49 protein-coding genes and 1 tRNA gene (1 of these 50 running past the window's edge) are annotated in these 57,671 nt (G+C 67.0%); 13 read left to right on the top strand and 37 right to left on the bottom strand.

Annotation, left to right across the window (positions count from 1 at the left end; translation table 11 throughout):
- The 7 genes from J3367_RS16550 to J3367_RS16520 all read right to left on the bottom strand — a co-directional run.
- Positions 1-317, bottom strand: partial view of a 2-dehydro-3-deoxy-6-phosphogalactonate aldolase gene (locus tag J3367_RS16550; RefSeq protein ID WP_421461790.1) — the beginning only. Its footprint begins 331 nt before the window's first position; the window shows 317 of its 648 coding nt (coding positions 1-317); the start codon lies at positions 315-317; its stop codon lies off the left edge, out of view.
- Positions 314-1,228, bottom strand: a complete 915-nt coding sequence (locus J3367_RS16545) for a 2-dehydro-3-deoxygalactonokinase (RefSeq protein ID WP_421461788.1) — start codon at positions 1,226-1,228, stop codon at positions 314-316. The genes J3367_RS16550 and J3367_RS16545 overlap by 4 nt, the downstream gene beginning before the upstream one ends.
- Positions 1,225-2,175: a Gfo/Idh/MocA family protein gene (locus tag J3367_RS16540; RefSeq protein WP_421461786.1), complete on the bottom strand. Its 951-nt coding sequence runs from the start codon at positions 2,173-2,175 to the stop codon at positions 1,225-1,227. Before J3367_RS16540 ends, J3367_RS16545 begins: the two co-directional genes overlap by 4 nt.
- A gap of 73 nt (positions 2,176-2,248) precedes the next feature.
- Positions 2,249-3,460, bottom strand: a complete 1,212-nt coding sequence (mmsB, locus tag J3367_RS16535) for a multiple monosaccharide ABC transporter permease (protein WP_188077147.1) — start codon at positions 3,458-3,460, stop codon at positions 2,249-2,251.
- Positions 3,453-5,003, bottom strand: coding sequence for a multiple monosaccharide ABC transporter ATP-binding protein (mmsA, locus tag J3367_RS16530; RefSeq protein WP_421461784.1), 1,551 nt, complete (start codon positions 5,001-5,003; stop codon positions 3,453-3,455). The genes mmsB and mmsA overlap by 8 nt, the downstream gene beginning before the upstream one ends.
- A 153-nt stretch (positions 5,004-5,156) precedes the next feature.
- Positions 5,157-6,230: a multiple monosaccharide ABC transporter substrate-binding protein gene (chvE, locus tag J3367_RS16525; RefSeq protein WP_024351087.1), complete on the bottom strand. Its 1,074-nt coding sequence runs from the start codon at positions 6,228-6,230 to the stop codon at positions 5,157-5,159.
- Between the two features lie 56 nt (positions 6,231-6,286).
- Positions 6,287-7,099, bottom strand: coding sequence for a FadR/GntR family transcriptional regulator (locus J3367_RS16520; RefSeq protein ID WP_029703280.1), 813 nt, complete (start codon positions 7,097-7,099; stop codon positions 6,287-6,289).
- Between the two features lie 319 nt (positions 7,100-7,418).
- Between J3367_RS16520 and J3367_RS16515 the strand changes: the two genes are divergently transcribed.
- Positions 7,419-8,165, top strand: coding sequence for an SDR family NAD(P)-dependent oxidoreductase (locus tag J3367_RS16515; RefSeq protein WP_024351085.1), 747 nt, complete (start codon positions 7,419-7,421; stop codon positions 8,163-8,165).
- Positions 8,166-8,203: 38 nt separating this feature from the next.
- Positions 8,204-9,046 (top strand): fumarylacetoacetate hydrolase family protein, encoded by an 843-nt coding sequence (locus J3367_RS16510; protein ID WP_421461782.1) that lies wholly within the window; start codon positions 8,204-8,206, stop codon positions 9,044-9,046.
- Between the two features lie 116 nt (positions 9,047-9,162).
- Here J3367_RS16510 and J3367_RS16505 read toward each other — a convergent pair whose 3' ends face one another.
- The 4 genes from J3367_RS16505 to J3367_RS16490 form a co-directional block, all read right to left on the bottom strand.
- Complete coding sequence (locus tag J3367_RS16505) at positions 9,163-9,747, bottom strand: ABC-type transport auxiliary lipoprotein family protein (RefSeq protein WP_024351083.1); 585 nt, start codon at positions 9,745-9,747, stop codon at positions 9,163-9,165.
- A gap of 94 nt (positions 9,748-9,841) precedes the next feature.
- The gene (locus J3367_RS16500) at positions 9,842-11,791 is read right to left on the bottom strand and encodes an MlaD family protein (protein ID WP_421461780.1); all 1,950 of its coding nucleotides are present in this window, start codon (positions 11,789-11,791) and stop codon (positions 9,842-9,844) included.
- Positions 11,791-12,639, bottom strand: coding sequence for an ABC transporter ATP-binding protein (locus tag J3367_RS16495; RefSeq protein ID WP_024351081.1), 849 nt, complete (start codon positions 12,637-12,639; stop codon positions 11,791-11,793). The genes J3367_RS16500 and J3367_RS16495 overlap by 1 nt, the downstream gene beginning before the upstream one ends.
- Positions 12,620-13,753, bottom strand: coding sequence for an ABC transporter permease (locus tag J3367_RS16490; protein ID WP_035695022.1), 1,134 nt, complete (start codon positions 13,751-13,753; stop codon positions 12,620-12,622). The genes J3367_RS16495 and J3367_RS16490 overlap by 20 nt, the downstream gene beginning before the upstream one ends.
- 251 nt (positions 13,754-14,004) lie before the next feature.
- Here J3367_RS16490 and dgcA point away from each other — a divergent pair, with 251 nt between their 5' ends.
- Entirely contained in the window at positions 14,005-14,985 is a 981-nt protein-coding gene (gene dgcA, locus J3367_RS16485) for an N-acetyl-D-Glu racemase DgcA (RefSeq protein ID WP_024351079.1), read from the top strand.
- A 54-nt stretch (positions 14,986-15,039) separates the two neighbouring features.
- Here dgcA and J3367_RS16480 read toward each other — a convergent pair whose 3' ends face one another.
- Both J3367_RS16480 and J3367_RS16475 read right to left on the bottom strand, forming a co-directional pair.
- Complete coding sequence (locus J3367_RS16480; RefSeq protein ID WP_024351078.1) at positions 15,040-16,068, bottom strand: glycosyltransferase family 4 protein; 1,029 nt, start codon at positions 16,066-16,068, stop codon at positions 15,040-15,042.
- Position 16,069: 1 nt separating this feature from the next.
- Positions 16,070-16,912: a UDP-2,3-diacylglucosamine diphosphatase gene (locus tag J3367_RS16475; RefSeq protein WP_421461777.1), complete on the bottom strand. Its 843-nt coding sequence runs from the start codon at positions 16,910-16,912 to the stop codon at positions 16,070-16,072.
- Between the two features lie 203 nt (positions 16,913-17,115).
- On the opposite strand from J3367_RS16475, the gene J3367_RS16470 reads away from it, so the two are divergent.
- Positions 17,116-19,422: an NADP-dependent malic enzyme gene (locus J3367_RS16470; protein ID WP_228240900.1), complete on the top strand. Its 2,307-nt coding sequence runs from the start codon at positions 17,116-17,118 to the stop codon at positions 19,420-19,422.
- A 36-nt stretch (positions 19,423-19,458) separates the two neighbouring features.
- On the opposite strand, the gene gltX is transcribed toward J3367_RS16470, so the two are convergent.
- From gltX to J3367_RS16450, 4 genes are all read right to left on the bottom strand, one after another.
- On the bottom strand, positions 19,459-20,832 hold the full coding sequence (gene gltX / locus J3367_RS16465) for a glutamate--tRNA ligase (RefSeq protein ID WP_277021708.1): 1,374 nt from the start codon (positions 20,830-20,832) through the stop codon (positions 19,459-19,461).
- Positions 20,833-20,891: 59 nt separating this feature from the next.
- Positions 20,892-22,172 (bottom strand): MFS transporter, encoded by a 1,281-nt coding sequence (locus J3367_RS16460; protein ID WP_228240902.1) that lies wholly within the window; start codon positions 22,170-22,172, stop codon positions 20,892-20,894.
- 149 nt (positions 22,173-22,321) lie between these two features.
- Entirely contained in the window at positions 22,322-22,618 is a 297-nt protein-coding gene (locus tag J3367_RS16455; RefSeq protein ID WP_228240903.1) for a hypothetical protein, read from the bottom strand.
- A 38-nt stretch (positions 22,619-22,656) separates the two neighbouring features.
- Entirely contained in the window at positions 22,657-24,273 is a 1,617-nt protein-coding gene (locus J3367_RS16450; RefSeq protein WP_421461774.1) for a nitrilase-related carbon-nitrogen hydrolase, read from the bottom strand.
- A 277-nt stretch (positions 24,274-24,550) separates the two neighbouring features.
- Between J3367_RS16450 and J3367_RS16445 the strand changes: the two genes are divergently transcribed.
- Positions 24,551-25,231: a DedA family protein gene (locus J3367_RS16445; protein WP_009209888.1), complete on the top strand. Its 681-nt coding sequence runs from the start codon at positions 24,551-24,553 to the stop codon at positions 25,229-25,231.
- On the opposite strand, the gene J3367_RS16440 is transcribed toward J3367_RS16445, so the two are convergent.
- The 4 genes from J3367_RS16440 to J3367_RS16425 form a co-directional block, all read right to left on the bottom strand.
- Complete coding sequence (locus J3367_RS16440; protein ID WP_421461773.1) at positions 25,185-25,775, bottom strand: hemerythrin domain-containing protein; 591 nt, start codon at positions 25,773-25,775, stop codon at positions 25,185-25,187. The two genes, J3367_RS16445 and J3367_RS16440, sit on opposite strands and share 47 nt — an antisense overlap.
- A 37-nt stretch (positions 25,776-25,812) precedes the next feature.
- Positions 25,813-26,610 (bottom strand): dioxygenase, encoded by a 798-nt coding sequence (locus J3367_RS16435; RefSeq protein ID WP_187391702.1) that lies wholly within the window; start codon positions 26,608-26,610, stop codon positions 25,813-25,815.
- A gap of 170 nt (positions 26,611-26,780) precedes the next feature.
- Entirely contained in the window at positions 26,781-28,160 is a 1,380-nt protein-coding gene (locus J3367_RS16430; RefSeq protein ID WP_024351069.1) for a class II 3-deoxy-7-phosphoheptulonate synthase, read from the bottom strand.
- A gap of 155 nt (positions 28,161-28,315) precedes the next feature.
- Positions 28,316-28,960, bottom strand: a complete 645-nt coding sequence (locus J3367_RS16425) for a gamma-glutamylcyclotransferase family protein (RefSeq protein WP_421461770.1) — start codon at positions 28,958-28,960, stop codon at positions 28,316-28,318.
- A 133-nt stretch (positions 28,961-29,093) separates the two neighbouring features.
- On the opposite strand from J3367_RS16425, the gene J3367_RS16420 reads away from it, so the two are divergent.
- Positions 29,094-30,008, top strand: a complete 915-nt coding sequence (locus J3367_RS16420) for an alpha/beta fold hydrolase (protein ID WP_421461768.1) — start codon at positions 29,094-29,096, stop codon at positions 30,006-30,008.
- Positions 30,009-30,018: 10 nt separating this feature from the next.
- On the opposite strand, the gene gor is transcribed toward J3367_RS16420, so the two are convergent.
- From gor to rpiA, 3 genes are all read right to left on the bottom strand, one after another.
- A complete protein-coding gene (gene gor, locus J3367_RS16415) occupies positions 30,019-31,419 on the bottom strand; it encodes a glutathione-disulfide reductase (protein ID WP_187391789.1) in 1,401 nt (466 codons plus the stop codon).
- Between the two features lie 180 nt (positions 31,420-31,599).
- Complete coding sequence (locus J3367_RS16410; protein WP_024351065.1) at positions 31,600-32,178, bottom strand: DUF2059 domain-containing protein; 579 nt, start codon at positions 32,176-32,178, stop codon at positions 31,600-31,602.
- A 126-nt stretch (positions 32,179-32,304) separates the two neighbouring features.
- Positions 32,305-33,000, bottom strand: a complete 696-nt coding sequence (gene rpiA / locus J3367_RS16405; RefSeq protein WP_228240918.1) for a ribose-5-phosphate isomerase RpiA — start codon at positions 32,998-33,000, stop codon at positions 32,305-32,307.
- 172 nt (positions 33,001-33,172) lie between these two features.
- Between rpiA and J3367_RS16400 the strand changes: the two genes are divergently transcribed.
- Positions 33,173-33,871: an HAD-IA family hydrolase gene (locus J3367_RS16400; RefSeq protein ID WP_421461765.1), complete on the top strand. Its 699-nt coding sequence runs from the start codon at positions 33,173-33,175 to the stop codon at positions 33,869-33,871.
- 71 nt (positions 33,872-33,942) lie between these two features.
- Positions 33,943-34,017 (top strand) — tRNA-Val (locus tag J3367_RS16395).
- A gap of 102 nt (positions 34,018-34,119) precedes the next feature.
- On the opposite strand, the gene J3367_RS16390 is transcribed toward J3367_RS16395, so the two are convergent.
- Both J3367_RS16390 and J3367_RS16385 read right to left on the bottom strand, forming a co-directional pair.
- Positions 34,120-35,970, bottom strand: a complete 1,851-nt coding sequence (locus tag J3367_RS16390) for a heavy metal translocating P-type ATPase (protein ID WP_421461763.1) — start codon at positions 35,968-35,970, stop codon at positions 34,120-34,122.
- Positions 35,971-36,276: 306 nt separating this feature from the next.
- Positions 36,277-37,650, bottom strand: a complete 1,374-nt coding sequence (locus J3367_RS16385; protein ID WP_187391696.1) for an NAD(P)H-dependent oxidoreductase — start codon at positions 37,648-37,650, stop codon at positions 36,277-36,279.
- Positions 37,651-37,989: 339 nt separating this feature from the next.
- Here J3367_RS16385 and J3367_RS16380 point away from each other — a divergent pair, with 339 nt between their 5' ends.
- Positions 37,990-38,865 carry a LysR substrate-binding domain-containing protein gene (locus J3367_RS16380; RefSeq protein ID WP_421461761.1) on the top strand — a complete coding sequence of 292 codons (876 nt, stop codon included), beginning with the start codon at positions 37,990-37,992 and terminating at the stop codon, positions 38,863-38,865.
- 31 nt (positions 38,866-38,896) lie between these two features.
- On the opposite strand, the gene J3367_RS16375 is transcribed toward J3367_RS16380, so the two are convergent.
- The 9 genes from J3367_RS16375 to J3367_RS16335 all read right to left on the bottom strand — a co-directional run bounded on the left by J3367_RS16375 (position 38,897) and on the right by J3367_RS16335 (position 47,571).
- Positions 38,897-40,270 (bottom strand): amidase, encoded by a 1,374-nt coding sequence (locus J3367_RS16375; RefSeq protein ID WP_421461759.1) that lies wholly within the window; start codon positions 40,268-40,270, stop codon positions 38,897-38,899.
- Positions 40,270-40,446: a hypothetical protein gene (locus J3367_RS16370; protein ID WP_187391693.1), complete on the bottom strand. Its 177-nt coding sequence runs from the start codon at positions 40,444-40,446 to the stop codon at positions 40,270-40,272. Before J3367_RS16370 ends, J3367_RS16375 begins: the two co-directional genes overlap by 1 nt.
- Before the next feature lie 20 nt (positions 40,447-40,466).
- Positions 40,467-41,204: a DUF1028 domain-containing protein gene (locus tag J3367_RS16365; protein ID WP_421461757.1), complete on the bottom strand. Its 738-nt coding sequence runs from the start codon at positions 41,202-41,204 to the stop codon at positions 40,467-40,469.
- A 31-nt stretch (positions 41,205-41,235) separates the two neighbouring features.
- Positions 41,236-41,967 (bottom strand): ABC transporter ATP-binding protein, encoded by a 732-nt coding sequence (locus tag J3367_RS16360; RefSeq protein WP_421461755.1) that lies wholly within the window; start codon positions 41,965-41,967, stop codon positions 41,236-41,238.
- On the bottom strand, positions 41,964-43,781 hold the full coding sequence (locus tag J3367_RS16355) for an ABC transporter permease subunit (RefSeq protein WP_421461753.1): 1,818 nt from the start codon (positions 43,779-43,781) through the stop codon (positions 41,964-41,966). The genes J3367_RS16360 and J3367_RS16355 overlap by 4 nt, the downstream gene beginning before the upstream one ends.
- Positions 43,774-44,610 (bottom strand): branched-chain amino acid ABC transporter permease, encoded by an 837-nt coding sequence (locus tag J3367_RS16350; RefSeq protein WP_421461751.1) that lies wholly within the window; start codon positions 44,608-44,610, stop codon positions 43,774-43,776. The genes J3367_RS16355 and J3367_RS16350 overlap by 8 nt, the downstream gene beginning before the upstream one ends.
- Positions 44,611-44,696: 86 nt before the next feature.
- Positions 44,697-45,848, bottom strand: a complete 1,152-nt coding sequence (locus tag J3367_RS16345) for a substrate-binding protein (protein WP_421461749.1) — start codon at positions 45,846-45,848, stop codon at positions 44,697-44,699.
- A 29-nt stretch (positions 45,849-45,877) separates the two neighbouring features.
- Positions 45,878-46,747, bottom strand: coding sequence for a nitrilase family protein (locus tag J3367_RS16340; RefSeq protein WP_421461747.1), 870 nt, complete (start codon positions 46,745-46,747; stop codon positions 45,878-45,880).
- A 251-nt stretch (positions 46,748-46,998) separates the two neighbouring features.
- On the bottom strand, positions 46,999-47,571 hold the full coding sequence (locus tag J3367_RS16335) for a cupin domain-containing protein (RefSeq protein WP_421461745.1): 573 nt from the start codon (positions 47,569-47,571) through the stop codon (positions 46,999-47,001).
- 1,252 nt (positions 47,572-48,823) lie between these two features.
- On the opposite strand from J3367_RS16335, the gene bcsA reads away from it, so the two are divergent.
- Genes bcsA through J3367_RS16315 form a run of 4 tightly spaced genes read left to right on the top strand, consistent with a single transcriptional unit; the run spans position 48,824 to position 56,571 of the window.
- Positions 48,824-51,040: a UDP-forming cellulose synthase catalytic subunit gene (gene bcsA, locus J3367_RS16330; protein WP_421461743.1), complete on the top strand. Its 2,217-nt coding sequence runs from the start codon at positions 48,824-48,826 to the stop codon at positions 51,038-51,040.
- 46 nt (positions 51,041-51,086) lie between these two features.
- Complete coding sequence (locus J3367_RS16325) at positions 51,087-53,384, top strand: cellulose biosynthesis cyclic di-GMP-binding regulatory protein BcsB (RefSeq protein ID WP_421461741.1); 2,298 nt, start codon at positions 51,087-51,089, stop codon at positions 53,382-53,384.
- Positions 53,381-54,475, top strand: a complete 1,095-nt coding sequence (locus J3367_RS16320; protein WP_421461739.1) for a glycosyl hydrolase family 8 — start codon at positions 53,381-53,383, stop codon at positions 54,473-54,475. Before J3367_RS16325 ends, J3367_RS16320 begins: the two co-directional genes overlap by 4 nt.
- Positions 54,466-56,571 (top strand): hypothetical protein, encoded by a 2,106-nt coding sequence (locus J3367_RS16315; RefSeq protein WP_421461907.1) that lies wholly within the window; start codon positions 54,466-54,468, stop codon positions 56,569-56,571. Before J3367_RS16320 ends, J3367_RS16315 begins: the two co-directional genes overlap by 10 nt.
- A 559-nt stretch (positions 56,572-57,130) precedes the next feature.
- Here the strand turns inward: J3367_RS16315 and J3367_RS16310 are convergent.
- Together J3367_RS16310 and J3367_RS16305 are read right to left on the bottom strand one after the other, a co-directional pair.
- On the bottom strand, positions 57,131-57,382 hold the full coding sequence (locus J3367_RS16310; RefSeq protein WP_421461737.1) for an integrase core domain-containing protein: 252 nt from the start codon (positions 57,380-57,382) through the stop codon (positions 57,131-57,133).
- On the bottom strand, positions 57,286-57,671 hold a 386-nt coding region (locus tag J3367_RS16305), incomplete at its 5' end, for a DDE-type integrase/transposase/recombinase (protein WP_421461735.1). The genes J3367_RS16310 and J3367_RS16305, both read right to left, overlap by 97 nt.

Genomic DNA, 57,671 nt, shown 5'->3' with positions numbered 1-57,671 from the left:
ACCGCCGCGCGATGCAGCACCGCCGGGTCGACATTCGGGCTGACCAGCAGCCGTCCGCCGGCCGCGTGCAGCCGGTCGGTGTCGTCCGGCGTCAGCACTGTGCCGGCGCCGATCAGCACGCCGTCCGGCGCCATGCGGGCCGCGGCGGCGATCGAGGTGAAGGCGTCAGGCGAGTTCAGCGGAATCTCGATGGCCTCGAAGCCGGACTCCAGCAGCGCGCCGACGACTGGCTCGCAATCGTCCGGCGTCAGGCCACGCAGGATCGCGACGAGGTCGCGCTTCAGCTTTGGCCATGGAGCGGAGCGAAGGTCGGTCATGCTAGAATCTCCCTGGCGGCGGCGAAGAGGCCGCGGCGCACCGCCGCGTCCGCATCGGCGGCCACGGCTTCGATGCCCGCCAGTTCGCATGCCACCGTATAGATGTTGAGAAGCTGCCCGGAGGCGACCAGCGTGACCGCCGGCGTCGCGCCGAAGCGGCTGCGGGCGCCGGCGAATTCGAGGCCGAGAACGAGGCCGGAGAGTTGCGATCCGCCGTCGCCGCCCGCACCGACATCCAGGAGCCCGCCGGCGCGGATCGCGAACATGCGGTTGGTGGCTTCGGCGGGCGAGTCCAGCCCGGCCCGGAAGCCGTCGGCAAAGCCGGCCCGATCGAAGGGCGCGGCCGGATCGGCCACCGAATGGCGCAGGATGGTGTGTTTCGCCACCGCGGCGAAGAGGTCGCCAGTGATGAAGGTGGCAAAGCCGGCGATGCGGCCCGCCTCCAGCGCGACCCATTTGGAATGGGTGCCCGGCATGCAGACGAGATCGCGGCCGCCCGTTCCGCCGGCCCGCTCGGGCAAGCCGAGGATCTGGGTTTCCTCGCCGCGCATGACATCGGGCGTCGACGCGTTGCGCTGCGCGACGCCCGGCAGGATGTACACCGGTCGCTCGAGGCCCGGCACGCGGCAGGCGCTGGCGGCGATGGAGGCGGCGGTCGCCGGGGTCTCGACATAGGGCGCCTCGACCCAGCCCTGGCGCGCACCGACCATGCCGCAGGCGATGACCGGCAGATCGGCCGACGCACCGACGGCCGACAGATGCGCGTCGAGGATGGCGGCAAAGCCGTCCGGCCCGGCGGTGAGCATGCCCTCGCCGCTGCGGCGTTCGGCGAGGATCTCGCCGGCGGCGTCCAGCAGCCAGAGACGGAAGCTGGTGGTGCCCCAGTCGACGGCCGCGCAATAGGCGTTCATGCAGTGTCCCGGTTCGGTTGGTCGTGGAACGGCTCGACCGTCAGATGACGGCCCAGCATGAACGCGTCGGCGACATGGCGGAGCGGCGCGAGATCCACGTCGGACCCGCCGCTCGCCACCAGTTCGGCGAAGCGTGCATAGATGCCGTCATATTCGGCTTCGGCCTGATCGACCACCGATTCCCCATCGATCCACAAGCGCGCGCCGCCCGACGACAGGAGAAGATCGCCGGCATCGGTGCCGACATGGATGTCCCAGGTCTGCGGCTCGGTCTGACGCCAGTCGAATTCGGCATTCATCGCCGCTCCGGATGCGCCAGCAAAGCGCAGCGAGGCGGCGATGGGCGCCGCCCGGTTCTCGGGGAAGGACAGTTCGCCGCCGGTCAGGAAGACCGGCTCCGGCAGGATGTCCGTGACGATCGACAGGGCATTGATGCCCGGATCGAAGACGCCGAGCCCGCCCCGCTCCCAGATCCAGTCCTGGCCCGGATGCCAGTGGCGGACATCCTCCTTCCACTCCACCCGCACCGATCGCACCTGCCGTCCGGCAAGCCATTTGCGCGCCGGGGCGACGCCGGGGGCAAAGCGTGAATGCCAGGTGGCGAACAGGCTGACGCCTTGCGTCTCCGCCAGATCGGCCAGATGCGCGACCTCGGACAGGGTGGCGCCGGGCGGCTTTTCCAGCAGCACGTGCTTGCCCCGGCGCAGCGCATCGGCCGCCATGACATGGCGCACCTGGGGCGGCACGCAGAGGGCGACCGCATCGATCTGCGGCATGGCGTCGAGCATCTCGGCGGGCGTCGCGAAGCGCGCGACCCCATCGACGGACGCGCTGCGGCTTGCCGTCGCGACGAGCTCGAAAGCCGGGTTGCGGCCGATCGAGGGAATGTGCTGGTCGCGGGCGATCTTGCCGACGCCGACGAGGCCGAGCCGGATCGGCGCGGTCATCGGGGCCCGCTCCCTGCGGGCCTCGGTTCATCGGGGCGGAAGCTGCCCCGCTCTGGTTCGGAGCGCACCCGGCTCACCCCTTGTTCTTGTTGTAGACGTCGAAGATGACGGCGAGCAGCAGGACGAGCCCCTTGATGACCTGCTGGTAGTCGATGCCGATGCCCAGGATCGACATGCCGTTGTTCATCACGCCCATGATGAAGGCGCCGATCACCGCGCCGACGATGGTGCCGACGCCGCCGGACATGGAGGCGCCGCCGATGAACACCGCGGCGATGACGTCGAGTTCGAAGCCGAGGCCGGCCTTGGGCGTCGCGGTGTTGAGGCGCGCGGCGAAGACGAGGCCGGCCAGCGCCGCCAGCATCCCCATATTGGCGAAGGTCAGGAAGGTGAGCCGCTCGGTCTTGATGCCGGAGAGCTTGGCCGCCTTCTCGTTGCCGCCCAGGGCATAGATGCGCCGGCCGACGGTCGTGCGCGAGGTGACGAAGGAATAGAGCGCGATCAGCAGCGCCATGACGATGAGAACGTTCGGAAAACCCCGGAAGGTCGCAAGCATCCAGGCGAGATAGAGGATCGCGCCGACGACGATGACGATCCGCGCCGCGAAGAAGGCGAAGGGCTCGTCCTCGCCGCCATGGGCCTGGCTGCGCATACGTGCGCGCACCGCCAGGAACAGGATCAGCCCGGCCAGCGCGACGCCGAGGGCCAGCGACAACAGGTTGATGTCCTCGCCGCCGAAGAGGTCCGGCAGGAAGCCCGAGGAGATCAGCTGGAAGCCGCGCGGGAACGGCCCGACCGACTGGCCGGCCAGGAGCCAGAGCGTCAGGCCCTTGAACACCAGCATGCCGGCCAGGGTGACGATGAAGGAGGGAATGCGCCAATAGGCGATCCAGTAGCCCTGCATGGCGCCGATCACCGCGCCGACGAACAGGCAGATGACACCGGCCAGGACATAGTTCATGTCCCAGTTGACGATCATCACGGCAGCCAGCGCACCGACGAAGCCCAGAACCGAGCCGACCGACAAATCGATGTTGCCCGACACGATCACCAGCAGCATGCCCAGCGCCATGATGATGATGTAGCTGTTCTGCAGGACGAGGTTGGTCAGGTTGATCGGCTTCAGGAGAATGCCGTCGGTCATGATCTGGAAGAAGGCCATGATGACGACGAGCGCGACGAGAATGCCGTATTCGCGCATGTGCCGCCGCACGAAGCCCCAGGACGCGCCGGGTGCGGCCCGGTCCTTTTCCAGATCGATCTGCTGCGTCGCCTGATCAGACATCGCTGTTTCCTCGGTTTCGGTGCCCGGCGCGGATGATCATCGCCATGATCTTCTCCTGCGTGGCTTCTGACGTGGGGAGTTCGCCGACGAAGCGGCCCTCGTTCATGACGTAGACGCGGTCGGTGATGCCGAGCAGCTCGGGCATTTCCGACGAGATCACGATGATAGCCTTCCCGCTGGCGGCGAGCTGGGCGATGATCGCGTAGATTTCGTATTTGGCGCCGACATCGATGCCGCGCGTCGGCTCGTCGAGGATCAGCACCTCGGGGCCGGCGAACAGCCATTTCGACAGCACCACCTTCTGCTGGTTGCCGCCGGACAGGTTGATCACCTCCTGGCCGACGCTCGAACTCTTGATGCGGACCCGGTCGCGATAGTCGCGCGCGACGGCCGTCTCCTTCTCGGAATCGAGCACGATGCCGTTGGCGACGCCCGGCAGATTGGCCAGCGGAATGTTGCGCCGGATCGTCTCCTCGAGGACGAGACCGTAGGTCTTGCGGTCCTCGGTCACGTAGCAGAGGCCGTTGTCGATCGCCCGCGAGATGGTCGAGACGTCGACCTTGCGACCGTCGATCTTCACCTCGCCGGAAATGTTGACGCCATAGGCGCGGCCGAACAGGCTCATGGCGAGCTCGGTGCGCCCGGCCCCCATCAGCCCGGCGATGCCGACCACCTCGCCGCGCTTCACATGCAGGCTGACATCGTCGACCACCTTGCGATCGGAATGGATCGGGTGATGCGCCGTCCAGTTCGACACTTCCAGCACCGTCTCGCCGATCTTCGGCTCGCGCGGCGGAAAGCGGTCGGTCAGGCTGCGGCCGACCATGTCGCGGATGATGTCATTTTCGCTGATCGTGCCGGTGCCGCAATCGAGCGTCGAGACGGCGCTGCCGTCGCGCAGGACCGTGATGGTGTCGGCGACCTTGGCGATCTCGTTCAGCTTGTGGGAGATCAGGATCGAGGAGATGCCGCGCGCCTTGAACTCCAGAAGGAGCTTCAGCAGCGCCTCGGAATCGGTCTCGTTGAGGCTGGAGGTCGGCTCGTCGAGGATCAGGAGCTTGACCTCCTTGGACAGCGCCTTGGCGATCTCCACCAGCTGCTGCTTGCCGAGGCCGATATCGGTGACCAGCGTCGTCGGCGATTCCTTCAGCCCGACCTTGGCGAGCAGCTCGCGGGTCCGCGAGAAGGTCTCGTTCCAGTCGATGATGCCGTTCGTCGCCCGCTCGTTGCCGAGGAAGATGTTCTCGGCGATCGACAGGAGCGGCACCAGCGCCAGTTCCTGGTGGATGATGATGATGCCGAGGCGTTCGGAATCGGAAATGCCGGAGAAGCGGCACTCCTCGCCCTGATAGGTGATGGCGCCGTCATAGGAGCCGTGCGGATAGACCCCGGACAGCACCTTCATCAGCGTCGACTTGCCGGCGCCGTTCTCGCCGACGAGGGCGTGGATCTCGCCGGCCTCGACGCTCAGGCTGACATCGTCCAGCGCCTTCACACCCGGGAAGGTCTTGGTGATGTTGCGCATTTCCAGGATGGTCGTCATGGCGGCTCTTCCGGCAGATCGGCAGCCGCAAGCGGCGCCTCGATCCGAATGGATGGGTCACGGCGCTTCGGCCGTCCGTCAGGATGCCGCGGCCGCTCTGGTGAACGGCCACGGCATGGCGAGGGCGGACGCCGGCAGGCGCCCCGGATCGCCCTACTTGATCTGGTCTTCGGTGTAGTAACCGCCGCCGACCAGGACCTCTTCCCAGTTCTCCTCGGTGACCAGCACCGGCTTGAGCAGGTAGGACGGCACCACCTTGACGCCGTTGTCGTAGGTCTTGGTGTCGTTGACCTCGGGCTCGTTGCCCTGCAGCACGGCATCGACCATGTTCACGGTCACCTTGGCGAGCTCGCGGGTGTCCTTGAAGATGGTGGAATACTGCTCGCCGCGCAGGATCGCCTTGACCGAGGGGACCTCGGCGTCCTGACCGGAGACGATCGGCATCTTCTGGTCGCCCGAGCCGTAGCCGACGCCCTTCAGCGAGGAGATGATGCCGATGGACAGGCCGTCATAGGGCGACAGCACGCCATGCAGCTGCTGGTCGGTGTAGTTGGCCGACAGGAGGTTATCCATGCGGGCCTGCGCCACCGCGCCGTCCCAGCGCAGGGTGCCGACCGTGTCCATGCCCATCTGGCCGGAGACGATCTTGACGTTGCCCTCGTCGATCAGCGGCTGCAGCACGCTCATGCCGCCGTCGTAGAAGAAGTAGGCGTTGTTGTCGTCCGGCGAGCCGCCGAACAGCTCGACGTTCCAGGCCTCGGCGTCGGGGAAGCGCTGCTCCAGCCCGGCGACGAGGGACTCGGCCTGCTGCACGCCGACCTGATAATTGTCGAAGGTCGCGTAGTAATCGACATTCTCGCTGTCACGGATCAGGCGGTCATAGGCGATCACCGGAATGTCCATCGCCGCGGCATTGGCCAGAACGTTGGAGAGCGTCGTGCCGTCGATCGACGCGATGACCAGCGCGTCGACGCCCTTGGTCACCATGTTCTCGATCTGGGCGAGCTGGTTGGGAATGTCGTCCTCGGCATATTGCAGGTCGGTGGCGTAGCCGGCCGCCTCGAACTGCTTGACCATGTTGTCGCCGTCGGCGATCCAGCGGGCCGAGGATTTCGTCGGCATGGAGATGCCCACGGTGCCCTTGTCCTGCGCGCTCGCACCGAGCGGCACCGACAGCGCCATGACCGTCGCGGCAAGCCCCGCGATCAGTGTCTTCGTCACGTTCATGATTGTCCTCCCTGGACCTTGGTTCGGCGCATGACGCGCCCTCTGCAATGCTCCCGTCACGGCGCGGACCTTGCGCCGTGATCCCGTTCGCGGTTGCCGGCATCGGTATCGCCGGCCTCGCCCGCATCGTCGCCCCGGCTGCCGTCATCGGCGTAGAGGGCGAGGATGACGTCGTTGAAGGCACTCTCGATGAGCCTTCGCATGAACAGTTCCGCCGCTTCCCGGTCGCCGGCGAGGATGGCGTCCATCACCCGGCCATGCTGGCGTAGCGTCTCCTCCTGCGGGTTCTGCCGCCAGGACAGGGAGAAGGAGATCGACAGGCTGCGCTCGATCATCGCGCCGAGCGACACCAGCATGGGGTTTCCGGTCGCCTCGAGGATGACCCGGTGAAAGGCGAGATCGGCGGCGATCAGCTCCGGCGAGCCGCGCGGGTTCTCGCGCATGCCGGCCATTGCCGCCTGGAGCCGCGCCGCCTGCTCCGGCGAGATCCGGTCGCAGGCGAGCCGCGCCGCCTGGGGCTCGTTGATCAGCCGCATCTCGTAGAGCGACTCGATGAAGGGGCGCCGGATCGCGGCGGTCAGGTGCCAGCCCATCACGTCCGGGTCGAGCATGTTCCACTCGATCCGCTCGCGCACCCGCGTGCCGACCTTCGGACCGACGCTGACCAGCCCCTTGGCGACCAGATGGCGGACGGCCTCGCGCACCACGGTCCGCGAGACTCCGTATTGCGTCTGCAACTCCTTTTCGGTCGGCAGTGCCTCGCCGCAGGCCAGGCGGCCGGACGCGATCCGGCGGCCGAACGTGGCCGCCAGGCTCATGGTGCGGCTGGCCCGCTCTCCATGCATCGTCCGCGCATTCGCCTGAAGCACCTTGCCGAGCCTCCCCTCTCTGCAATGGTCGGATGATTGCGTGAAGTACCGTCCGGAGGCAACCGCAAATTGCTTCGACTATGGTTTATAGTCGTACCTTACCCTGAAGGACGTTGATACGTGCCCGCCGACGCTGCCGCTGGACGCGCGACGCCGCGATCGCATCCCGATCAAGCGATCCCGTCGGCGGATCAACGTATACATTGCAACCGCCGGGTGGATATGGCATCCCGGCGGGAACGCGATGGCGGCGAAGCCGCGGGCACCGGCCTGGCGGGACGGCGCGAACGGCCATCGGCGCGACTTCTGGGGGGATGTCATGAACAAAATCGATCTCGAAGGCCGCATCGCGATCATCACCGGCGGGGCCCGTGGCATCGGCTACGCCACGGCCGAGCGGATCATCGAGAGCGGTGGATCCGTCGTCCTCTGGGACATCGACGGCGCGGCGGTCGACAAGGCGGTCGCGGATCTGGGCCCGCGCGCCAGCGGCACGGCCGTCGAACTGACCGACGAGGCGGCCGTCGCCGCTGCCACGCGGCAGGCGATGGACGCCGCCGGCAAGATCGACATCCTGGTCAACAATGCCGGGATCACCGGCGGCAACGGCAAGACCTGGGACCTGGCGCCGGACGTCTGGCGCAAGACCATCGAGGTCAACCTGATCGCGCCGTACATCACCAGCCGGGCGATCGTGCCGCTGATGATGGACGCCGGCTACGGCCGGATCATCAACGTCGCCTCCATCGCCGGCAAGGAAGGCAATCCCAACGCCTCGCATTATTCCGCGTCCAAGGCCGGCCTGATCGGGCTGACCAAGTCACTCGGCAAGGAGCTCGCCGGCACCGGCGTCCTCGTCAACTGCATCACCCCGGCCGCCGCGCGCACCTCGATCTTCGACCAGATGAGTCAGGAGCATATCGACTTCATGCTGTCGAAGATCCCGCTGCAGCGCTTTCTCGAGCCAGCCGAGGTCGCCGCGATGATCGCCTGGCTTGCTTCGGAAGACTGTTCCTTCACCACCGGTGCGGTGTTCGACATTTCGGGCGGCCGCGCCGTCTACTGATCCCTCCCCAACCCATCGACACAATGCGAAAGGACGCCATGAAACTCGTTCGCTACGGCCCCGCGGGCCAGGAAAAACCCGGCATGATCGACGCCGACGGCCAGCTGCGCGATCTCTCCGGCCAGATCGCCGACATCTCCGGCGATATCCTGTCCGACGCCGGCATCGCCAGGCTCGCCGCGCTCGATCCGGCCTCGCTGCCGGCGGTCGACGGTTCGCCGCGCTTCGGCCCCTGCGTCGGCCAGACCAGCAAGATCCTGTGCATCGGCCTGAACTATTCCGACCATGCCGCCGAGACCGGCGCCGAGCCGCCGACGGAGCCGATCGTCTTCGCCAAGGCGCTCAACGCGCTGTGCGGTCCGAATGACGCCGTCGAGATGCCGCGCAACTCCGAGGCCCTCGACTGGGAGGTCGAGCTGGCCGTCATCATCGGCACTAAGGCGAAATACGTCTCGGAAGCCGACGCGATGAACCATGTCGCCGGCTTCGCGGTGATGAACGACGTCTCCGAGCGCGACTTCCAGACCAAGCGCCAGGGCCAGTGGACCAAGGGCAAGAGCCACGACACCTTCGGCCCGCTCGGCCCCTGGCTGGCGACGCGCGACGCGGTCGCCGACCCGCACAACCTCGCCATGTGGCTCGACGTCAATGGCGAGCGCCGCCAGACGGGCAACACCAACACGCTGATCTTCAACGTGCCGCATGTGGTGTCGTACCTATCGCAGTTCATGACGCTGATGCCGGGCGACGTCATCTCCACCGGCACGCCTCCGGGTGTCGCCATGGGCATGAAGCCGCCGCAGTATCTGAAGGTCGGGGACGTCATGACGCTCGGCATCGAGGGTCTGGGCGAGCAGAAGCAGACCGTCATCGCCGCCTGACCGCCCATGCACTGACACCGAAAGGCCTCCGCCGCGATCCGCGGCGGAGGCCTTTTGCATTCGGGCTGTGAAATGCGGCCGCTGGCGCGGCTAACGCGCGGCCGGTGCTTTTCGAGCTAGACGAGCTGGATCGTCCAGGTGACGATCTCGGCCGAGACCTGTTCGAACGCCTTGTCCAGCGCCGCGACGAAGGCCGGGTTGCCGGCGCCGTTGACGGGGGCCTGGGCATTGAAGATGCGGGTGCGCACGACGGTGCCGTTGCGGTCGTTCAGCACTTTCACCGAGATCTGCACCTCGGCGGTCGGCGCCCCGGTGACGTCCACCTCGAAGCGGCGGATCTCCATCACCAGCTGGTAGTCGATCGCCAGCCCCTGCCCCGGCACGCCGATGGCGCCGATCGAACCGGTGTTCTCGAAGGCCTGCAGCAGGCGCAGCTGGACGAGCCGCGGCAGGCGGTCGCTCCACTGGCTGTCGCCGAGGAACTGGATCGAATTGGGCGACGGCTTGACGATGATCCGCTTGCTGTCGATCGTCTCGAGCGCGGTCGGCTCCGGAATGAGGAGCTGGCGCCGGGACTTGCCCTCGCGCACCTCGCTGAATGGCGGCGGCGAGATCTCGTAGGTGTCCGGCGGGGTCGACGCGCAGGCCGAAAGTCCGAGCGCCAGAAGCGCGACAAAGCTCGATTTCAGTGCTGCGCGCATAAAATTGGTACACCTTGACCCGGTCGCCGACAGCCCCGGTTGCTTGCATCCGCAACCCGGCCTGTCAACGAAAGCTTTCGTTTACCCACAGCCGCTAGCGGCGGGTGCGGCCGTCATACTGCTTCACATCCTCGCCGCCGTAGATCAGCCGGCTCGGATTGGTCGTGAAGTCCTCGACGGCACTGTCGATGCGATCGACCGTGCGATTGACGTTGCTGATCAGCCCCCGCACCTCGCGCAGGCCCTCGCCGGAGAAGCGCTGGAGATTGGCCGAGATCGGCGTCACCTGGGTCTGGATCGAATCCGCCGCCCCGCGCACCGAGCGCAGTGCCCGGGCCAGATCGACGCCCAGGCTGGTGCCGTCGCCGGCGCCCGCGAGCACCCGGTTGACCGAGTTCACGACGCTGTCGATGCGACCCGAGGCGGCCGAGAGCTGCTCGCTGGTCGTCTTGGCGTTGGTGATGATCGCGTCGATGTCCTCGCGCCGGGCACCGACATCATTGGCGACCTTGGCGATGGAATCGGCCGCGGCGGCGACATTGCCGGTGGCGGCGGAGACGTTCTCGACCGCCGTGTTGACCTTGCCCGGATCGATCGAGGCGAGCAGCGTGTCGAACTGGGTCCGCGTCTCGGTGAAGCCGGTCAGCGTCGTGTCCAGCGTCTGCACCGTACGGTCGACGCCGTCGATGATCGACTGGATCTGCTCGGTCTTGCCGCTGACGGCGCCTGTCACCCGCTGGACGTCGCCGATGGCCTGATTGACCGTGGCGGAATCGACCGAACCGATGAGCGCATTCGCCGAGGCGACGGCCTCGTTGAAGCCGGTGCTCGCCTGGGTGATGTTGTCGGTGATCGGGCCGAGGCTCGCCAGCAGCTTGTCCACGTCTTCGCTGCGCTCGACGATGGTGGTGGTGATCCGGTTGACGTTCTGCGCGGCGTTCGACGCGCCGGCGATCGCCGAATTGATCGCTTCCTTCTGGGCGCCGATGGTCTCGGCCAGCGAGGAGACGTTCTCGGCCGCCGAGGAAATGCCCTCGATGGTCTTGGACACCTGCGCCGGGTCGATCGCCGCGACGACCGTGTTGGCCGATTGCAGCGTCGTGTCGAGCCGGTCGGCCACCGCCGTTGCCTTCTCGGCCAGCGGACCGAGATTGCTGACGAAGCTGTCGATTCCGGTGGTGTTGCGGCGGATCACGTCGCCGACCCCGCCGACGCTGTCGGCAGCCGTCTGCACCGAGGCGAAGATGCTGTCGAGATTGTCCGACTGGGCGCGCAGCGTGTCGGAGACGGCGGCGACATTGTCGACCACCGTGGTGACCGACGTCGGATCGACCGCGTCGAGAATGTTCTTGGCTTGCTGGATGGCGCCCGGCAGCTCTTCAGCCACCGTGTTCGCCGAACTCGACAACTGGCTGAGGCTGGTGAGGAAATTGTCGATGTCGTCGGAATTCTCGGCAAGGCTCGCCGTGAAGGTCTCGATGTTGCGAGAGGTCTGGGCGACGTTCTCGACGGTCGTCTCGACCGACGGTCCGACGGTGCCCACGAGGCTCTCGAACTGGCCGAGAATGCTGTTGGCGCGGTCGGCGATGTCGCGCGCCGTCGCCAGGATGTCGGTGACGTCGGACGGATTGGCCTTGATGACGGGGACGGTCCCCTGCTCCGCGGCTTCGCCGATGATGTCGGCCTCGTCGGCCTGGCCGCCCTTCAGCTCGACGAAGGCGGCGCCGGTGAGGCCCTGGAAGCCGATATTGGCCTGGGTCGATGCCTTGATCGGCAGGTCGGGATCGACCTCGGTGGTCGCGATGACGACTTCGGGATTGTTGGAATCCAGCCGCAGCGCCTTCACCGAGCCGACCGGCAGGCCGTTGAACAGCACCTGGCTGCCCTGCTGCAGGCCGGTGACCGAGCCCTCGATGCGCACCAAAAGCCGCACGCGTTCGCTGCCGCTGGTGGCGAAGATCGCCCAGTAGACGAAGCCGAAGGACAGGGCGATGACCAGCATCGTGAACAGCCCCACCCGGACGTAATTGGCTTTGGTTTCCATCAGGCGGCTCCCACGGGGGCATTGGCGGTTTGGGTCGGCTGGACGATCGTGCGGGCGCGCTTGCCACGGAAATACGAATGCACCCAGGGATGGTCGAATTCCAGCATCATCGACAGCGGCCCTTCGACCAGCACCTTGCGTTCGCCAAGGACGGCGATCCGGTCGCAGGCCTGGAACAGGCTGTCGAGGTCGTGGGTTACCATGTAGACGGTGAGGCCCAGCGTATCGCGCAGGGTCATGATCAGCTGGTCGAAATCGGCGGCGCCGATCGGATCGAGACCCGAGGTCGGCTCGTCGAGAAAGACGATGTCGGGGTCGAGCGCCAGCGCCCGGGCCAGCGCCGCACGCTTGATCATGCCGCCCGACAGCTCGGACGGGAACTTGTCGGCCGCGTCCGGCGCAAGGCCGACGAGGTCGATCTTCAGCCGCGCCAGCTCTTCCATCAGGCCGGGCGACAGGTCGAGATATTCGCGCATCGGGACCTGGATGTTCTCCAGCACGGTCAGCGACGAGAACAGCGCACCGTGCTGGAACAAGACGCCCCAGCGACGCTCCACGGCCAGTCGCTCGGCGTCGTCGGCCCGCTCGTAGTCCGTGCCGAGGATCTCGATCGTGCCGGCCTGCTTGGGGTTCAGCCCGAGGATGGTGCGCAGCAGGACCGACTTGCCGGCGCCCGACGGCCCGACGAAGCCGAGGATCTCGCCGCGTCGCACGTCGAGGTCGAGATTGTCGAGAATGGTCTTCTCGCCGAAACTCACGGTCACGCCGGTGGCGCGGATGATGACGTCGTCATCGTCCGGCGTGGCGCGTCCGTTGGGCGAAGGCCTATCAGAGTCCGATGGATGCATAGAAAATCGCGAACAGGCCATCCATCAGGATGACGAGGAAAATGGATTTAACGACGGATGCGGTGACGCGCAGGCCGAGGCTCTCGGCGCTGCCGCCGACCTTCATGCCCTCGGCCGAGGCGATCAGGCCGATCATCACCGCCATGAAGGGCGCCTTGATGACGCCGGAGAACACGGTGAACATGTCGACAGAGTACTGCACGCCCTGACCGAAGCTGGCGAAGCTGATCCCCGAATACATGTTCAGCGTCAGCATCGCGCCGAGGAGGCCCGCCAGATTGGCGATGAAGGCCAGGAGCGGCAGCACGATGACCAGCGCCACGAGGCGCGGAAACACCAGGACGCCGATCGGGTTCAGGCCGATGACGTGTAGCGCATCGATCTCCTCGCGCATCTTCATCGAGCCGATCTCGGCGGTGATGGCGCTGCCGGACCGGCCGGCGATCATGATCGCGGTCAAAAGCACGCCGATCTCGCGCAGGATCAGGATCGCGGCGAGATTGACGGCGTAGAGCTCGCCGCCGAAGCGGCGCAGCTGGAAGGCGCCCTGCTGGGCGATGATGGCGCCGATGAGAAAGCTCATCAGGAAGATGATCGGCACCGCGCGCAGGCCCATCTGCTCGACCTGCGCGAAGATCGCGGCGGGGCGGATCTGGGTCTTGCCGGTCAGGCGCTGCACGCCGCCGACCATCGCACCGCCGATGATGTTCAGGGCGACGACCATCTCGTCCTTCACCGCGACCGATCCACGGCCCGTGGCCGCGACGAGATCGACGATGCGGTTGGTCTTCCGCTTTTCCGGCTGCGGCCGTTCCCGGTCGAGCGCCTTGCGCACGACGTCGAAGAGCGGCTGGTCGCGATCGCTGACCGCCTCCAGCCGGACGTCCCGGCCGTTCGCCTCGAGGTCGCGGACGAGCTTTTCCAGGAGCAGTGCGCCGGCCGTATCGATCCGCGCGACGTCGCCGCAATCGACGACGACCTGCCGGCCGAGATCGGCCGCGCCGGCCTCGGCAACGGTGTCCTCGACCGAGCCGACGGTGCGCGCCAGCCAGTCGCCCGACGCCCGCAGCACGAGCCCGCCGTCACGCTTCTCGCCTTCGAGAGCAGGCGCCACCGTGGAACGGCGGCCTCCGGCCGGACCGGAGGATGGGGCTACGGAGCCATCAAGCATCGATATGCGACTTCACTCCCTTGGAAGAACCTGCTCGAGGACCATGTCAGCGCCACAGGCGGTCACCACGCTTGACGCGGTGCCGATTCGCGGCGACGCAGAGCCGGGGCCTATCTGGCACCACCTTTAGGCGTCCAGTCACGTCTTGTCATGGAATGACCGCCGCAGCGGCGGCCGTTGAGGATGTTTTCACCATGCCGCGTCGTCTTTCAGTCACAGTCGAGCATTTCCCGCTGGCGCAGGAGTTCCGGATCGCCCGCGGCGCCAAGACCGAGGCGGTGGTCGTGACGACTCAGATCGGCGACGAGTTCGGCGAGGGACGCGGCGAATGCGTGCCCTATGCGCGCTACGGCGAGAGCATCGACAGTGTCCGCGAACAGATCGAGGAAGTGCGTGCGGCGATCGAGGCCGGCGCGTCGCGCGAACGGATTGGCGAGCTGCTCCCGGCGGGCGCCGCCCGCAACGCGGTGGACTGCGCCCTGTGGGACCTGGAAGCCAAGTCGAACAACCGGAGAGCCGCGTCGATCATCTGCGGCAGCGCCCCGCGGCCGGTGGAAACGGCCTATACGATCGGGCTCGGCGATGCCGACAGCATGGGGGCCGCCGCCCGCGTCGCCAACCGCTCGCTGTTGAAGGTGAAGGTCGGCACAGACAACGATGTCGGCCGCATCCGGGCCGTCCATGCCGCCTCGCGGCACTCGAAGCTGATCCTCGACGCCAATGAGGGCTGGAGCGCCGACAATATCCGCGAGCACATGCTGGCGGCAGCCGCGGCCAACGCCGTCCTCGTCGAGCAGCCGCTGCCGGCCGGCGACGACGCCATCCTCGCCGACATTCCGCATCCGGTGCCGATCTGCGCCGATGAATCGGTCCACACGGCGGATGATCTGGACAAGTTGGTCGGCCTCTACGACTTCGTGAACGTCAAGCTCGACAAGACCGGCGGCCTGACCGAGGGCCTGCGGCTGGTTGAGCGCGCCCACGAGATGGGGTTCGGCGTGATGATCGGCTGCATGGTCGGCACCTCTCTGGCGATGGCGCCGGCGGTGCTGCTTGCACAGGTGGCCGAGTTCGTCGATCTCGACGGGCCGCTGCTCCTGGCCAAGGACCGCAGTGGCGGCCTCGTCTATACGGATGCAACCGTCTCGCCGCCGAGTGCGAAGCTCTGGGGCTAGGCGATTTGTCTCTGCCGAGTTGATGCAACGCATTCAGCGCTCGCGCCGAATCGGTCAGCCGGCGAGCTGAAGTTCCGGCTGCACCTGCAGGGCCTCGGTCGCCGACAGGAAGATGTCGGCGCAGGCTTCCCAGCTATAGGCCAGCGAGCGCTCCAGCGCGTCGGCCCGCTCCAGGGTCAGCGCGGCAAGGCACGCCTCGCGCAGATCTGAGGAGATGCAGCCGGCCTTCGTATCCCCGACAACATCCAGCGGTCCGGGCTCCGGATAGGCCGCCACCGGTACGCCGCAAGCCAGCGCCTCGATCAGCACGATGCCGAAAGTGTCGGTGAGCGAGGGAAACACGAAGACGTCGGCCGCCGCGTAATAGCGGCTGAGTGCCTCGCCGGTCTGGCTGCCGGCGAAATGCACGTCGGAATAGCGCCGGCGCAATTCGGGCAGCATCGGCCCGTCGCCGACGACGACCTTGGAGCCCGGCAGGTCGAGATCGAGAAAGGTCTCGATGTTCTTTTCGGGCGCGACCCGCGAGACGGTGAGGAAGATCGGTCCCGGCAGTCCGAGATCGACCTTCGGCTGCGGCCGGAACAGGCTGCGATCGACGCCGCGGGTCCAGGTGACGAGATTGGCAAAGCCAAGCCCCGCCAGCGTCTGGCGCATCGATTCGGTCGGCACCAGGCAGGCGGTGGCCGGCGCATGGAAACGCCGCAGCAGCGCATAGGTCAGGTTCTCGGGGATCGGCGCCCGCTTGCTGAGATATTCGGGAAACCGCGTGTGGAAGCTGGTGGTGAAGGGACGGCCGGCCCGCAGGGCCGCGCGGCGCGCCGCATAGCCGATCGGGCCTTCGGTGGCGATGTGGATGACGTCGGGCTGGTAGTCGCGGATGATGCGGCCGAGCGCCTCGGCCGACGCCAGCGCCAGCCGGATTTCCGGATAGGTCGGACAGGCGACGGTGCGAAAGTCGGCGGGGCCGACGATGCGCACGTCCCTGCCCCGGCCGCGAAGCTCCTGGGCAAGGCTCGACAGGGTGCGCACGACGCCGTTGACCTGCGGCTCCCAGGCGTCGGTGGCTATCAGGATGCGGGTCATGTCAGGCCGCCTCGACGCGGGCCGCGTCCGGCTCGGCGGCCTCGCGCTCGGATGCCGCCTCGGGCGCCGCGGAGCGCTCGCCGGCCAGATGCGCCCAGTGGATGAGCTCGAAGGAGCCGTCGTGGCGCTCGGCCACGGCGGTGCAGCTTTCGACCCAGTCGCCGGTATTCACATATTCGACCGCGCCGCGACGGGTCATCTGGGCATGGTGGATATGGCCGCAGATGACGCCGTCGCAGCCGTGGCGAGCCGCCTCGTCGGCCAGCGCCGTCTCGAAGGCGCCGATGAAGTTGACGGCGTTCTTGACCTTCAGCTTGGCCCATTGCGAAATCGACCAATAGGGAAAGCCGAGCCGGCGGCGGACATAGTTGAAGACGACATTGATCGAGATCGCCATGTCGTAGGCCCAGTCGCCGAGATAGGCGAGCAGCCGGGCGTTGCGGACCACCACGTCGAATTCGTCGCCATGCATCACCAGGAAGCGGCGGCCGTCGGCGGTGGTGTGGATGTCGGTGCGCTTGACCTCGACGCCGCCGAAATGATGGCCGGGAAAGTCGCGCAGGAACTCGTCGTGATTGCCGGGCACATAGACGATGCGTGCGCCCTTGCGGGCCTTGCGCAGCAGCTTCTGCACCACGTCGTTGTGAGCCTGCGGCCAGTGCCAGGAGCGTTTCAGCCGCCAGCCGTCGATGATGTCGCCGACGAGATAGATCGTCTCGGCATCGTGCAGACGCAGGAAGTCGACCAGCATCTCGGCCTGGGCCGCCTTGGAGCCCAGATGCACGTCGGACAGGAACAATGTCCGGAAATGCCGCGCCGTCGTCAGCTTGTGCATGGTCGCCATCCCGTGCCTTGCCCCGGTTAAAGCCTTTGCGTTGCTCGGGAAATGCACGATTCTGATTGCAGTCGTGTGACGCTCCGGCAGCACGCTTCCGGCGGTGGACGAGCGGCGCGGTCCGGTTGCCTGCCGGGATCGATACGTTAGAAGAAGCGCGACACGTCGCCGCCGCCATCATCGCGCGGCGACGCCGGGATGGAGGAGCAGGAATGTCCGAACAGGAAACCGCCAAGGATCGGCCGAACATGGGCGATCTCGACGAACAGGCCCTCTTCTATCACCGTTATCCCAAGCCCGGAAAACTGGCGATCCAGGCGACCAAGACCCTGGGCAACCAGCGCGATCTGGCGCTGGCCTATTCGCCGGGCGTCGCCGCGCCGTGCCTTGCCATTGAGGCCGATCCGTCGCTGGCGGCGATCTATACCAGCCGTGCCAATCTTGTCGGCGTGGTCTCCAACGGCACCGCCGTCCTCGGTCTCGGCGACATCGGCCCCCTCGCTTCCAAGCCGGTGATGGAAGGCAAGGCGGTCCTGTTCAAGAAATTCGCCGACATCGACGTCTTCGACATCGAGATCGACGCCCACGAGATCGACCATATCTGCGACGTCGTCGCGGCCATGGAGCCGACCTTCGGCGGCATCAACCTCGAGGACATCAAGGCGCCGGAATGTTTCGAGGTCGAGTCGCGGCTGCGCGAGCGCATGGCGATCCCGGTCTTCCACGACGACCAGCACGGCACCGCGATCATCGTGGCGGCAGCGATCCGCAACGGCCTGATGCTGGCGGGCAAGTCGCTGGAGAACGCCAAGATCGTCACCTCCGGCGCGGGCGCGGCGGCGATCGCCTGCCTCAATCTCCTGGTCGAGCTCGGCGCCAAGCGTGAGAACATCACCTGCACCGACATCGAGGGCGTGGTCTATGAGGGCCGCGAGAAGCGGATGGACCGCTGGATGGCGGTCTATGCGAAGAAGACCGACAAGCGGACCCTCGCCGAGGTCATCGACGGGGCAGACGTCTTCCTCGGCCTGTCGGCCGGCGGTGTCCTGAAGCCCGAGCTCCTGGAGAAGATGGCCGCCAAGCCGATGATCATGGCGCTGGCCAATCCGAAGCCGGAGATCATGCCGGACCTCGCCAAGCAGGTGCGACCGGACGCGATGATCTGCACCGGGCGCTCGGACTTCCCGAACCAGGTCAACAACGTCCTGTGCTTCCCCTACATCTTCCGCGGCGCGCTGGACTGCGGCGCCACCGGCATCACCGAGGGCATGAAGACCGCCGCGGTCGACGCGATCGCGGCGCTGGCCCGCGAGGAGGTCTCCGAGGTCGCGGCCAAGGCCTATGGCTCGGACACGCCGGTCTTCGGCCCGGACTATCTGATCCCCGCCCCCTTCGATCCGCGGCTGATCCTGAAGATCGCCCCGGCCGTCGCCAGGGCCGCCGAGGCCGACGGCGTCGCCACGCGGCCGATCGAGGACATGCCGGCCTATCTCGACCGGCTGAACCGCTTCGTCTTCCGCTCCGGGCTGATCATGAAGCCGATCTTCCGCATCGCGACGGATTCCGGCAAGCGGGTGATCTTCTCCGACGGCGAGGACGAGCGGGTGCTCCGCGCCGCCCAGGTACTCCTGGAAGAGAAGATCTGCGCGCCGATCCTCATCGGCCGTCCCGGCGTCATCGCCGCCCGGCTCGAGCGCTACGGCCTGCGCATCCGGCCGAACGAGGATTTCGAGGTCATCAACCCCGAGGACGATCCGCGCTACCGCGACTATGTCGACCATTATTTCTCGAAGGTCGGCCGCAAGGGCGTCAATCCGGACACCGCCCGCACGATCGTGCGCACCAACACCACGGTGATCGGCGCTGTCGCTGTCTCGCGCGGCGAGGCCGACGCGCTGGTCTGCGGGCTGGAGGGGCGCTTTCCGCACCATGTCCGCGACATCAGCCAAGTCGTCGGCGTGCGTGACGAGGCGCACAAATTCGCCGCCATGAGCCTCCTGATCTCGCAGGAGGACACCAAGTTCTTCCTCGACACCTATGTCCAGCGCGATCCGTCGGCGGAAGATCTGGTGGAGATGACGCTTCTGGCGGCGGCCGAGATGCGCCGCTTCGGCATCGAGCCGAAGGTCGCCCTCGTCTCGCACTCCAATTTCGGCTCCGACGACACCAGCGCCACCCGCAAGATGCGCGACGCCGTGAAGATGCTGAAGGCGCGGGCGCCGGAGCTGGAAGTCGACGGCGAGATGCATGGCGATTCGGCGCTGAACACGACGATGCGCGAGCGCACCATGCCGCAGTCGACGCTGAAGGGCGAAGCCAATCTCCTGGTCTTCCCGAATATCGATGCCGCCAACATCACGTTGAACGTGGTCAAGGAGATGACCGGTGCCCTGCATGTCGGACCGATCCTGCTCGGCGTCTCGTCGCCGGCCCATGTGATGACGCCGTCGGTGACCTCGCGCGGCGTGGTCAACATGGCCGCCATCGCGACCGCCCAGGCGGTGCAGCTCAGCGACTGATCAGATGCGCCCGGCGAATCCTTGCCGGGCGCTCACCTAACCGAGGCGGGCGAGCGTGCGCTGCCGGCCGATGAGCGGCAGCAGGGCGGCGAGTTCTGGCCCGTGGTCGCGGCCGGTCAGCGCCAGGCGCAGCGGCATGAACAGCGCCTTGCCCTTGCGCCCGGTCGCCTGCTTCAGGGCGCCGGTCCATTCGCGCCAGGTCTCGGGGCCGAACGCGCCCTCTGGCAGGCTGTCGCGCGCCGCGGTCACGAAATGCCGGTCTTCCTCCGAAAGCTCCGGCGTCCGGTCGAGATCGCCGAAGGCCACCTCGACCCATTCCGCCGCATCGGCGACGCGCGCGCAGTTGGCCCGCACCGTCAGCCAGAACGCCTCGCCGTCTTCCGACGGTACGCCCATGGCCGCGAGCCGGTCCGCGACATCGGCGTAGGGCATGGCATGGACGAGGTCGGCGTTGAGCCGGTCGAGCTCGGACGGATCGAACTTCGACGCCGATTGCGAGCTGCCCTCGAACTGCATCCGCTCGGCCAGCGCCGGCAGATCCGGCAGGGCGTCGATGGCGCCCGGCAGTCCCACCAGCACCGCGAGGGACGCCACCGCCATGGGTTCGAGACCGGCTTCGCGCAGCGAGACCAGCGACAACGCGCCCGAGCGCTTGGACAGCCCCTCGCCCGAGACCGTGGTCAACAGATTGTGGTGGCCGAAGACCGGCGGCGTCAGGCCCAGCGCCCGGAAGATGGCGATCTGGACGCCGGTATTGGTGACGTGGTCGTCGCCACGGATGACATGGGTCACGCCGACATCGCCGTCATCAACGATGGACGGCAGGGTGTAGAGATAGCTGCCGTCGCCACGTATCAGCACCGGGTCCGACAGCGAAGCGAGATCGACGGTCTGGGGACCGCGGACCAGATCGTCCCAGTGGATCTCGGTGCGCTGGGGCTGCAAGGGATCGTCGGCGAAGTTCGGCAGCAGGAACCGCCAGTGTGGCCTGCGCCCCTCGGCTTCCAGTGCCAGCCGCTCGTCGTCACTCAGGCGCAATGCTTCGCGGCCATAGACCGGCGGCAGATTGCGCGCGGCCAGCCGCTTGCGCTTGCGGTCGAGTTCGTCCGGCGTCTCGTAGCAGGCATAGAGCAGGCCCGCCGCCTTCAGCCGCTCGGCGGCGGCATCGTAGAGCGCCAGGCGCTCGGACTGGCGGATGACGCGATCGGGCGCGAGGCCGATCCAGGCGAGATCGACGGCGATCTGGTCGGCGAATTCGGTGCGCGAGCGCTCCTTGTCGGTGTCGTCGAAGCGCAGCACGAAGCGGCCGCCCTGCCGCTGCGCGAACAGCCAGTTGAACAGCGCGGTGCGCAGATTGCCGATATGCAGATGCCCGGTGGGCGACGGCGCGAAGCGGACGGTGACGGTCATGGCCTCGACCTAGCGAACGCCGCGCCGGGTGGCAATCGGCACAGGTGGCGACGGGCCGATCAGGTCTCGTGCGGCTGCGGGTCGATGCGGTCGACGGTGCGGCTTGCCCCCGGTACGGGCGCGGTGCCCAGATTCGCTTTCGGCGCCAGCCGCCCGGCAAGCAGCGCCATGGCAATGGTCATCACAAGGCAATAGACGCCCATCGCATCGATCTGCAGCGGGTACGGCACGCCCAGATCGATGAGGATGCCGGTGACGCCCGGCCCGAGGGCCGAGGCCAGCACCATCAGAGCCACGGTCAGCGAGCGGATCGCACCCAGATGCTTGACGCCGTAGAGCTCGGGCCAGAGGGCGCCGAGCAGCGTCGAGGAGAAGCCGTTCGACACGCCAAGGCAGATCATGAAGACGAAGATCGCCGCCTCGGCGGTGAAATTGGCCGCGATGAAACAGGCGATCGCTAGCGGGATCAGGAAATAGGGCAGCAGCCGGAGCGCGCTGTAGCGATCGACCATCCAGCCGCAGACCAATGCGAAGACGACGGTGACCGCCGACATCACCGCGAAGCCGGCGGCGAAGACCTCCAGCGACCAGCCGCGCAGTTCGGTCAGATAGACCTGATGGAAGAACAGGGTCGTGCCGATGAAGGGCGGCGCCAGAACGCTCATCGAGACGAGGTAGAAACGCGGGCTGCGCAGGACCTCGGCCATGGTCCAGTCGGCAACGTTCGGGATCGGCGTTCCGGGCGGCTCGGACTGGGGATCGCGCTCGCGATGGACCAGCGCGACGATGGTCGGGAGCGCGACGAGGATGAGGATCGCGGCGCTCGCGACCCAGGTGCCGCGCCAGCCGAAGGTACCGGCGGCGAGCACGAAGATCAGCGGAAAGAAGCCGGTGCCGGCATGATTGCCGAGGGTGACCAGCGCCATGGCCCGGCCGCGATTGGCGGCGAACCAGCGCCCGGTCGTGGTCATGGAGATCTCGGTCATCATGCCCTGGCCGAACAGGCGTAAGAGGTAGATGGCGAGGATCAGGAGCGGCACCGAGTTCGACACTGCCATGGCCAGCGTCGCGATGGCGAGGCAGACGACGGTGACCGCCGCAACCCGCCAGGCCGGATAGCGGTCGAGGGTCCAGCCGAGAAACGGCAGCGTCGCGGCGCTGGCGAGGGTCGCCAGCATGTAGATCATGCCGAACTCGCCATTCGTCAGATCGTAGTCGCGGCGGATGTCACCGTTCGACAGCGAGACGAAGAAGGTCTGTCCGAAGGACGAGAAGAAGCACAGGAGGAAGCCGCCGCCGAGCCAGCGCGCATTCGTGCCGATGAAGGTCAGAAACTGCATGGAACTCCGGGCCGTAGGCGGCATCGCCGGGCAGGCCCGAAGGCGGCGCGGCGGAAAAGACCGCCTCCCTTAGCATTTGCGAGGCCGCGCGCGCCAGAGCGCCCCCGCCGCGACATCGCAGAGCGTCAGCCGGCCATGTCCCCCGAGGGTCAGACCGCGACGCGAATGGGCATGCCCGTCGCCAGCAACCAGCCGAAGAGCAGCAGGCCGGCGATCAGGAAGACGCCACCGAACACGAGCTGGCGCGCGGCATAGCGGCGTTCGGGCTCGAGCTCGGCACCGAAGGCCCCGGCCCGCAGCACCTGGAAATAGTCGCCGAACTGGAAGCTCGCGCGGTGCCCCGTCGCCTTCCAGATGCGGCGCATGACGAGGAAATACCGCAGCATGAACAGCGCCCCGACGGCAACGCCGACGGTGGCGAGCGTATCGGGTGGTGGTATCTCCATCGGGTCTTCTCCTTGCGTGTCGGCCGGCGAAGCGGCCGTCAGATGCGGCGGGTGCGCGGTCGGGCGGCTCTCGTATCCAGCCTGAGGCCGGGCGTGGTCGGCGGTTGGCGCAGCGCAGTCCGGATCAGCTTCTGGACGATCGCTTGTACCATTGCCCGGTCGAACCCCGCCGCCACGACTGCATCGACATCCCCGCCGCAGGCGGCAAGCCGCTCCACGACCATCTCGGCGTCTTGCGCGCCTGCGTCGTCTGTCGGCGTCCCCGGCGGCGCAGCAACCGGCCATTCGGGAATCGGCATCCGGTCCGCGCCAAGACAGTCGGCAGGACGATCGCCGCGGCGCCACTGTGCAAGGTCGGCGAGATCGCTGCGCGAGAGATCGGCGATCGGGTTCAATCCGGCGGCCAGAACGCCATCGGCCTCGCCGTTGCCGAGGCGCAAAGCCGTCCGGCTTGCCGCCCCGAGCACAGCCGCGCCGGTGCGCTCGGCCAGGGCGACAAGCAAGGCCCCACGCATCTGCGCGCGCGCTGCTCTCGACGCGGCGACGCCCGACAATTCGTCGCCCGCCGCCATCGCCGTGAAAACAGGCCCCATTGGCACGGCATGGCACGCAATCCCGAGCGCGGCGGCGCCGGTCCTCACCGCGTCCGTATCGGCAGCGTCACTGTCCGCGTCCGGCGTCAGCAGGCCCTGCACGCGCGACGGTCCCAGCGCGTCCACGGCCATGGCGGCGACGATCGCCGTCTCGGCGTCGCCGTGCAGTGCGAGCGCGACCGTCTCCGCGCCCTGCGCTTCGGCATGGGCGCGAATGGCGCAGACGCAGGCGCGCCAGATAGCTTCCTCCGGCCCCGGCAGATCGACCACCTCCCGGGTCTCGCAGCGCCAGCCCGCCTCGGTCCGCTGCCAGTCGGACAGGAAGAGCCCGGCCTCGAATTGCGGGCATTGCAACGCCAGCGTCCGGTCGGCCTGGAAGACGAAGCCGCCGCCGTCCATCACGCCATCGCCCTGCCCGCCGACGCCATTGATGAACACCAGCGGCAGATCGGTCTCGATCACCTGCCGCAGCACCGCCTGGTGGCGCCGGTCGATCCCGTCGCGGCGGAACGGCCTGGCGCTAGGCGCCAGCAGCATCTCGGCGCCGGATTCGGCCAGGGTCTCGCAGACGTCGAGATCGCCCCAGACATCGTCGCCGATGGGAATGCCGAGGCGCAGGCCGCGAAACGCCACCGGGCCCGGCATGGGTCCGGCCCGGTAGGCGGGCGGCGCCTCGAAGCTGCGGGCGTGCGGCAGGTCGACCCGGTCGCGCCAGGTCAGGATGCGCCCGGCATCAAGGACAGCGACCGAATCGTACACGCCGTCATCGCTGCGGCGCGGGCAGCCGATCACGAGGCCCGGCCCGCCATCTCCGGTGTCGGCCGCCAATTGGTCGACCGCGTCCATGCAGGCCGACACGAAGGCGGCGCCGAGCAGAATGTCGGGGTGCGGAGAGCCGGCCAGGAAGCCTGCGGGAAAGACGACGAGCTGGGCCCCGGCGCGGGCCGCCTCGCCGCGCGCCGCCCGGGCCTTCGCGAGATTGCCCGCGATGTCACCGGGGATCGGCGCGATCTGGGCCATGGCGAGCCGCAGCCGTCCGTTGAGATTGTCGTCGTGCGGCATCGTCAGCCTGTTCCGGTTGTCGCCGCGCCGCGCCTTGCGGGATGGCGTTGCCGCCCCTTAGCAAGCCGGCAATCTGCATGCGAGCCCACTGGACGCGCAGGCGCTTCGGCCGGTTCCTGAGGCACCGCGGACCGCACCGCTGCGACACCGTGCATAACGAGAACGCACGAAGCCACTTTTTTGCGCCTCAAAACTCTGCAACAAGCGCCGCCAGACTGGAACGCGACGGGACGGTCGGCGGCTGCACGCCGTTTTCGCCGCGATGTTCGGAGCCCACGTGTACGAAATCCTGCGCCTCATTTCCGAATTCGGACCGATCATCGTCCTTGCCGGGACGTTCTTCGAAGGCGAGGTTTTTGCGATCATCGGCGGGTTTCTGGCCTATCGCGGCACCTATCCGTTCCAGATGATGATCGCGCTGGCCTTCGTCGGCTCCTTCATCGGCGATTTCGCCGTGTTCCTCTTCGCCCGCTATTCGTCGAATCACCGCTGGGTAGCGCGCTGGCGCAGCCGCAAGAAATTCGCCAAGGCGCTGCAGCTCGTCGAGCGCTACCAGGCGTTCTTCGTCATCGTGAACCGCTATATCTACGGTCTGCGCATGCCGGGGCTGATCGCACTCGGCCTGTCGCGCATCTCCATCGCCCGCTTCGCCATCCTCAATCTGATCGGCGCGGCGCTCTGGGCCGGCATCTTCACCAGCGTCGGCTATGTCTTCGGCTATTCCATCGGCTCGGTCTTCGCGCGGCTGGAAGTCATGGAGCGCGGTCTCGGCATCACGCTGGCGGTGATCGCCGTCGCACTGACCCTGTGGTTTGCCTGGCGGCAATGGGGACCAGCCCTCATCAGCCGGGTGCGCAACGGCCGCGGCCCGGATGACGACCAGCGCCGGCTGCCCTCCAAGCTCGCCCGGATCAAATCCCGATCGCAGCCTCTCCGCGGTCCAGGATCAGAGGAATGATCAGGTCCTCCTCGTCGGCGAGATGCCGCACGAGACGATCGAGCAGCCGTCCGCTCGCTTCGGCATAGGCGTCGCCGGCATAGCGCGCTGCATCCGGCGGCACCGCCCCACCGCCCGTCTCCTCGGCCAGGAACCGGTTCGCGGTTTCGGCCACCGCCATCAGGTCCGCGTGGATCACCTCATGGTCGTTCTCCAGGAGCTCGAAGCCCGGCGCGAGGCGGGTTTCGGCGCGCACGAAGACCGGAAAGTAATGGTGGTCCTCGATCTGGTGATGCTCTTCGAGCTGGGTCAGGAAGAATTGCAGCCGCGGCGCGAACCAGCGGCGGAACGGGTCGAGCGCCACCTCGCCCTCGCGATGCTGCGACAGCGCCTCCTGCATGGCCGCACCGAGTTCGCGGAACATGTCGTGGCGCTGCAGCCAGAACCGGGCCGTCGCGCCGAGATTGGCATGATCGGTCCATGTCTCCCGCGGATATTTCCGCAGGAGTTCGGTCAGATCGACCGGCAGGCCGGTGCGGGTGTCGAGGTCGAAACTCTGCTTCATCGCTGCTGAACCTGCGTCTTCATTCCGGTTTCCGCCGTCAGCGGAACGCGAAGGCGTCCATGGACAGGACGCCGAAATCCCGGCTGGCATGCAGCCATTCGCCCGTTGCCCCTAGCCCCGCCGCCCCGAGCGCGACATGCAGCGGCATCAGGTGCTCGTCGGTCGGATGGTTCTTCTCGGCAAACGGCGCCTGTCGGCGGTAGTCGGCCAGGGCCGCCCGGTCGCCGGCAACGAGCCGGTCGCCCATCCAGTCGACGAATTGCGTCACCCAGTCGGGCGTCGCGTCGACCCTGATGCCCTGCCTGATCCGGTCGAACGCTTCCGGCAGGTTGTGGGTGAAGGACCCCGAGCCGATCACCAGCACGCCCTCGCCCCGCAGATCCGACAGCGCCGCGCCGAGGTCCAGGTGATAGGCGGCGTCGCGCGTCGGATCGACGGACACCTGCACGACGGGAATGTCGGCGCCCGGATAGGCCAGCAGGAGCGGCACCCAGGTGCCGTGGTCGAAGCCACGCCCGGAGACGGCTTCCGCGTCGAACCCCGCCTCCGCAAGAAGGACGACGATCCGCTGGGCCAGTTCTGGATCGCCCGGCGCCGGATAGCGCATCTGGAACAGTCGCGGGTCGAAATTGCCGAAATCGTGGATCGTCTCCGGCGCCGCATCGCTCGTGACGCCGACGCGGCCGGCACGCTCGAAATGGGCGCTGGCGACGAGGATCGAGCGCGGTACCGGTAGGTCAGCGGCGAGCCTCCGCAGGAAGGCGGCGGCCTGCGTATCGGCGACGGCGGTATCGGGCGCGCCGTGGGAGAGGAAGAGCGTCGGCATCGCGGACATGGCGGAAACTCCGTTCGTTCCCCAGCCTAACCCGTCATGGCCGCGGCGGCAGGCCCGCATATCCCGACAGACCGTCCACCCCTCAAACGAAAACCGGGCGCATCGCTGCGCCCGGTTCCCATCTTATCCTGTGCGCCGGCCGTTGCCGACGGCGCGAAGTGGCATGGGCCTCAGCCGGCCGCGACCTTGCGGGCCGCGTCCTCGGCATGGTCCTTCTTGACCAGCTCGGCGACGAGGAAGGCCAGTTCCAGCGCCTGGTTGGCGTTGAGGCGCGGATCGCAATGGGTGTGGTAGCGATCCGACAGATCCTCGGCCAAGACCGGCCGCGCACCGCCGGTGCACTCGGTCACGTCCTTGCCGGTCATCTCGATATGGATACCGCCGGCATGGGTGCCTTCCGCCCGGTGGACGTCGAAGAAGGTCTGCACCTCCGACAGGATCCGGTCGAAGGGCCGGGTCTTGTAGTCGTTCAGCGTGATCGTGTTGCCATGCATCGGATCGCAGGACCACACGACCTTGCGCCCTTCCCGCTCGACCGCGCGGACGAGCTTGGGCAGATGCGCCTCGACCTTCTCGTGTCCGAAGCGGGTGATCAGCGTCAGTCGGCCGGCCTTGTTGTCCGGGTTCAGCTTGTCGATCAGGCGCAGCAGCGCATCCGGCTCCATGGACGGGCCGCATTTGAGGCCGATCGGGTTCTTGATGCCGCGGCAGAACTCGACATGGGCATGGTCTTCCTGGCGGGTGCGATCGCCGATCCAGATCATGTGGCCCGAGGTCGCGTACCAGTCGCCGGAGGTCGAATCGACCCGGGTCATGGCCTCTTCATAGCCAAGCAGCAGCGCCTCGTGGCTGGTGAAGAAATCGGTCTCGCGCAGCGAGGGATGGCTCTCCGCGTCGATGCCGATCGCCCGCATGAAATTCATGGTCTCGGAAATGCGGTCGGCCAGCGCCCGGTAGCGCTCCGCCTCGGGGCTGCCGCCGACGAAGCCGAGCATCCACTGATGGACGTTGTCGAGATTGGCGTAGCCGCCCTGAGCGAAGGCGCGCAACAGGTTCAGCGTCGCCGCCGACTGCCGGTAGGCCATCTCCTGGCGTTCCGGATTCGGGATGCGCGAAGCCTCGTCGAACTCGATGCCGTTGATGATGTCGCCGCGATAGGACGGCAGCGTCTTGCCGTCGCGGGTCTCGTTGTTGGACGAGCGCGGCTTGGCGAACTGACCGGCGATGCGGCCGACCTTCACCACCGGCTGGGAAGCCGCGAAGGTCAGGACGACGGCCATCTGCAGGAAGGCGCGGAAGAAGTCGCGGATGTTGTCCGCGCCATGCTCGGCGAAGCTCTCGGCGCAGTCGCCGCCCTGCAAGAGGAATCCGCGGCCTTCTGCGACTTCGGCCAGCGAACGGGTCAGCTTGCGCGCCTCACCCGCAAAAACGAGCGGCGGATAGGTCGCCAGACGCTTCTCGGTGTCGGCGAGCGCCGCCGGATCCGGATAGTCCGGTACCTGCTCGATCGGCATGTTGCGCCAGCTCGACGGGGTCCAGTCCTTCGCCATCACATCACTCCTGACCGGTGCGCGCCGGCCGTTCTTCTCGTTGTTCGCTTTGCGAAATTGCGGCCGTGGACGTCACGATCTGACCATCCGCTCCGGCCGGGGCCGCGTTTAAGCATGTTCGGCCGAAATTGTCATCCTTCTCGGGTTCCGCCGCGTCAGATGGCCGGATCCGGATCGATCAGCCGGGCCCCTCGCTCGGCGACCAGCCGGTCGAAGAGCTCGGATTCCCCTGGCTCCAGCGTTACCGGACGCGGGTAGCGCGGGGCCGCGCGGTCGCGCAGCACCCGGGTCTCGAAGCCTTCGGTCTCGTCGACGAAACGGCGCAGGCCGTCGTCGCCGTAAAGCGTCCGGAACCCCTGCATCACCGCATCGAGATAGCTTTGCAGGATCGCGGCCTGCAGATCGCCGGCATCGGCCGCGCCGCGATGCGCCTCGTAGATATAGATCGGAATGTCGGCGACAGGCGGTCCGTCCACGGTGAGCCGTGACAGATCGACGATCCGGCGGGCATAGCCGGCCTCGCGCTCGTCCACCGACGGCAGATGGTCGGCAAGATCGTAGACGACGACGCCGTCAATGGCATGGGCGTCGTTCGGCTTGACCGACAGGAGCGCCATCTCGGCGGCAGCGTCGCGCGGCAGCCAGAAGCGCTGCCAGCCCGCCACGCTGGCGCGACGAATGCCGAGGAACTTCGTGCGCAGCGTCCGCCGGTTGACCAGCGAGCCATAGCCGAAATAGGCGACGACCCGCCCCTCGGCGGCCAGCCGCGGCAGGTCCGGGTGATCGTCGTGAATATCCATGGCGCGGCTCTAACGGAATGGGCGCGCAGATCAAGAGCGGCGGCCCCTCGTCGCGGCGGCGTGACCGACGGCGCGGTGTGCCCCATCGCGATTTAAACGTTGACGTAAACGGAAGACTGGACACATTGGCGGCATGGATATCGCCGCGACTGCTTCCGCTTCCGCCCGCCCCGTTGCCGGGCGCGACCTCACCCTGACGACGGCGGATGGCGTGACGCTGCCGGCGACGCTGTTTCGCGCCGAACCGGCCGGCGACGGGCCGGCCGTGCTGATCTCGGCGGCTGCGGCGGTCGAGCGCCGCTTCTATCGCGGCTTCGCCCAGCATCTGGTCGACCAGGGCGCCCGCGCCGTTCTCACCTATGATTATCGCGGTATCGGCGCTTCCGCCCACGATCGGGGCGCCGCCGCATACCGGATGCAGCATTGGGGCACGCAGGACTTCCCGGCCGCCCTCGCCGCGCTGGAAGCGGCCGCAGGTGAAGGGCCGGTCGTCGGCATCGGCCATTCCTTCGGCGGGCTCGCCATCGGCCTCAGCGGGCTGTCGGCGCGGTTCGACCGCTACGTGATGGTCGCCTCGCTCAACGGCTGGTACGGGCGCACCCGCGAGCCCCTGTCGGTGTTTGCCCGGATGAACCTTCTCGGCGTGCCGATGTCGCGGCTGACCGGTCGCATTCCCGGTTCGATCGGCTTCGGCACGGCGCTGGCCGGCCCGGTCTTTCGCGACTGGGCGCGCTGGTGCCGCCGGCGCGATTTCTTCTTCGGCGATCCGGCCGTTCCGGAAGCCGCCCGCTTCGCCGATGTCCGGCTGCCATTGCTGTCGGTTGGGATCGAGGACGATCCATGGGGCACGCCGGCCGCCGTCGGGGCGCTGCTGCAGCGCTTCGAGAATGCCGAGCTGTCGGAGATCTGGCTCTCGCCACGCGACGCCGGTGGCCCGATCGGCCACAACGGCTTCTTCCGGCGCGACATGCAGGCAAGCCTCTGGCCGGTGGTGACCGACTACCTGCTGGCCGGCGTGGAGCCGGTCCGGCCTCCCTCCCCGGCCTGAGGATCCCGCCTCAGGCGGTGATCTTCTCGCCGCCGCGGACCCGGTAGCTCGGCTCGTACATGGTCACCAGTTCCTCGGCGGCCGTCGGATGCACCGCCATGGTCGCGTCGAACTGGTCCTTGGTGACGCCCGCCTTCAGCGCGATGCCGAGCGCCTGGCTGAGTTCGCCGGCATCGGCGCCGAGAACGTGGGCACCGACGACCTTGCGGGACGCCGCGTCGACGATCAGTTTCATCATCATCTTGCCGCTGCGGCCCGACAGCGTGTTCTTCATCGGCCGGAACGAGGTCCGGTAGATCTCGATCTCGTCATAGGTCTTGCAGGCCTCGGCCTCGGTGATCCCGACCGTGCCGATCTCGGGCTGCGAGAACACCGCCGTCGGGATCGTCGCATAGTCCGGCTTCGTCGGATTGTTGCGGAACGCCGTCTCGACGAAGCACATGGCCTCGTGGATCGCCACCGGGGTCAGCTGCACCCGGTGGGTGACGTCGCCCAAGGCCCAGATATTGTCGACGCTGGTACGCGAATAATCGTCGACGACGATGCCGCCGCGGGAATCGAGCTCGATGCCGGCGGCCTCGCAGCCGAGATTCTCGGTGTTCGCCTTGCGCCCGATGGCCAGCATCACCTGGTCGACCACGCGCACCTCGCCGCTGTCGCAGCGCGCCTCCATGCGGCCGTCGTCGAGCTGCTTCACCTCCACGAGGGTATCCTGGCAGATGACGTTGAGACCCTTGTCGACCATCGCCTGGTGCAGCTCGTGGCGCAGGTCGTCGTCGAAGCCGTTGAGGATTTCCTTGCCGCGATAGACCAGCGTCGTCTCGACATCGAGCCCGTGGAAGATGTTGGCGAATTCGACCGCAATGTAGCCGCCACCCAGGATCAGGATCGACTTCGGCAGCTCCGTCAGGTGGAAGGCTTCCTCAGAGGTGATGCAATGCTCGGCGCCGGGCAGGCCCGGATGCGGGTTCGGTCGGCCGCCCACGGCGATGAGGATCTGGTCGGCGGTGACTACGCGATCGTCGGCCAGAAGCCGGATCTCGTGCTGGCCCTCGAGCACGGCGCGGCTGTTGAAGATCTCCGCCCCGGTCTTGGCGACATTGGCCGCATAGAGGTTTTCCAGCCGCTCGATCTCGCGATCCTTGTTGGCCATCAGGGTCGGCCAGTCGAAGGAGCGTTCGCCGAATGACCAGCCATAGCCGGCCGCATCCTCATGCGCCTCGGAGAATTGCGAGGCGTAGACGAAGAGCTTCTTGGGCACGCAGCCGCGGATCACGCAGGTGCCGCCGAAGCGGTATTCCTCGGCGATGGCGACCCGCTTGCCGAGCATGGCCGCGCGCCGTGCGGCGCGCACGCCGCCCGAACCGCCGCCGATGACGAAGAGGTCGTAGTCGTAGCTGTTGCCGCTCACGCTGGCGCTCCCGCTGCTGTCGCCGCCGTCATCCGGACCGCCGTCGAAACGGTCGCGCTTGCGGCGCATCGTCGTCTGTCGCCAAAGCGTGCGGCGAGCGCCGCAGGATCGACGGACGTCATATCGGCACGATGACGGACGGCCGCTCCGGCCGACCCCGCCCTTCGTGCCGCCGCATCTTTACTGCGCGGCGTCGGCCGGCGTCATCGGCTCGATCGGCGCCTGGGCCTCGCCGTTCAACGGCGCGTCGCCGGCGGTGCCGTAGAGCTCGTTCATGCCCTGGAAGGCGCTTTGGCGCAGATCGCGGACGATGCCGTTGCTCCAGACCTGCGCCGCCGCCATCATCTCGCGGGTAGCCGTCGGGCCCTGCGCCAGAAGCTTCTTGCCGGGCTCGGACTGGTAGAAATCGGCGATGGCGCGCAGCTCTTCCTCGGTGAACAGCTTGGCGTAGACGCGGGCGACCTCGTTCTCCAGCGCGGCCCGGCGCGACGCGAGCGCCAGCGCCCGGTCGTCGACCATGGCGGAAATCTTCTCTTCCATGTCGGGATTGTTCGGGATCAGCTCCGACTTGGTCTGCGTCGCCGCATTCATCAGGATATTGTCGAACTGGTCCGTCGCGTCGATGGCCTCGATCGTGTCGCGGGCCGCGGCGAGATGGGATTCGGTGTATTCCTGGGCGATGGCGTTGGCCGGCAGCACCAGAAGCAGCGCTGCGGCGGCTGCGATGCGGCCCTGGCGTGTCACTCGACTAAACATCATGAACGTCTGTCTCCGTTCGGTTCGCTCCGACGCTGGTCGGATGCGTTCGGCGCTTGAGTATTGGAACTGGCAGCATGCTGGCAAGGGGAAGCCGGTCGCAGGCACGGCGCGAGGCGCCCGCCATGCTCAGGCTTCGAGCGTTTCCAGCCCGTCGTCCCCGGCCAGGATCACGGTGTTCGCCATGCCAAGGAACAGCCCGTGCTCGACGACGCCAGGCACCGCGAACAATGCCTGCGAGAGGGCTTCTGGATCGCCAATGCGGCCAAAAGATGCGTCGAGAATCAGGTGGCCGTTGTCGGTGATGAAGGGCTCGTCGCCGCTGCGCCGCAGGATCATGTCGCCTTCCAGCCCGAGCCCGGCCGCCGCCTTGCGAATGGCCAGATAGGTGGCGATCATGCCGAAGCCGTTGATCTCGATCGGCAGCGGAAAGGCGCCCAGCGTCTCGACCTTCTTGGAGGCGTCGGCGATCACCAGGAAGCGCTCGGACGCGGCCGCGACGATCTTCTCGCGAAGAAGCGCGCCGCCCCCGCCCTTGATCAGCCGCAGCGAAGCGTCGACCTCGTCGGCGCCGTCGATGGTGAGATCGAGCTCGGGCACCGTCTCCAGCGTCTCGGTCGGCACGCCCAGCTCGGCGCACAGCGCCTCGGTGCGGTTCGAGGTCGTCACGCCGACGATCTTCATGCCGTCGCGGACCCGCTCGGCCAACACCCGCACGAAGGCTTCGGCGGTCGAGCCGGTGCCGATGCCGAGGCGCATGCCGTCCTCGACATGGGCCAGCGCGGCCTTGCCGGCCATGGTCTTCAGTGTCGCCGAATCCGTCATGGGCGTTCAATCCTCCGCTTGCGCCTTCGAAGCGTCTAGACGGTCCGGCCGGGACTGTCGATGTCACGCCCCGGGCCGCTGCCCGCCAGGCTTGACCTTGCGGACACGGATTGCGAAGCAAACGCCGATCCGCGGCGCCAGCGCCAGTTCCCGTCACCTGCAAGGACAGATCATGACCGGCATCGCCGTCTTCGACCTCGACGGCACGCTCGTCGACACCGCCCCCGATCTCGCCGCGAGCCTCAACCATTGCCTCGCCGCCGCGGGCATGGCGCCGATGCCGCTCGACGTCGTGCGCCCGCATGCCGGCCATGGCGCCAAGGTGATGCTGCGCGAGGCCTATCGCCGCGACGGCCGCGAGCTCGATGACGCCGAGATGCGCGATCAGGTGACGCGCTTCATCGCCTATTACCAGGACCATATCGCCGACGAGTCGCGGCTGTTTCCCGGCGTCCTCGAATCGATGGACCGGCTGGAAGCCGCCGGCATGCGGCTGGCGGTCTGCACCAACAAATACGAGCGGCTCGCCGGCCTGCTCCTGAATGCGCTGGCCGTCGCCGATCGCTTCGCCGCGATCTGCGGTGCCGATACCTTTGCCCGGCGCAAGCCCGACCCGCTGCATCTCCGCGAGACGATCGCGCTGGCCGGTGGGCGGTCCGACCTGTCGGTGATGGTCGGCGACACGGTGACCGACATCGACACTGCCGTCGCGGCGGGCGTGCCCTCGGTGCTGGTGGATTTCGGCTATGCGCCGGACGCGGCGGCAAGAGCCCGCGCCAGCGTCATCATCGAGGATTATGCCAGCCTCGATATCGGCCTCGTGGAACGGCTCGTCGCCAATGCGGGTGAGGCAACGCGAACGAAGCCGTGAATGGCGGTTGACGCGGGCCACGAAGCGGCACTATATCGCGGCGTCCCCGACGCGGCTCACCGCGCCGGCTGGGGCGCGTAGCTCAGCGGGAGAGCACCTCGTTCACACCGAGGGGGTCACAGGTTCAATCCCTGTCGCGCCCACCATCTATTTCCAAACAGATATCGACCCCGAAACCCGGCCATGCCTTCCGGCATCAGCCGCTGTAGATCTGCGGCTGCACGACCGGATGGCGGATCCGTCGCCGGTCAGCCCGGGCGCAGGGCGCGCAGGGCGTTGAGGATGACGGCGACGTCGATCACTTCCTGCAGGAGAGCCCCCTGCACGGGCGGCAGATAGCCCGCGGCGGCGGCGAGCATGCCGAGACCCGACAGTCCCAGCCCGACGACGACGCTCTGCAGCGCGATGCGGCGCGAGCGGCGGGCGATCGCCATGGCGTCCGCCAGCCCGTCCAGATCGTCGCGCAGGAGGATGATGTCGGCCGCTTCCGCCGAGGCGGCGGCGCCTTCGACACCCATCGCCACGCCGAGATCGGCCGCAACCAGCGCCGGCGCGTCGTTGACCCCGTCGCCGACCATCATCACCGAGCCGCCGGCCTTTTCGCGGCCGACCAATGCGATCTTGTCCTGCGGCACGAGGTCGGCGGCGACGGCGTCGAGGCCGAGGTCCCCCGTCACAGCCAGCGCGACATCGCGGCGATCCCCCGTGGCCAGGACGATCCGGCCGACACCGAGCGCCCGCAGCCGGGCCAGCGTCGCACCGACGCCGTCGCGCAGGCCGTCCTGCATCAGGATGAGACCGGCGAGCCGGCCCTCCACCACCAGCGCAACGATCAGCGCGCCGGCCGGCACCGCCGCATCGAGCGCCGCAAGCTCGTCCGGCGCCAAGGTCGACGCGACGTGATGGCGTCCGCCGACGCGCATGGCGCGGCCGTCGATCGCGCCTTCCACGCCTTCGCCGGCTACTTCGCGCCCGTCCTGCGGCATGACGAGGGCGAGGTCCCGGCGATGCGCCTCGGCGACCAGGGCCCGTGCGATCGCATGCTGCGACAGCTGGTCGAGGCTTGCGGCCAGACGCAGGATCTCCGCCTCGTCCCAACCCTTGGAAGCGACGATCCGGGTGACCGTGGCAACGCCATGGGTCAGCGTGCCGGTCTTGTCGACGACGAGCGTGTCGATCCGGCCGAGGGTTTCCAGCGCCCCGCCGCCCTTGACCAGGACGCCTCTTCCGGCCGCACGGGACATGCCGGCGACAATGGCGACCGGGACCGCCAGGATCAGCGGACAGGGTGTCGCCACGACAAGGACCGCGACGGCGCGCACCGCGTCGCCCGACAGCCACCACGCCCCGAGCGACAGGGCGATGGTCACCGCCATGAAGCCCAAAGCGTAGCGATCGGCGAGCCGGGCCATCGGCGCCTTGGCCCGCGCCGCCTCCTCCACCATGCGCACGATGCCGGCATAGGTGCTGCGCGCCGCCGATTCGCCCGCCACCAGATCGAAGGCGGCGCCGACATTGCTGGCGCCGCTCATCGCGGCCTCGCCGTCGCGGCGCGCGACCGGCAACGATTCTCCCGTCAGCGCCGACTGGTCGAGCAGCGCCGCGCCGGAGACGGTTCCGTCCACCGGCAGCACGTCGCCGAGATGGATCAGCAGCCGGTCGCCGGGCGCGATGGCGGCGATGGGCACGGTTTCCAGCGCGCCGTCGCGATAGCGCGTCGCATGTTTGGGCACGCGGTCGAGCAGCGCGGTCATCTCGCGCCCGGCACGGCCTTCGGCGAACGCCTCCAGCGCCTGGCCGCCGGCATACATCAGCGCCACCACCGCGGCCGCCAATGTCTCGCCGACCAGAAGCGCCGCAAGCATCGCCAGTGCCGCGACGATGTCGAGGCCGAAATTGCCCTGCCGCAGGCTGACGACGATCTCGCCGACGAGAATGACGAGGACCGGGATCACGCCGGCGGTCCACGCCTTGTCGGCGATGTCGGGTCGGCCGACACCCCAGGCGAGCAGGCCCACCGCCAGCCCCGTCAGCGCGCAGACGATCGCCCCGATCCGCGCCAGACGCCGGACCAGCGCCCCGTTCGGAGCGGCGGCCATACGCCCGTCCCTCGCCTCAGCCATGCGCGCGCTTCATTCCGTTCTTCCCTGCGATAAGACGATGCGTCGAACCACAGAACCACATGACATGCGAAAAACGTAATGTTTTTGCTCTGCGCGAACGGACGGGCGTCCGAAGGTCGCGGGATGTCTTACCGCCCTCGGCCCGCCACCTGCTCGGGAGCTGAAGCGGCACGACCTCGTTGCCACGTGCGAACGCCGCCGCAAATTGCGGCGGCGTTCGTCTGACGTCATTTACTTCCGCGCGGCCAGCCGGCGGGCAGATGCGCGCCGGGTCTCGTCGGTTCAGGCCGCGGCGGCGCGTTGGGTGCGGGCGCGCTCCTCCATCGTCCGGCGGATTGTGACGGCCTGGCTCTCGGTCGCCTCGACATCGTCCCAGCTCAGCATCTGCCCCTCGGCGACCGCGCGCTTCAGCGGCATGTTGTGCGCCAGGCCGATCGGCAGGCCGCCCATGGCCAGGGAATCCTCGGCACGGGCGATCCGACCCCAGACGGTGAAGCCGCCCTCGCCGTCGAGCACATCGCCCGGCTTCAGGGCCTTCTTGGCGACGGCCACGACATCGGAGACGAGCCCGTTGGTCCGGCCGGTCGGCTCACCGCGCAGCGCGGCGTTGGCGACACTGACGCCGAGCTCCAGCCCGATGAGATGGGACGGCCGGAACAGGGTCGCGTAGCGGCCGGAACTGTCGGTGACGACCTGATATTCGCGGAAGCAGCGGCGCACATAGTCGGCGCCGCGGCCGTCGTCTTCCATCGCCTCGAAGGTAATGTAGACGCCCCATCTCAGATCGCCGAAGACATGCCGGCCGTCACGCTCCAGACTGGAAATCACTTCCACCATGCCGGCCTGTTCGAGAATGCCGCCATGAGAACGCGGCTTCAGGATCTCGGCGAGGTCATGGGTGCCGACGGGGGGAAACAGCAGCCCGTCGCGCGGTGCCAGGAGTCCCGACGCGTTGGAGATCGCCGCCATTTCGAGCGCCGACTTGGTGCCGTCCAGAAACGAGTTGAACATCTGCGGGTTCATGCCGCCCTTCGCCGCCTCCTCGGGCGTCAGGCCGTAATGATCCCAGACCGTGTCCGGCGTCGAGGCGGCGTATTGCGGCAGGTACTTGGTGCCCTTGCCGGCGGCCACGACGCGGAAGCCGCAGGTGCGGGCCCAGTCGATCATCTCGCAGACCAGCGCCGGCTGGTCGCCATAGGCCATGGAATAGACCAGCCCGGCGCGGTCGAACTCCTCGACCAGATAGGCGCCGGCCAGAACGTCGGCCTCGACATTCACCATGACCATGTGGCGACCGTGCTCGGCCGCCAGCAAGGCGTGGCGGATGCCGGCCGCCGGATGGCCGGTCGCGTCGATCACCACGTCGAGGCTGTCGGCGCGGATCAGCGCCTCGCCATCCTCGGTGATGCAGGTCCGGCCCGAAGCGAGCGCATCCTCGAAGCTCGACGTCGTCGCCGCCTCGGCGTCCCAGCCGGTGTTGGTCAGCGCCGCCTTCGCGCGGTCGGCAGAGAGGTCGGCGATGCCATAGAGATGCATGCCGGGAATGTGCCGGACCTGCGACAGGAACATCGATCCGAACTTGCCCGCGCCGATCAGGCCGACGCGAATGGGCTTGCCGGCGGTCTGGCGTGCGAGAAGCTTTGTGTAGAGGTTCATGGCGAAGGGTCTCCCTAGAAAATGATGCTCAGACGGCCCGGACAGTTCTGCTGGATCGGTGATGCGGGATCCGGCGATGCCCATGCGGAGCGACCGCCGCCGATCGCCGGGCGCCGCGGTCTCCCGCCGGCGTCCCGGCGTCGGCGCACGTTCCGCATCGGCGCAGGGCCTCCCTCCCCGGCGTGATGCGTGTCTCCCCGATCGGCGGCGGGCCTTCGCCCGATCCGATCGCGCGCCCATCCTCTCGGACGCGCGATGGTCTGACGTCTGGAATACTGGCCGAAGATGAGACGAGGCAAACGACTTTCGCCGGCGGATTGATTAGAATATCTAAATCCGATGCCGATCCCGTTCCGCGCCATTCTCGCCTTTCACGCCACCGCCCGCGCCGGCAGCATGGTCGAGGCGAGCGACAGCATCGGCGTCACGCCGTCGGCGATCAGCCAGCAGATCCAGCTTCTGGAAGCCTATTTCGGCATGCGCCTGTTCTCGCGGACCGGCCGTGGCGTCATCCTGACGGAAGCGGGCGAACGCTACTTCGATCTGATCCGGCACGAGGTCGAGCGCGTCGCGAGCGTCACCGAACAGATGCGCGAGCGCCATTCCTACACGGTTCTGAACGTGCGCATCGCGCCGACCTTCGCCAACACCTGGGTGCTGCCGCGCCTGCCGGGCTTCATCACGGCGAACCCCGACATCGAACTGCATCTCGACGCCACGAACGAGCCGCCGGACTACAGCCGCGAGGCGATCGACCTGGAGATCCGCCATGGCTCGGGCGGCTGGCCGGGCCTTTACACCGAATGTCTGCGGGACGAGGAAATGTCGGTCCTGTGCGCGCCGGGCTGTGCGCCGGCAGGCTCGCTCGACGTCGCCGATCTGACGCGTTTCCGGCTGCTGCATTCGGTCAAGAACGTCGTGCAATGGTCGCACTGGTTCGACGTCCAGGGCGTGGCGCCGCCCAAGGGCCTGCAACGCGCCCTCTTCGACCGGGCGCACATGTCGATCGACATGGCGGTCGCCGGCGTCGGGCTGGCGCTGGAATCGGACCTGACCGCCCGGCGCGAGATCGCCGACGGCCGACTGGTTCGCCCCATGCGGCACGAAACGCGCGTGACGCAACGCTCGCTCTGGCTGGTCTGCCCCCACCAGCACCTCAATCGCCGCAAGGTACAACGCTTCGTCGACTGGCTGAAAGCAACCCTCGCCGAGTAAGGCTTGGGCGGCGTGATCAGGACGTTTCCAGTCAGGCCTCGAGCGTCCGTTCGACCGCTGTGGCAGCTCGCACGACGCTCGCCTCGTCGAAGGCCGCGCCGGCGATCTGGAAGCCGATCGGCAACCCGCGGGAGTCGGTCCCACAGGGCAGGCTGATCGCCGGCAGACCGAGCAGGTTCCAAGGATAGGTGAAGCGCCAAGAGGTCTCCAGCACGCTCTCGCGCCGGCCACCCAGCACCACCTCGCGCTGGCCGATCTCCCAGGCGGTGATCGGCATGGTCGGGCCGACCACCACGTCGACCCGATCAAACACCGTCTGGAACTTGCCGGCCAGGAGCCGGCGGTAGCGTTCCGCCTGGAGGTAGTCGGAGCCCGTTACCAGCCGACCCATCTCGACCAGCAGCCTGACGTCCTCGCTGTAGTCGTCGATGGCGCCGGAGGTCAGATGCGGGAGATGGTAGGCGGTCGAGGACGACAGTTCGATGGCGAAGATCGCGCCGAGGCCACAGGCGAGTTCCGGCACCTCGAATTCGACGATCTGTGCGCCGGCAGCGGCCAGGCGCTCGATCGTCGCCTCAACCGCGGCTGCGACTTCGCTGTCCAGAGCCTCGAAGAAATGGTTGCGGCAGACGCCGATGCGCAGCCCCTTGGGCGGCGCGGCCGCGAGCGACGCCAGATCGGTGGGCGGTTCGTTCGCCGATGCCGCATCGTCTGGATCGTGCCCCGACATCACGTCGACGAGCAGCGCCGCATCGGCGACGTTGCGGGTGAGCGGGCCGGCATGGTCCAGCGACCAGCTGTGCGGCACGATGCCGGAGCGGCCGATCCGGCCGAAGGTCGGCTTGAAGCCCACAGTCCCGCAGAGGCTGGCCGGGATGCGGATTGAGCCGCCGGTATCGGAGCCGGTCGCGGCAAGGCAGAACCCGGCGGCAACGGCAACCCCCGACCCGCCGCTCGATCCGCCTGGTACCCGCCCCTCGTCATGGGGGTTGCACGCCGGCGGGGTCTCCATGCCCCAGGCGAATTCGTGCATCCGCGTCTTGCCGATGAGGATCGCCCCGGCCTTGCGCAGCCGGGTGATGGCGGCGCCGTCCTCCTTCGGAAAGGCGATCTCGGCAGCCGTACCGGCCGTCGTCGGCATGTCGGCCGTCAGGTAATTGTCCTTGACCGCGATCGGGATGCCGTGGAGCGGGCCCGCCGCCCGACCGTCGCGCACGGCCAGTTCCGCTGACTTCGCCTGCTCCAGCGCGTCGCCGGCCAGATGGACGAAGGACTGGAGCGTGCCGTCGCGGATCGCGATCCGATCGAGGCAGGCCCCGACGAGAGCCACCGGTGACAACTTCGCGTCCCGAATTGCCCTTGCCACCTCGCCGATCGGCGCATCGAAGGCGGTGTCGATGTCCATCAGGCGTTCTCCCCGCGGCGCAGCGGCCGGAACACGATGGCCGGGTGGGTCTCGCCCAGATCGAGATGGCGCAGCGCGGCGATCTGTTCGGCGATCGCAGTGTAAGCCGTCCGGACTTCCGCCACCCGATCGGCGCGGATCAGCGTCTCGGAGTCCATCATGCGTTCGTCCTGCATCGGCTCTCTCCTCGTTCCGGTCACGGCTCGCGGCAGCCGCCGCCGCCCGGACGGTCCGGCGGCGATTTGAGCAGGAGGTCCATCACCTCCTGCGGGAAAGCGCTCGGCCGTTCGCGCCGCGGCATGCCGTCGACAAAGGGCACAAGCTGGAGCTTGGCGATCTCGAAGGTCTGGCGCAGCCGCGCCACCGGATCGGGATCCTCATCGACGCGCAGGTCGAGCCGCGGATAGGCTTCGCCGGCATAGACCAGCAACGCCGCCGACTGCTTGCCGCGCTTGTCGCCGCCGGCTGCCTGAGCAGCTTCGAGGCAGCGCATCAGTCGTTCGCCGAGCGGCTCGTCCGCCGTTTCCCGGAAGCTAACTTCCATGGCGACGATGACTTCGGGGCTGGTCAGCATGTTGCCCTGCGCGGCATAATCCGTGCCGGTGGCCGCGGCATGGGCAGGCGTGCAGGCGTCTCCGGTCCAGGACGCCGAGCCGCCGGCCACGTCGACGACGGCGACCTGCCTGAGATGGGCCTCCGGATCGGCCGCCATGGCCGCGGCAAGCGCCGTTTCGGCGCCGGCTCCCTCCCCAAGCGCATCGAGAATGGTCGAGGCGAGGTAGGGATTGACCCAGGACTGGGTCGTCACCGCACCGAGGCCGGGCCGGACATAGGGGCACATCGACCCAACGGCCGGCACGGCCGAAGCCACCGCGACGCCCAGTTCGCCGGTTCGCGCGCACCGCGCGACGATGGAGTAGGTGTTGGCTTCCATGGCAGTGAAGCAGCTCCCGTTTGGCTTGCCGCTAGATCCGCAGATGCTGTTCGAGCGTCGCGGCGGTGTCGGCGTGGGCCGCATCCCCCTGCTCGACGATCTCGCCGATCTTCAGGATCGCGTAGCGGTCGGCGACCGACAGGGCGAAGGGCAGGTTCTGCTCGACCAGGAGCACGGCGACGCCGTTCTTCTCCTTGGTCTGCCGCAGCACCTCGGCCATCTTGGTGACCATGGAGGGCTGCAAGCCTTCGGATATCTCGTCGATGAGCATGATCTTCGGCCGGGCGACGAGGCCGCGCGACAGAAGCAGCATCTTCTGTTCGCCGCCGCTCAGCGTACCGGCGCGCTGGCGAAAGCGCCGGGCGATCACCGGGAAGGCTGCTTCCACGTCGCCCATCCGCTCGGCGAGGAGCTTGTCGCTCTCGACGCCAAGGCGGAGATTCTCCTCCACGGTCAGGTCCTGGAAGATCGCGAATTCCTGCGGCGTATAGGCCACCGACTGGCGCGCGATCAGGTGCGGCGGACGGTTGGTGATCTCCTCCCCGCCAAGGCGGATGGTGCCACGCGACGCCCGCACATAGCCCATGATGGTCTTGAGCAGCGTCGACTTGCCCATGCCGTTCTTGCCGAGGATCACCAGGATCTCGCCGGGCGCGATGCCGAAGCTGACGTCGCGCACCACGGTTGCCGCGCCGTAGCCGCTGCTGACATTCTCGACGGCAAGCCAGTTCTCGCGGGGCGTGAGGTTCTGTGCTGCGCTCATACGGCGGTCTCCAGATTGTGGCCGGCATAGACCGCCTTGACGAGATCGGACGAGACGACCTCCTCGACGCTGCCGTCCATCAGGAGCTTGCCCTGGTGGAGGACGACGATCCGGTTGGAGATTTCCCGGACGAAGTCGAGATCGTGCTCGATCAGGAAGACGCAGAGCCCGTATTCCTCGACGAGGCGGGTCAGGACGTGGCCGATGGCTGTGCGCTCGGACTTGGTCAGTCCGGCGGTCGGCTCGTCGAGCAGCAGGACGCGCGGCTCGGTGGCCAGCACCATGGCGAGTTCCAGACCACGCTTCATGCCGTGGGACAGATAGCGGGTCTCAAGGCCCAGCTGCTGGTCGAGCCCGGTTGCCCGCAGGATCTCCAGCGCCGGCTCCGGCAGCGTCACCGTCTGCCGCCGTACGAAGGCAGAGGCGCCGTCGATGCGGTAGCGGGCCAGCTGCAGGCAGTCACCCACCGTCAGGCTGTCGAACAGGCTGGTATTCTGGAAGCTGCGACCGACGCCGAGCCCGACGATCTTCTGGGGCGAGCGGCGACCGATCTCGGTGCCAGCGACGGTCACCTCGCCGCTGGTGCGCTCGGTGCCGTTGCTGATGCAGCGCATCAGCGTCGTCTTGCCGGCGCCGTTCGGGCCGACGATGCTCAGAAGCTGCCCTTCTCGCGCTTCCACCTCGATGCCGTCGAGGACGGTGAGGCTGCCATAGCGGCAGGTCAGGGCCGCGATGCGGATCGGCGCAACGGACGTTGCCGTGGGCCGTACGCCGGTTCCTTCGGCCGCAACCAGACGCACGCTGGTGGCGTGATGGCCCTCGCCTTCGGGGTTGGAGCGCGCGCGATACCGGCGCCAGGCACCGGTGACCAGCGAGGCGAAGCCGTTCGGCAGGAGGATGATCACCAGCACGAAGACGACGCCGACGATGAACTTCCACAGGAACGGCAGGCTGCCGGACAGATAGGAGGAGGTCACGTCGATGCCGATGGCGCCGAGGATCGGGCCGAGCAGCGTGCCGCGTCCGCCGAGCGCCACCCAGATCAGCGATTCCGTGCCGAGCAGGAAGCCGCCGAGTTCGGGCGCCACGACGTTGGTGAAGGCGGCATAGCCGAAGCCGGCGACCGCGCCGATCGCGCCGCAGGCGACGAACAGGCCGATCTTGATGCGCGAGACCGGGATGCCGAGATAGGCGCAGCGGTCCTCGTTCTCGCGGATCGCCACGAGGATGCGGCCGTAGTCGGAGCGCACGAAGAGCCAAGCGACGGTGGCGACCGACACGAGCAGGATGCCGGCGATCACAAACCAGGTGTCGATCGACCAGTAATAGGTCGGGAAGCCCGACAGGCCGCTGCTCGAGCCGGTGAACCGGCCACCCGCGAAGATGATCTGGACGAGCACGATCGGCAGCGCCAGCGTCATGATCGAGGAGTAGAGCGGCGAGGCCCCGTGATAGAAGGACAGGAGGCCCACCAGCCAGGCGGTGACCGCCGCGGCGACGATGCCGATGACCAGCGCCAGGGCGAACCAGCCCGGACCGAAGCCCCAGTGGGTGGCGACCAGCGCACAGGCATAGGCGCCAATGCCGAAGAAGGCCGACTGGCCGAAGGTCAGGACGCCGGTATAGCCCCAGACGAGATCCACCGTCAGCGCCAGCACGCCGAGGAAGAGCGCCCGGATCAGGACGTTGGTCATGTAGGTGTCGAGATAGAGCGGTGCGGTCGCCACGATGACAAGTGCGACTGCGGCCCCGGCGAGCGTCGTCCAGATCTGGCGGGACGAGCGCTGCGACGCGTTCGAGATGTTGTCAGCCACGGGACAGTCCTTGGGGTTTGATACGCAGGATGACTGCGGCGAGGACGACAATGGTGATACCGCCGAGGATCGGGCTTACGAAGGTGCTGACCAGCACCTGGGCGCCGCCGAGGAACAGCGAGGCGAGCGCCAGCCCGGGGATCGCGACCCCGGAGACCAGCACCAGCATGAAGGAATTGACCAGCCAGGGCAGGCCCATGTTCGGGTCGACCGAGAGCAGCGGCGTGATCAGCGCGCCGGCGGCGCAGGCCAGCGCGGCGCCGAGGCCGAAGGTCATGGCGCGCACCCGGACGCTGTCGATGCCGAGGCCGCGGGCCAGGTTCTCGTTCATGATCACCGCCCGGGCGTGAAGGCCGAAGCGGGTCAGATAAAGAAGAGCCGTCAGAAGCCCGCCGATGATCACGGCGACGGCGACGAGGATCAGCCGCCAGGACGAATAGGTCGTGGCGAAGATGTCGGTCGTGCCGGAGATCGGGCTGGCGGCGAACTGCACTTCACGGCCGAAGATGAAGACGATGACCTGCGCGATGACGATGCCCAGCCCCCAGGTGGCGAGGATCGCGTCGAGCGGGCGCGAGTAGAGCGGTCGCACGATCAGGCGCTCCACCACGACGCCGAGCAGGAAGCCAACGATGGCGGCGGCGGGAATGGTCAGCCACGGGCTGAAGCCGGCATCGGTCACCACATGCGCGGCGTAGCCGCCGACGGTCAGGAAGGCGCCGTGGGCGAAATTGATCAGTTTCATCACGCCGAGGATGATCATCAGCCCGGCGGCCACGATGAACAGCATCGACGAGGTCGTCAGAATATCGAGAAAAAGCGTCGCCATCCGGTCTCCAGCGGCCTGTGCCTGTCGGGTGGAGATGGCCGGCGAACATCGTCCGCCGGCCATCCCTCATCGTGTCTGTCGTCGGCTCAGAGGTTCGGGCACTGCTCGCCGGGATCGACATTGTCGAAGGTCTTGATGACCTCGACGCCGCCGGCATCGGTGACCTGGCCGAGATACATGGTCAGCGGCGTGTGATGCTGCTTATTCATCTGGATCGCGCCACGCGGGCCGGTGAAGGAGACCTCCGGCAATGCGTCGACGATTGCCTGGGGCTCGACCGAGCCGGCCTTCTCGGCGGCGGCCTTGTAGAGATAGATCGCCTCGTACTGCGGCACGGACAGATCGTTCGGGGTCTTCAGCTCGCTGCCGAACTTCTTCTCCATCGCGGCGAGGAAGGTCTTGTTCTCCTCGCTGCCGATGCCGGTCAGATAGGACTGGGAGATGTAGATGCCGGCCGCGTCGGCGCCCATGTTCTTGGCGGTACCCTCGTCGACGGCGAGGTTGCCATAGGGGATCGAGACGCCGGAATTGCGCAGCTGCTTGGTCAGCGTGACGTTCGGCGCGCCGCCGGCCGTCGAGGTGATCAGCGCATCGGGATTGCTCGACTTCAGATCGCTGATGATCGCGGTCCAGTCGGAGCCGTCCATCGGCAGATACTGCTCGCCGAGCACCTCACCACCTCGCTCGGTGATGTAGTCGCGGGTGAATTCCAGCATGCCGCGGCCGAAATTGTAGTCGCTGCCGATCAGGTAGAAGGTCTTGGCGCTGAGGTTGTCGACGAAGTGGTCGACGATCGGCTTGACCTGCTGCTCGGGCACCCAGGCATCGACGAACATCCAGGGGCTGCAGGACCGGCCCTCGTAGAAGGATGTGTAGATGAACGGCTTGCCGGCGCGGTTGACGATCGGCAGGCCGGCATTGCGGGCAGCGCTCGTCTCCATCGAGATCAGCACGTCGACGTCGTCCTGGAAGACCAGCGAGTCGAAAGCGCGCTGGGCGCCCTGGGCGCCGCTGCCGTCATCGGCCACGACCAGTTCGACCTGCCGGCCGAGAATGCCGCCTGCCGCGTTGATCTCCTCGACGGCGAGCTCGCTGGACTGGACGACGGAGGGCGCCACGACGCTGTTGGCGCCGCTGAGGCCGACGGGAATGCCGATCTGGATCGGCTCCTGCGCCGAGGCGCTGCAGGCCATGGCTCCCAGAAGCGCGACGCTTCCGGCTAGACTCTTGATGTTCATGACGTGTTTCCCTGTTTGAGAGGCCTGTTTCAGTACCAGCCGGGCCGAACCGCCGTGCCCAGCATTTCCCCGTAAAGATCCGTCCGGCGATCGCGCATCACCTGGTTGAAGTCGTTCCAGTTGCGCTTCCTGCGGGACTGGGAGAGGTCGCAGATGGCGGTCACCAGTTCCGGCTCGCGCGCACTTGCGGGGCCGGCGACCGGCCAGCCATTGTGGTCGACGATGAGGCTCTGGCCGATGAAGGGCTGTCCACGCTCGGTGCCGACCCGGTCGCAGGCGGCAACCACCATGGAATTGCTGTGCGCGGCGCCCATGCACAGGACGTTCGCCATGGCTGGCATGCCGCCCGGCTGCTCGGCCATCGGCACCCAGTTGGTCGGCACGCAGACAATGTCGGCGCCCTGCAGCGCCAGAATGCGCCAGGCCTCGGGGAACCAGCCATCGTAGCAGATCAGCACACCGATCCGGCCGAATGGCGTGTGAAAGACAGGGAAGCCTAGATCGCCGCGCTCGAAATACAGCGCTTCGTCGGCCCACAGATGGTTCTTGCGATAGGTGCCGATGACGCCGTCGGGGCCGATGACGATCGCGCTGTTGTAGAGCTTGACGCCCTCGCGCTCCAGGAAGCCGGCAACGATGTAGAGGCCGCGCTCGGCTGCCAGCGCCGCCCAACGAGCGATGGAGCCGCCGGTCGCCACATCCTCGGACAGCGCATAGGCCTCTTCACGGCTTTCCAGGACGTAGCCGGAATTGCACAGCTCCGGCAGCACGATCAGCCGGGAGCCGGAATCGGCGGCCTCACCGATCAGCTTCAGGCTGGTCTCGACATTGCGCTCGATCTCACCGATGCGCGGCTCGAACTGCGCACATGAGATCTGGATGCCTGCCGCCTGCGCCATGAACCTTCGCCCTCACCTTCGCGTTTGTGCCAACCCGCACCGGCCCTTGCCGACATGCCATCAAAGAGCGGCGCGCCAAGGGCTGCGATGCGGAAAGCCTACCCGATCCGGGTGCGCGTTCAAGTGACTTGAACGGATTTCTGTAAGAATTTTGGGCGCGCACAATACGCAGGCAGCCTGCCGAATACGCGGGCAGAACCGGCCAGGGCGGCAGCGCCGTGGGCGCCGCGCACTACCGGCGAATGGCGTGCTCAGAAAGTAGGCGGCGTGTTGACCCAGAGCACCCGGGCGACCGTGTCGCCGTCATTGCGATATTCGTGCGGACGCTCGGAGCGGAAGGCGAACGAGTCGCCCGGCGCGAGCACATGGGTGACGCCCTCGACGGTCAGGGTGAAGGTGCCCTCGAGCACGAAGCCGATTTCCTCGCCGACATGCGAGAAGGCGCCGTCGGTCGAACCGCCGGGATTGACGATGTGGATGTTGGCCTCGAGGACATTCTGGGGCGCGGCAGGCGGCAGCCGCTCCAGCATGATACCGGCGCCCCGGCGGGACTGGCCGACGCCGATGACCTGCCGCTCGCCGGCCCGGTGGACGATCGCCGCGTCCTCGTCCTGTGGCTCGAACAGGAAGGCAATGTTGATTCCCAGCGCATCCACGAGCTTGCGCAGCATCGTCAGGGTGGGCTTGACCTTGCCCGTCTCGACCTTGGACAGCATGCTTTCCGAACAGCCCACCGTCGCAGCAAGCTGCTTCAGCGAGAGATTGTGCAGGTTGCGCATGTGCCGGAGCTTGCGGCCGACATCCTGCGGCACCGAGTTACGCATCTGTTGCATCCGGCAAACAACCTCAACTTGGCGGACGGATCGCTCCAGCTACAACCGAACCCATCCATGGCTCGGGCCAGATAACCGCAAGTGGCATGCAACCGGAACCCCTCGTCGCCCTGCAAAGTGCGATGCGAGGATCGCTGCCGCGTGGCTCGACGCTCGGGGCGATGACGGTCATCTTTCTCGGACCGTCCGAAGTGTTGCAGGATACCGCAATCCTTTGCCGGGACAGGCGCGTGCGCAGCGCGAGTGACCTTGCGAACCGGATAAGGGCCCACTGTAGGTCCACGCGACGCGCGCTGTGGCACATGCCGCAGCACTTGACGGCGAGATGCCCGCGTGGCGCGATCGAGCCCCATCAAATGCGAGGTTCTCGATGAAGATGGTCGCCGTCGCTTGCTTGGCTACGCTCGGCTTCGCAACGAGCACGCAGGCGCAGCTCCTCAGCCCCCTGCGAATTGTGCAATGGAGAACGCCGGTCAGCCCTTTTCAGCCGGACAGCGTCGGGTCGCTTCTTCGTCTGATGAGTCGGGGGGAAGCGTACGCACCGCCCTTGCCGCGCTACCTGGAGTTCCGCAACGACCTGGTTCGCATCACGACGGCATCGGGATCCGCATGGCATCTCATACCACTCAGCCCAGAGCCTTCTCATTGCGGCGGAGCCTGGTGCGGGATGGTGGATCAAGATGCGCGATAAGGCGTCGACGCCGCATTAAACCGCGCCCCGCGGGCGGAATACGTGCATGCCATCTGCCGCAAAGCTCACAGGAACTGATGGTCCCGCCGCCTATCGACATGGAATGTACGGAGGCACCTTGGGGAAAAAGCCATCGGCCCCTTTGGCCTTCACAGAATGCTCCTCGCGTACCAAGGCCATAGCGCCGTAGCCACGATTGCCGCACCCACACCAATCGAAGTGCTTCTCGCACAGCCCTCCGCGGCGAAATCCGTCTTCCACGATGGCTCGCAATGGTCGTCGGCGCGACAGAGCCCGGTGCGACGCCATCACACCAGCCTATGGCATTCAGCCAAATGCCTCGAACGGAGGCGATATGTGCAGATTCTGCACGGCCAGTGCCAAAAATACGCTCATTTTCCTCAGCGTCACTAGGATATATTTCTCAATTAACCAGACCTTACCGCAAAAGTGAGCGGACATTGACGCAAGACGTTGCGCCCTGTTTAAATCTGCATAGTCGTTTCGGGATCTAATCCTGCATGCTCCCGCGCAAAAATAGTTGAGGTTTCGATGCTTAGAACGATCTTAGGTGGCATCTGGCTGGTTTGCGCATTGCTTTTCTTCATAATGGTTCAGCAACCTGTGAGCGTAGAGGCGCAATGGCTGATTGCGACTACTGCTCTGGCCGTAGCTACTGGCATATATATACTTCGTCTGAGCGGCACATGGAAATATATATTCCTGGGCGCCGTCAGCCTTGTCGTCCTGCGTTACGCGTACTGGCGCACCACATCGACCTTGCCCTCCGCGGACGATCTCACCAACTTCATCCCGGCCATCATCCTCTATGGCGCCGAGATGTATTGTCTGCTGATGCTGGCGATGAGCCTCTTCGTGTCTGCCGATCCGCTCGAACGCCCGCAGGCGCCGCAATATCCGGACGACGAGTTGCCCAGTGTCGACGTGTTTGTGCCCTCCTACAACGAGAGCTCCGACATCCTGTCGCTCACCTTGGCGGCTGCGAAATCCCTCGATTACCCGCAGGACAAGTTGCGCGTGTATCTGCTGGACGACGGCGGCACGGACGAGAAGCGACTGTCGTCGGATCACAAGACCGCGCTCGCGGCGCAGACGCGTCACGAAGAACTGCAGTATCTGTGCCGTGATCTCGGCGTCGGCTATCTGACCCGGCCCGCCAACGTTCACGCCAAAGCCGGCAATCTCAACAACGGACTGGCGCATTCGTCCGGTGCGCTGGTGGTCGTGTTCGATGCCGACCACGCACCTGCCCGGGAGTTCCTGCGCGAGACCGTCGGGTTCTTCAAGCGCGATCCCAGGCTGTTTCTCGTCCAGACGCCGCACTTCTTCTCCAATCCCGACCCGCTGGAGAAGAACCTGTCGACCTTCCGAACGATGCCGTCGGAGAACGAGATGTTCTACGGCACGATCCAGAAGGGCCTGGACAAGTGGAACGCCGCGTTCTTCTGCGGTTCGGCTGCGGTGCTGCGCCGCTCGGCTCTCGATCAGGTTGGCGGCTTCTCCGGCGTGTCCATCACCGAGGATTGCGAGACGGCGCTCGATCTCCACTCGCGCGGTTGGAACAGCCTGTATGTCGACCGGCCGATGGTCTCCGGGCTGCAGCCGGAGACCCTTGTCAGTTTCATCGGCCAGCGGTCGCGCTGGTGCCGGGGCATGATCCAGATCCTGCTGCTGAAGAACCCGGCATTCCGGTCCGGCCTGACCTTGGCGCAGCGCATCTGCTACATGTCCAGCGGCATGTTCTGGTTCTTTCCGTTCGTGCGCCTCGTCTTCCTGGCCTCGCCGCTGCTCTTCATCCTGTTCGACATGAAGATCTTCGACGCCTCGGTGGACGAGTTCGTCGCCTACTCCCTCACCTACCTCTTCGCCGGCGAACTGCTGCGCAACTATCTTTACGGCCGCGTGCGCTGGCCCTGGGTGTCGGATCTCTACGAATACATCCAGTCGGTCTATCTGGTGCGCGCCATCATGAGCGTGCTGATCAACCCGCGGCGCCCCACCTTCAACGTCACGGCGAAGGGACTGACGATGGACCGGGACCGCCTTTCGGACCTGTCCTGGCCCTACTTCGTGATCTTCGGCGCGCTGCTGCTCACCATGGGTGTTGCGATCTATCGCTATCAGACCGAGCCGGAAATCGGCGGCATGCTGCTGGTCGTCGGAACCTGGAACCTCATGAACCTGGTCGTCGCAGGCGCGGCGCTTGGGGTCGTTACCGAGCGGATGGAACGCCGGCAGGCGCCGCGGATGCCCAGTGCCCGCAAGGGCGAACTGGTCGTCGCGGGAGCAACGGTTCCGGTGGTGATCGAAGACGTATCGCTGGGCGGCGCCAAGGTCGCGGTGCTCGGCAGGCTCCCCGAAGCGATCGATCGCGAGGATGCGCGGCTCCTTGTCTGGACCCAGGACGGCACCCGCGAACTGGGCTCGCTGCCGGTGACCGTGAAAAGCTTCGGCGGTGGCGAGGACGGTCTGGGCCTGGGACTGCGGTTCCGCGCCGGCGTCACGCACTACCCGCTGATCGCCAACCTGATGCTGGCCGATCTCGGTCCGGTCCGTGCAGCCCGTCTGGCCCGGCGCAACCGCCGCGGCATCCTCGGGGGAAGCTTCGCCTTCATCGGCTGGAGTCTCGCCTACCCGCTGGGCGCGTTCCACCATCTCATCTTCGATCGCGATGCGAAGCAGCCGGCGTTGGAGGCGGACACCGCACCGGCCGCGGCGGCAGCCCGGCCGAACTCAGCCAACGCCTGAAGGTATCACCATCATGATTTTCTCCAGGACCCTCCTGTCGACCACCATGCTTGCGGTCGCCAGCCTCGCCCCGCTCGCGGCATCCGCCCAGCCTGCCAACCCTTTCGCGGCACCGGCGCCCACCATCCCGGTCCCGCCCGCGGCGGTAACGGCTCCTGCCAGTCCAGGCGCATCCGCGACGCTGCGCAGGTTCAACGCAGGTTCGGCCGAACTGGCCTTCGCCGGCGAGCGCGTGGAACGGGCCTACCCGTTCTACGTCACGGCAGCGGAAACCGCCCAGGCGGCACAACTCGTCCTGTCCTATCAGAGCGCCGTCTCGATCATGCCCGAGACATCGCGAATGGCCGTCTTCATCAACGATCTGCCCGTCGGAGAAACACAGCTCGGTCGCAGCGGTGAATTGTCGGTCGCCATCCCGGCGGGCGTCCTGCAGCCCGGCTATAACGGTATCCGCATCCTGGTCGACCAGCACCATCGCGTGGACTGCTCGATCGAGGGAACCTACGAATTATGGACCCGGATTGCCCCGTCGCTCAGCGGCCTCGACTTCGGCACCCCCTATGTAGAGCTCTCCTCGCTCGCCGATCTGCCGGCCATCGCCCGTACCGGGACGGACCGGATGGCGATCAATCTCGTGCAGAGTGCCGGCCGGACGGCCGATCTCGACCGCGCGATGAGCGTCCTTCAGGCTACCGTACTCCTGGCTGGCATCGATCGTCCCGCCGTGACCGTTTCCCGCAGCGCCGGGAGCGGCCCTGGCCTCGACATCATCATCGGCACACCGCCGGGTGGCGTGCGGCCGGCCTCGACGCGTCCGGCCGTTCAGGTCGCCCCGGACGTATCCCTGATCGCTCCCGAGGCGGGCGGCAGGGCGACCCTGCTCGTCGGCTCGCAGATCACCGGTGACATCGACAGGACGATCGCCGCGCTCGTCGAGGAGGCACGGTCGAACGCTCCGATGGGAACGGCAGCGGGCCTGAGGTCGCTGTCCATTCCCCAGGGCCAGACTGTCTCGTCCAAGACATCCATCCCCCTTGTCGACCTGGGGCTCGATACGCGGGAATTCGCCGGCCGGGCCTACCGCTCCGAAATTGCCTTCGACCTGCCCAGCGACTTCTACGCTGCAGACTACGACGCGGCACACATCACACTCGATGCCGCCTATGCTGCGGGCTTGTCGGAGGACGCCACGCTCATCGTCCGGGCAAACGGTCGGCAGGTGTCCTCGCTGCCCCTGAGTTCGACCAGACAGGGACGCATCGAACAGCAGACGTTGAAGGTGCCGTTGAGCGCACTCCGACCGGGGCACAATCGCGTCACCTTCGAGGCGACGCTCCTGAGCGGCAGCGACGAAACCTGCGAACCCATCGCATCGATCAGTGACATGCCAGCCCGCTTCGTGATCGGCCCAGGCTCCGCCCTGCATCTGCCGCGCGTCGCGCAGATGGGTCACCTGCCTGATATGGCGGCCATGTCGGCAGGACGGAGCGTAGGCGGCGACGAGAGCGAGACGCTGACGATCTACTCCACCGGCCTGAATGCGCCGGGCTTGGACGCGGCGGCAACTCTTCTGGCGCAGATCGCCGCCTCGTCCGGAAGCGTCCAGCCGGTGAAGGTCTCGCGCGACGTACCGATGGTCGCCTCGGGTGATCTCCTGGCCGTCGGCACCTATGCCGATCTCCCGCCTGCTCTACTGGATCAGGTCGGGCTGGCTGTCCCGTCGAGGCTCGGAGCGGAGGCAGAGACGGACGACACGCAGGCGTCGCTGTCGCAGGAGGAAACGGGCGGAGCGGGGCTCGGCAACATCCGGATCGCCTCCTTGGCGGATGCCTTCGCTGCCCCCACCGACATCGCGTCCCGCATCGAGGAACTCGGCGGCTGGGTCGGTGGTCTCGTCAGTGCGCAGGCATCAAACTTTCTCGGTCTGGGCGAGAACGACGCCTTCACCAACGGCGGTGGTCACGTTCCGGAACCAGCCAGCAGGCTGGTCATGGCGCAGGCCGCCACGCCCGGAAATCGCCCCTATGCCTGGACGGTCGTCGCTGCAGCGGATGCCGCTACACTGACGGCCGGCGTCCAGACAATGGCTGCGGCAGCAAACTGGGCGCAGCTCGGCGGCGCCGTCACGGTCCTTCACGATGACGGCCAGGTGGTCTCCCACGACGCCAGCGAGGAGCGCCTCTACGAGACGCAACCGCGATCCTTCGGCAACCTGCGGCTGGTCTTCGCCGGCTGGCTGTCTCGCCATCTGCAGGCATATGTGCTGACGCTGATCTTTCTGGCGCTGATGCTCGGCATCTCAACGCGCCTGTTCCTGTCGCAGGTCGGAAACCGCGACCGATGAGATCGATCCTCACACTCTGTGCCCTGGCGTCGCTGTTACCCGCCGTGACCTATCCTCCGGCCGCGCACGCCAATCCCGTCACGGCCACAACTGCCGCCCCCGAGGTCCTGCCGGCCGACTATATCGTCGGGTCGTGGCAGCTCTATCGTAGCCTCTTCATGTCCGCCGAAGGGCGGATCATCGACCGTGAAAACGGTTCGATCAGCCACAGCGAAGGCCAGGGCTACGGCATGCTGATCGCCGTTGCCGCAGGCGATCGCCAGAGCTTCGATGCCCTGTGGGACTGGACCGAACGCGAACTGATGGTGCGGGACGATAATCTGGCGGCGTGGAAATGGGATCCGGCCGCCTCGCCCCACGTCACCGATCCCAACAACGCCACGGACGGGGACATCCTGATCGCCTGGGCGCTACTGCGGGCCTGGAAGCTCTGGGGCGTCAGGGATCATCTGCGCGAGGCCCGCGCCATCGTGGGCGACGTGGTGGAGCTTGCCACGACCAATAGTCGCTACGGCACGGTTCTGCTGCCTGGTGTCCAGGGGTTCACCGTCGAGGACAGCGCCGACGGGCCGGTCGTCAACATGTCTTACTGGGTGTTTCCCGCAATCGCGGAGCTCGGAGAGACAATGCCCGAATTCAAGGCGCTGAACCTCGCAGCGAGCGGCTTCGCGCTGCTGCATGCGATCGACGCCACACCTGAGAAGATCCCGTCCGACTGGACGGGGATCGGCGGTGAGGTTCCGCATCCGGCCACCGCCTTCCCTCCGACCTTTGGCTACAACGCCGTCCGTATCCCGCTCTACGTCGCCTGGCAGACGAACGCCGAACCGCAACTGCTCGAAAGCCTTCAGCGAGCCTGGGGCGACGAAGGCCGCAGCGGTCTGGCAGTGCTCGACGTAACCACCGGGACGCCGATCGAGCCAATGGTGTCGCCCGGTTACGACGCAATCCTCGACGTCATCGCGTGCAGCCTTGGCCAGAGCAATTCGGCGCGTCGCGCAAAAGCGTTCGAGCCGTCAACCTATTATGCCAGCACGCTCCACATTCTCAGCCTGATGGCCCTCTCAGAAAGGTATTCCGAATGCTTCTGACGAGATCCCGCGGACTTGCGTCCGTCGCCTTTCTCACCGCCATGCTGGTCGCTCCCGTGTCGGCCGAATCCGATTCTGCGACTCCCGGGAGCCTGTCGTTCGGACTGTCTACGGGGGCCACCACACCAGGCGCATCCGCTCCCGATGCGAATGCAGCGCCTCCCGTATCGAGCCGCAGTGGCGACATCCTGCGAACCTTCTATCCGCAGATTGACGCCGGTGCGGTGGCCCCTGCTCCAGCCGGCCTCGCGCCGACCGGCGTCGGACAGACCGGCGGCACGGCTGCTGCCAATCCGTTCGCCATCCCTGCCCCGGTCACGGCGCCGGCAGCCGTGGCCGTCGCCCCAAATCCATTCGTCGTGCCCCCGGCAGCGACCACTGGCGCCCCCACCGATGCGACGCATCGGAACCGTCCGGCTTTCTCCATCGACGGAGGCATCGACACCCAGACCGGATCGGGCGAGAGGAGCGGGATCGACGAGAGTGCGCTGCGCTACTATGCGGAGCAGCGCAATCTCGAGCGGGTCGGCGCCGAAATCCGACGCTTGAAGACGCTGTATCCGGCCTGGACCCCTCCCGCCGATTTGTTCGCTCCCAAGAGCGATGTCGACGAACAGCCGCTCTGGGACCTGTTCGCGGCCGGCCGCTTCGCTGAGGTGCGTAGCAGGATCGCGACCTACCAGGCGCAGCATCCGACCTATCGACCGTCGGCGGATCTGGCGACCAAGCTCGACGATGCCGATGCCCGCCAACGGATCAAGGCGTCTTTCGAGGCCGGTGACTGGTCATCGTCGCTCGCTGCCGCCCGGGAGCGTCCGTCGCTTCTGGTCTGTGCGGAAATGGATGTCCTGTGGCAGGTCGGGGAAGCCTTCGCCCGATCCGGCGATCTGGCTCGTGCCTTCGATCTCTACGGCTACGTTCTGACCACATGCGACAATCCCGGCGAACGCCTCGCCACGATGCAGAAGGCGGCCTTGCTGTTGCCGCAGAAGGGCGTTGATGCCTTGATCACCTTCGGCAGAACCTTGACGAACGGATCGCGCGAGTTCGACGGCATTCGCTTCCAGAAGCTGCGTGCCGAGATCGGCGAAGAGATCGCCGCCGGACAGAAACGCTCGCGCGTGTCCGCGAACGACCTTCAGGCCTACGAGCGTTTCGCCAAGGCGACCCTCTCGGCCGAGGATGCCAGCCTCCTGGGCTGGTATCATTACAATCTCCAGCGGTTTGACATGGCGAAGGAGTGGTTCAGCCTCGCCTCCGACATCGAGCCCAACCCGAAGCATCTGGAGGGCTATGTCCTCTCGCTGCGCAATCTGGACGAACTCGATACGGCCGAAGATCTGGCTTATCGCGAGTACGAGGACTCGCCCGAACTGGCGAAGATCTATGTCGAGCTGGTGGCCGACAGGATGAACGATCCGGCGGTCGCGGCGGATCTGTCCGTTGCCGATCTCGGTCGTTTCCAGACCGTGGTCGAGGATACACGTTCGGCCCTCGGCGCCCAGACGCTGGGCTGGCACCTTCTGGAAGACGACAAGATCGACGAGGCCGGAACCTGGTTCGAGAAGTCGGTGGATTGGGACGTCACCGAAGAGGGCGTTCTCGGCCTCGCGGTCGTGGCCAGCCGGACCAAGAACAACGCCGGCCTGAAGCAGATCAAGGCCCGTTACGGCGACGAATTTGCCACGCTCGCCGAGATCGAGGAATACGCCCCACCCGCCCGCGTCGTGTCGTACCGGCCGGGCAGGTCGGCTGCATCGCCGTCGCGTGGAACGCGGCGGGCACGGTCTGGCGGCGGCGGCGACAAGCTGATGCGGCAGGCCAACCAACAGTTCCAGGCTGGCGACTACAATGGCGCCCTGGCGACCCTCAACAAGCGAGAGGCACGAAGCGGCAAGTCCTACGGCGCCGAAGTCCTGAAGGGCTGGGTCAACATCAAGCTCCGGCGCTGGGACGAGGCCGACCGCATCTTCCGGAACCAGGACAAGAAGCGCTCCACACGGGACACCCGCTTCGGCATCGGTGCGGTTGCGAACTCGAAATACGGGATGTGGCCGGAGAACCAGAACAACTGCAAGGTCCGGTTCAAATGCTAGATCGTTCCCAGGACCGATCGTTTCCTAGCGCAATGAGCTGGTGCCACTCGTTCCAGACCCAGACGGTATCTAGCAGAAGCCAGACTGCGGCGCTCTACGCCGAGTAGCCACCGGGTTGCTGCTCGATAGGCGTCAAGCCGCCACTCGCTGATGGACTGCGAGACGCAGTTAATAGGATTGATGAATTCGGGCGCTGGCGAAGACGTCAGCGACCTCATTCGACACGCGATGCGTGTCTCGAGGCCCCGTGTGCAGGACGAGCGCATCGAGGGCTTGACGAGTGCTGCACCTGAGATCTGTTTCGGGCAGATCGCTTCGAACAGGTAAGCCGAGGCATTGCGGGGGATCTCTGGGAGCCGTGAGCTGCTCTTGTTTTGCCAGTGGCGAGTGATGGGACCCTAGGCCCACCCTAATTTCGTCCTGGAACCCGAGTTCAATGGGCTTGCCGACGGCTCGCTCTTCCAGCAATCTTTGCCATCGCAGTGATGCGAACTATCTGTAAAAGCGTCGTGTTCAAGCTCATTCTGGTCGGCCCCCACCGGGTGGTCCAGGGTAAATCTTAGTTCATGAGCGGCCTTTGCGCCAAGGCTGGCGTGACCGGCGAAGCTGGTCCGGGCGGCGAAGCCGGCCATTGCAGGACGTGCGGTGTCGGCGGGCGGTAGCCCAATGACGAGTGCGGACGCGCCGTGTTGTAGTGGCGGCGCCAGCTTTCGATCACGACCTTCGCCTCGGCCAGCGAGTAGAAGATCTCGCCGTTGAGGAGTTCGTCCCGCAGTCGGCGTTGAAGCTTCCACAGTAGCCGTTCTCCCATGGGCTGCCCGGCTCGATGAACGCGGTGTTGGCACCCACGGCGACGATCCACTCCCGCACTGCCTTGGCAATAAATTCCGGCCCATTGTCCGAGCGTATATGGTCGGGCACGCCGCGCAGGATGAACAGGTCGGTCAAGGCGTCGACGACGCTGGTCGAGTTTAGCTTGCGATCGATCCGGATCGCCAGGCATTCCCGGGTGAACTCGTCGATGATGTTCAGCATGCGGAACTTGCGCCCATCGTGGGTTCGGCTCTCGACGAAGTCGTAGGACCAGACATGGTCGCGAT

Source organism: Aurantimonas sp. NFXS3 (assembly GCF_049132005.1).
GTDB lineage: Bacteria > Pseudomonadota > Alphaproteobacteria > Rhizobiales > Rhizobiaceae > Aurantimonas > Aurantimonas coralicida.
This window is presented reverse-complemented; position numbering and strand designations above follow the sequence as displayed.

Bases quoted from the DNA above. Each gene is read 5' to 3' on its own strand.
- J3367_RS16545 (WP_421461788.1), bottom strand. From the start codon at position 1,228: ATGAACGCCTATTGCGCGGCCGTCGACTGGGGCACCACCAGCTTCCGT.
- J3367_RS16540 (WP_421461786.1), bottom strand. From the start codon at position 2,175: ATGACCGCGCCGATCCGGCTCGGCCTCGTCGGCGTCGGCAAGATCGCC.
- mmsB (WP_188077147.1), bottom strand. From the start codon at position 3,460: ATGTCTGATCAGGCGACGCAGCAGATCGATCTGGAAAAGGACCGGGCC.
- mmsA (WP_421461784.1), bottom strand. From the start codon at position 5,003: ATGACGACCATCCTGGAAATGCGCAACATCACCAAGACCTTCCCGGGT.
- chvE (WP_024351087.1), bottom strand. From the start codon at position 6,230: ATGAACGTGACGAAGACACTGATCGCGGGGCTTGCCGCGACGGTCATG.
- J3367_RS16515 (WP_024351085.1), top strand. From the start codon at position 7,419: ATGAACAAAATCGATCTCGAAGGCCGCATCGCGATCATCACCGGCGGG.
- J3367_RS16510 (WP_421461782.1), top strand. From the start codon at position 8,204: ATGAAACTCGTTCGCTACGGCCCCGCGGGCCAGGAAAAACCCGGCATG.
- J3367_RS16505 (WP_024351083.1), bottom strand. From the start codon at position 9,747: ATGCGCGCAGCACTGAAATCGAGCTTTGTCGCGCTTCTGGCGCTCGGA.
- J3367_RS16500 (WP_421461780.1), bottom strand. From the start codon at position 11,791: ATGGAAACCAAAGCCAATTACGTCCGGGTGGGGCTGTTCACGATGCTG.
- J3367_RS16495 (WP_024351081.1), bottom strand. From the start codon at position 12,639: ATGCATCCATCGGACTCTGATAGGCCTTCGCCCAACGGACGCGCCACG.
- dgcA (WP_024351079.1), top strand. From the start codon at position 14,005: ATGCCGCGTCGTCTTTCAGTCACAGTCGAGCATTTCCCGCTGGCGCAG.
- J3367_RS16480 (WP_024351078.1), bottom strand. From the start codon at position 16,068: ATGACCCGCATCCTGATAGCCACCGACGCCTGGGAGCCGCAGGTCAAC.
- J3367_RS16475 (WP_421461777.1), bottom strand. From the start codon at position 16,912: ATGGCGACCATGCACAAGCTGACGACGGCGCGGCATTTCCGGACATTG.
- J3367_RS16470 (WP_228240900.1), top strand. From the start codon at position 17,116: ATGTCCGAACAGGAAACCGCCAAGGATCGGCCGAACATGGGCGATCTC.
- gltX (WP_277021708.1), bottom strand. From the start codon at position 20,832: ATGACCGTCACCGTCCGCTTCGCGCCGTCGCCCACCGGGCATCTGCAT.
- J3367_RS16460 (WP_228240902.1), bottom strand. From the start codon at position 22,172: ATGCAGTTTCTGACCTTCATCGGCACGAATGCGCGCTGGCTCGGCGGC.
- J3367_RS16455 (WP_228240903.1), bottom strand. From the start codon at position 22,618: ATGGAGATACCACCACCCGATACGCTCGCCACCGTCGGCGTTGCCGTC.
- J3367_RS16450 (WP_421461774.1), bottom strand. From the start codon at position 24,273: ATGCCGCACGACGACAATCTCAACGGACGGCTGCGGCTCGCCATGGCC.
- J3367_RS16440 (WP_421461773.1), bottom strand. From the start codon at position 25,775: ATGAAGCAGAGTTTCGACCTCGACACCCGCACCGGCCTGCCGGTCGAT.
- J3367_RS16435 (WP_187391702.1), bottom strand. From the start codon at position 26,610: ATGTCCGCGATGCCGACGCTCTTCCTCTCCCACGGCGCGCCCGATACC.
- J3367_RS16430 (WP_024351069.1), bottom strand. From the start codon at position 28,160: ATGGCGAAGGACTGGACCCCGTCGAGCTGGCGCAACATGCCGATCGAG.
- J3367_RS16425 (WP_421461770.1), bottom strand. From the start codon at position 28,960: ATGGATATTCACGACGATCACCCGGACCTGCCGCGGCTGGCCGCCGAG.
- J3367_RS16420 (WP_421461768.1), top strand. From the start codon at position 29,094: ATGGATATCGCCGCGACTGCTTCCGCTTCCGCCCGCCCCGTTGCCGGG.
- J3367_RS16410 (WP_024351065.1), bottom strand. From the start codon at position 32,178: ATGATGTTTAGTCGAGTGACACGCCAGGGCCGCATCGCAGCCGCCGCA.
- rpiA (WP_228240918.1), bottom strand. From the start codon at position 33,000: ATGACGGATTCGGCGACACTGAAGACCATGGCCGGCAAGGCCGCGCTG.
- J3367_RS16400 (WP_421461765.1), top strand. From the start codon at position 33,173: ATGACCGGCATCGCCGTCTTCGACCTCGACGGCACGCTCGTCGACACC.
- J3367_RS16390 (WP_421461763.1), bottom strand. From the start codon at position 35,970: ATGGCCGCCGCTCCGAACGGGGCGCTGGTCCGGCGTCTGGCGCGGATC.
- J3367_RS16385 (WP_187391696.1), bottom strand. From the start codon at position 37,650: ATGAACCTCTACACAAAGCTTCTCGCACGCCAGACCGCCGGCAAGCCC.
- J3367_RS16380 (WP_421461761.1), top strand. From the start codon at position 37,990: ATGCCGATCCCGTTCCGCGCCATTCTCGCCTTTCACGCCACCGCCCGC.
- J3367_RS16375 (WP_421461759.1), bottom strand. From the start codon at position 40,270: ATGGACATCGACACCGCCTTCGATGCGCCGATCGGCGAGGTGGCAAGG.
- J3367_RS16370 (WP_187391693.1), bottom strand. From the start codon at position 40,446: ATGCAGGACGAACGCATGATGGACTCCGAGACGCTGATCCGCGCCGAT.
- J3367_RS16365 (WP_421461757.1), bottom strand. From the start codon at position 41,204: ATGGAAGCCAACACCTACTCCATCGTCGCGCGGTGCGCGCGAACCGGC.
- J3367_RS16360 (WP_421461755.1), bottom strand. From the start codon at position 41,967: ATGAGCGCAGCACAGAACCTCACGCCCCGCGAGAACTGGCTTGCCGTC.
- J3367_RS16350 (WP_421461751.1), bottom strand. From the start codon at position 44,610: ATGGCGACGCTTTTTCTCGATATTCTGACGACCTCGTCGATGCTGTTC.
- J3367_RS16345 (WP_421461749.1), bottom strand. From the start codon at position 45,848: ATGAACATCAAGAGTCTAGCCGGAAGCGTCGCGCTTCTGGGAGCCATG.
- J3367_RS16340 (WP_421461747.1), bottom strand. From the start codon at position 46,747: ATGGCGCAGGCGGCAGGCATCCAGATCTCATGTGCGCAGTTCGAGCCG.
- J3367_RS16335 (WP_421461745.1), bottom strand. From the start codon at position 47,571: ATGCGTAACTCGGTGCCGCAGGATGTCGGCCGCAAGCTCCGGCACATG.
- bcsA (WP_421461743.1), top strand. From the start codon at position 48,824: ATGCTTAGAACGATCTTAGGTGGCATCTGGCTGGTTTGCGCATTGCTT.
- J3367_RS16325 (WP_421461741.1), top strand. From the start codon at position 51,087: ATGCTTGCGGTCGCCAGCCTCGCCCCGCTCGCGGCATCCGCCCAGCCT.
- J3367_RS16320 (WP_421461739.1), top strand. From the start codon at position 53,381: ATGAGATCGATCCTCACACTCTGTGCCCTGGCGTCGCTGTTACCCGCC.
- J3367_RS16315 (WP_421461907.1), top strand. From the start codon at position 54,466: ATGCTTCTGACGAGATCCCGCGGACTTGCGTCCGTCGCCTTTCTCACC.
- J3367_RS16310 (WP_421461737.1), bottom strand. From the start codon at position 57,382: ATGGGAGAACGGCTACTGTGGAAGCTTCAACGCCGACTGCGGGACGAA.